Annotated in this window: 52 protein-coding genes, 1 pseudogene and 1 riboswitch (2 of these 54 cut by a window edge); of the genes and pseudogenes, 30 read left to right on the top strand and 23 right to left on the bottom strand. The window is 46.8% G+C overall.

Annotation, left to right across the window (positions count from 1 at the left end; translation table 11 throughout):
- The 7 genes from ACKA06_RS01140 to ACKA06_RS01110 form a co-directional block, all read left to right on the top strand.
- Window positions 1–3 carry the 3' portion of a YitT family protein gene (locus ACKA06_RS01140; RefSeq protein ID WP_032085603.1) on the top strand. Its footprint begins 846 nt before the window's first position, so the window shows 3 of its 849 coding nt (coding positions 847–849); the start codon falls outside the window, past its left edge; it ends in the stop codon at window positions 1–3.
- A 682-nt stretch (window positions 4–685) separates the two neighbouring features.
- Window positions 686–2,452: a DUF2339 domain-containing protein gene (locus ACKA06_RS01135; RefSeq protein WP_032085605.1), complete on the top strand. Its 1,767-nt coding sequence runs from the start codon at window positions 686–688 to the stop codon at window positions 2,450–2,452.
- An 80-nt stretch (window positions 2,453–2,532) separates the two neighbouring features.
- Window positions 2,533–2,646 (top strand): RAxF-45 family protein, encoded by a 114-nt coding sequence (locus ACKA06_RS01130; RefSeq protein ID WP_098151160.1) that lies wholly within the window; start codon window positions 2,533–2,535, stop codon window positions 2,644–2,646.
- A gap of 267 nt (window positions 2,647–2,913) precedes the next feature.
- Entirely contained in the window at window positions 2,914–4,800 is a 1,887-nt protein-coding gene (gene abc-f, locus ACKA06_RS01125; RefSeq protein ID WP_411158866.1) for a ribosomal protection-like ABC-F family protein, read from the top strand.
- 276 nt (window positions 4,801–5,076) lie between these two features.
- Entirely contained in the window at window positions 5,077–5,931 is an 855-nt protein-coding gene (locus ACKA06_RS01120; protein ID WP_411158865.1) for a VanW family protein, read from the top strand.
- A gap of 91 nt (window positions 5,932–6,022) precedes the next feature.
- Window positions 6,023–6,547, top strand: coding sequence for a GNAT family N-acetyltransferase (locus tag ACKA06_RS01115; RefSeq protein ID WP_052011238.1), 525 nt, complete (start codon window positions 6,023–6,025; stop codon window positions 6,545–6,547).
- 144 nt (window positions 6,548–6,691) lie between these two features.
- Complete coding sequence (locus tag ACKA06_RS01110) at window positions 6,692–7,765, top strand: nitric oxide synthase oxygenase (RefSeq protein WP_411158864.1); 1,074 nt, start codon at window positions 6,692–6,694, stop codon at window positions 7,763–7,765.
- 134 nt (window positions 7,766–7,899) lie between these two features.
- On the opposite strand, the gene ACKA06_RS01105 is transcribed toward ACKA06_RS01110, so the two are convergent.
- Window positions 7,900–8,142 (bottom strand): hypothetical protein, encoded by a 243-nt coding sequence (locus tag ACKA06_RS01105; protein WP_064563381.1) that lies wholly within the window; start codon window positions 8,140–8,142, stop codon window positions 7,900–7,902.
- 191 nt (window positions 8,143–8,333) lie between these two features.
- Here ACKA06_RS01105 and ACKA06_RS01100 point away from each other — a divergent pair.
- The 3 genes and pseudogenes from ACKA06_RS01100 (at window position 8,334) to nhaC (ending at window position 11,812) form a co-directional block, all read left to right on the top strand.
- Window positions 8,334–9,082, top strand: a pseudogene (locus tag ACKA06_RS01100) (divergent polysaccharide deacetylase family protein).
- Window positions 9,083–9,163: 81 nt separating this feature from the next.
- Complete coding sequence (locus tag ACKA06_RS01095; protein WP_058299149.1) at window positions 9,164–10,258, top strand: amidohydrolase; 1,095 nt, start codon at window positions 9,164–9,166, stop codon at window positions 10,256–10,258.
- 132 nt (window positions 10,259–10,390) lie between these two features.
- Complete coding sequence (gene nhaC / locus ACKA06_RS01090) at window positions 10,391–11,812, top strand: Na+/H+ antiporter NhaC (protein WP_058298988.1); 1,422 nt, start codon at window positions 10,391–10,393, stop codon at window positions 11,810–11,812.
- Between the two features lie 5 nt (window positions 11,813–11,817).
- On the opposite strand, the gene ACKA06_RS01085 is transcribed toward nhaC, so the two are convergent.
- The gene (locus ACKA06_RS01085) at window positions 11,818–13,074 is read right to left on the bottom strand and encodes a transcriptional regulator (protein WP_411158863.1); all 1,257 of its coding nucleotides are present in this window, start codon (window positions 13,072–13,074) and stop codon (window positions 11,818–11,820) included.
- Between the two features lie 87 nt (window positions 13,075–13,161).
- On the opposite strand from ACKA06_RS01085, the gene ACKA06_RS01080 reads away from it, so the two are divergent.
- Together ACKA06_RS01080 and ACKA06_RS01075 are read left to right on the top strand one after the other, a co-directional pair.
- Complete coding sequence (locus ACKA06_RS01080; protein ID WP_411158862.1) at window positions 13,162–14,271, top strand: mandelate racemase/muconate lactonizing enzyme family protein; 1,110 nt, start codon at window positions 13,162–13,164, stop codon at window positions 14,269–14,271.
- Between the two features lie 13 nt (window positions 14,272–14,284).
- Window positions 14,285–14,986: a GNAT family N-acetyltransferase gene (locus ACKA06_RS01075; protein WP_411158861.1), complete on the top strand. Its 702-nt coding sequence runs from the start codon at window positions 14,285–14,287 to the stop codon at window positions 14,984–14,986.
- 98 nt (window positions 14,987–15,084) lie between these two features.
- On the opposite strand, the gene ACKA06_RS01070 is transcribed toward ACKA06_RS01075, so the two are convergent.
- From ACKA06_RS01070 to ACKA06_RS01015, 12 genes are all read right to left on the bottom strand, one after another.
- Window positions 15,085–16,107 carry an STAS domain-containing protein gene (locus tag ACKA06_RS01070; RefSeq protein WP_411158860.1) on the bottom strand — a complete coding sequence of 341 codons (1,023 nt, stop codon included), beginning with the start codon at window positions 16,105–16,107 and terminating at the stop codon, window positions 15,085–15,087.
- 169 nt (window positions 16,108–16,276) lie between these two features.
- Window positions 16,277–16,921 carry a class F sortase gene (locus ACKA06_RS01065; protein ID WP_411158859.1) on the bottom strand — a complete coding sequence of 215 codons (645 nt, stop codon included), beginning with the start codon at window positions 16,919–16,921 and terminating at the stop codon, window positions 16,277–16,279.
- 110 nt (window positions 16,922–17,031) lie between these two features.
- Entirely contained in the window at window positions 17,032–18,378 is a 1,347-nt protein-coding gene (locus ACKA06_RS01060) for a copper amine oxidase (RefSeq protein ID WP_411158858.1), read from the bottom strand.
- 324 nt (window positions 18,379–18,702) lie between these two features.
- Window positions 18,703–19,401, bottom strand: a complete 699-nt coding sequence (locus ACKA06_RS01055) for an anti-sigma factor (protein WP_411158857.1) — start codon at window positions 19,399–19,401, stop codon at window positions 18,703–18,705.
- On the bottom strand, window positions 19,398–19,970 hold the full coding sequence (locus ACKA06_RS01050; RefSeq protein ID WP_411158856.1) for an RNA polymerase sigma factor: 573 nt from the start codon (window positions 19,968–19,970) through the stop codon (window positions 19,398–19,400). The genes ACKA06_RS01055 and ACKA06_RS01050 overlap by 4 nt, the downstream gene beginning before the upstream one ends.
- A 478-nt stretch (window positions 19,971–20,448) precedes the next feature.
- Window positions 20,449–21,453: a rod-share determining protein MreBH gene (gene mreBH / locus ACKA06_RS01045; protein ID WP_058298978.1), complete on the bottom strand. Its 1,005-nt coding sequence runs from the start codon at window positions 21,451–21,453 to the stop codon at window positions 20,449–20,451.
- Between the two features lie 442 nt (window positions 21,454–21,895).
- Entirely contained in the window at window positions 21,896–23,554 is a 1,659-nt protein-coding gene (locus tag ACKA06_RS01040; RefSeq protein ID WP_058298977.1) for a methyl-accepting chemotaxis protein, read from the bottom strand.
- Between the two features lie 24 nt (window positions 23,555–23,578).
- Window positions 23,579–24,553 (bottom strand): BMP family lipoprotein, encoded by a 975-nt coding sequence (locus ACKA06_RS01035; RefSeq protein WP_411158855.1) that lies wholly within the window; start codon window positions 24,551–24,553, stop codon window positions 23,579–23,581.
- Window positions 24,554–24,715: 162 nt separating this feature from the next.
- Window positions 24,716–25,219: an acyl-CoA thioesterase gene (locus ACKA06_RS01030; RefSeq protein ID WP_032085621.1), complete on the bottom strand. Its 504-nt coding sequence runs from the start codon at window positions 25,217–25,219 to the stop codon at window positions 24,716–24,718.
- Window positions 25,220–25,348: 129 nt separating this feature from the next.
- The gene (locus tag ACKA06_RS01025) at window positions 25,349–26,542 is read right to left on the bottom strand and encodes a NupC/NupG family nucleoside CNT transporter (protein WP_411158854.1); all 1,194 of its coding nucleotides are present in this window, start codon (window positions 26,540–26,542) and stop codon (window positions 25,349–25,351) included.
- A 128-nt stretch (window positions 26,543–26,670) separates the two neighbouring features.
- Window positions 26,671–26,772: riboswitch (purine riboswitch) on the bottom strand.
- A 187-nt stretch (window positions 26,773–26,959) separates the two neighbouring features.
- Window positions 26,960–27,088, bottom strand: a complete 129-nt coding sequence (locus ACKA06_RS01020; protein ID WP_064563362.1) for a YflJ family protein — start codon at window positions 27,086–27,088, stop codon at window positions 26,960–26,962.
- Between the two features lie 198 nt (window positions 27,089–27,286).
- On the bottom strand, window positions 27,287–28,576 hold the full coding sequence (locus tag ACKA06_RS01015; protein WP_032085623.1) for an MDR family MFS transporter: 1,290 nt from the start codon (window positions 28,574–28,576) through the stop codon (window positions 27,287–27,289).
- Window positions 28,577–28,738: 162 nt separating this feature from the next.
- On the opposite strand from ACKA06_RS01015, the gene ACKA06_RS01010 reads away from it, so the two are divergent.
- A complete protein-coding gene (locus ACKA06_RS01010; protein ID WP_058298973.1) occupies window positions 28,739–29,320 on the top strand; it encodes a DUF6944 family repetitive protein in 582 nt (193 codons plus the stop codon).
- An 81-nt stretch (window positions 29,321–29,401) separates the two neighbouring features.
- On the opposite strand, the gene ACKA06_RS01005 is transcribed toward ACKA06_RS01010, so the two are convergent.
- Window positions 29,402–30,634 (bottom strand): aminopeptidase, encoded by a 1,233-nt coding sequence (locus tag ACKA06_RS01005; RefSeq protein WP_064567763.1) that lies wholly within the window; start codon window positions 30,632–30,634, stop codon window positions 29,402–29,404.
- A 221-nt stretch (window positions 30,635–30,855) separates the two neighbouring features.
- Here ACKA06_RS01005 and ACKA06_RS01000 point away from each other — a divergent pair, with 221 nt between their 5' ends.
- A complete protein-coding gene (locus tag ACKA06_RS01000; protein ID WP_411158853.1) occupies window positions 30,856–31,248 on the top strand; it encodes a hypothetical protein in 393 nt (130 codons plus the stop codon).
- A 279-nt stretch (window positions 31,249–31,527) separates the two neighbouring features.
- Here ACKA06_RS01000 and ACKA06_RS00995 read toward each other — a convergent pair whose 3' ends face one another.
- On the bottom strand, window positions 31,528–31,980 hold the full coding sequence (locus ACKA06_RS00995) for an RrF2 family transcriptional regulator (RefSeq protein ID WP_032085627.1): 453 nt from the start codon (window positions 31,978–31,980) through the stop codon (window positions 31,528–31,530).
- A gap of 175 nt (window positions 31,981–32,155) precedes the next feature.
- Here ACKA06_RS00995 and hmpA point away from each other — a divergent pair, with 175 nt between their 5' ends.
- Entirely contained in the window at window positions 32,156–33,388 is a 1,233-nt protein-coding gene (gene hmpA / locus ACKA06_RS00990) for an NO-inducible flavohemoprotein (RefSeq protein ID WP_411158852.1), read from the top strand.
- A 46-nt stretch (window positions 33,389–33,434) separates the two neighbouring features.
- Here the strand turns inward: hmpA and ACKA06_RS00985 are convergent, their stop codons facing one another.
- Window positions 33,435–33,602, bottom strand: coding sequence for a hypothetical protein (locus ACKA06_RS00985; RefSeq protein ID WP_169792814.1), 168 nt, complete (start codon window positions 33,600–33,602; stop codon window positions 33,435–33,437).
- A gap of 253 nt (window positions 33,603–33,855) precedes the next feature.
- On the opposite strand from ACKA06_RS00985, the gene ACKA06_RS00980 reads away from it, so the two are divergent.
- Window positions 33,856–34,230 (top strand): DnaJ family domain-containing protein, encoded by a 375-nt coding sequence (locus ACKA06_RS00980; RefSeq protein WP_411158851.1) that lies wholly within the window; start codon window positions 33,856–33,858, stop codon window positions 34,228–34,230.
- A 46-nt stretch (window positions 34,231–34,276) separates the two neighbouring features.
- Here the strand turns inward: ACKA06_RS00980 and ACKA06_RS00975 are convergent, their stop codons facing one another.
- From ACKA06_RS00975 to ACKA06_RS00955, 5 genes are all read right to left on the bottom strand, one after another.
- Complete coding sequence (locus ACKA06_RS00975) at window positions 34,277–34,873, bottom strand: hypothetical protein (RefSeq protein ID WP_197670070.1); 597 nt, start codon at window positions 34,871–34,873, stop codon at window positions 34,277–34,279.
- Window positions 34,860–35,900 carry a hypothetical protein gene (locus ACKA06_RS00970; RefSeq protein ID WP_058298967.1) on the bottom strand — a complete coding sequence of 347 codons (1,041 nt, stop codon included), beginning with the start codon at window positions 35,898–35,900 and terminating at the stop codon, window positions 34,860–34,862. The genes ACKA06_RS00975 and ACKA06_RS00970 overlap by 14 nt, the downstream gene beginning before the upstream one ends.
- Window positions 35,900–36,814: an ABC transporter permease subunit gene (locus ACKA06_RS00965; protein WP_032085632.1), complete on the bottom strand. Its 915-nt coding sequence runs from the start codon at window positions 36,812–36,814 to the stop codon at window positions 35,900–35,902. Before ACKA06_RS00965 ends, ACKA06_RS00970 begins: the two co-directional genes overlap by 1 nt.
- 668 nt (window positions 36,815–37,482) lie before the next feature.
- Window positions 37,483–37,674 (bottom strand): hypothetical protein, encoded by a 192-nt coding sequence (locus ACKA06_RS00960; RefSeq protein ID WP_032085633.1) that lies wholly within the window; start codon window positions 37,672–37,674, stop codon window positions 37,483–37,485.
- A 120-nt stretch (window positions 37,675–37,794) separates the two neighbouring features.
- Window positions 37,795–39,276, bottom strand: coding sequence for a methyl-accepting chemotaxis protein (locus ACKA06_RS00955; RefSeq protein WP_198258722.1), 1,482 nt, complete (start codon window positions 39,274–39,276; stop codon window positions 37,795–37,797).
- 226 nt (window positions 39,277–39,502) lie between these two features.
- Here ACKA06_RS00955 and motA point away from each other — a divergent pair, with 226 nt between their 5' ends.
- From motA to ACKA06_RS00905, 10 genes are all read left to right on the top strand, one after another.
- The gene (gene motA, locus ACKA06_RS00950; protein WP_064567749.1) at window positions 39,503–40,294 is read left to right on the top strand and encodes a flagellar motor stator protein MotA; all 792 of its coding nucleotides are present in this window, start codon (window positions 39,503–39,505) and stop codon (window positions 40,292–40,294) included.
- Complete coding sequence (gene motB / locus ACKA06_RS00945) at window positions 40,281–41,066, top strand: flagellar motor protein MotB (protein ID WP_197670072.1); 786 nt, start codon at window positions 40,281–40,283, stop codon at window positions 41,064–41,066. Before motA ends, motB begins: the two co-directional genes overlap by 14 nt.
- Window positions 41,067–41,307: 241 nt before the next feature.
- Window positions 41,308–42,708, top strand: coding sequence for an alanine/glycine:cation symporter family protein (locus ACKA06_RS00940; protein ID WP_032085637.1), 1,401 nt, complete (start codon window positions 41,308–41,310; stop codon window positions 42,706–42,708).
- A gap of 373 nt (window positions 42,709–43,081) precedes the next feature.
- Entirely contained in the window at window positions 43,082–44,176 is a 1,095-nt protein-coding gene (locus ACKA06_RS00935) for a carbohydrate kinase (protein WP_411158850.1), read from the top strand.
- 45 nt (window positions 44,177–44,221) lie between these two features.
- Window positions 44,222–45,154 carry a pseudouridine-5'-phosphate glycosidase gene (locus tag ACKA06_RS00930; RefSeq protein ID WP_411158849.1) on the top strand — a complete coding sequence of 311 codons (933 nt, stop codon included), beginning with the start codon at window positions 44,222–44,224 and terminating at the stop codon, window positions 45,152–45,154.
- 918 nt (window positions 45,155–46,072) lie between these two features.
- Window positions 46,073–48,526, top strand: a complete 2,454-nt coding sequence (locus ACKA06_RS00925; protein WP_411158848.1) for a PAS domain S-box protein — start codon at window positions 46,073–46,075, stop codon at window positions 48,524–48,526.
- Window positions 48,527–48,779: 253 nt separating this feature from the next.
- Complete coding sequence (locus ACKA06_RS00920; protein ID WP_032085639.1) at window positions 48,780–50,099, top strand: FAD-dependent oxidoreductase; 1,320 nt, start codon at window positions 48,780–48,782, stop codon at window positions 50,097–50,099.
- Window positions 50,096–51,085, top strand: coding sequence for a class I SAM-dependent methyltransferase (locus ACKA06_RS00915; RefSeq protein ID WP_411158847.1), 990 nt, complete (start codon window positions 50,096–50,098; stop codon window positions 51,083–51,085). The genes ACKA06_RS00920 and ACKA06_RS00915 overlap by 4 nt, the downstream gene beginning before the upstream one ends.
- Window positions 51,086–51,204: 119 nt before the next feature.
- Window positions 51,205–52,500 carry a lysine N(6)-hydroxylase/L-ornithine N(5)-oxygenase family protein gene (locus ACKA06_RS00910; RefSeq protein ID WP_411158953.1) on the top strand — a complete coding sequence of 432 codons (1,296 nt, stop codon included), beginning with the start codon at window positions 51,205–51,207 and terminating at the stop codon, window positions 52,498–52,500.
- A gap of 79 nt (window positions 52,501–52,579) precedes the next feature.
- Entirely contained in the window at window positions 52,580–53,095 is a 516-nt protein-coding gene (locus ACKA06_RS00905; protein ID WP_032085641.1) for a type 1 glutamine amidotransferase domain-containing protein, read from the top strand.
- 515 nt (window positions 53,096–53,610) lie between these two features.
- Here ACKA06_RS00905 and ACKA06_RS00900 read toward each other — a convergent pair.
- Entirely contained in the window at window positions 53,611–53,832 is a 222-nt protein-coding gene (locus tag ACKA06_RS00900) for a DUF1128 domain-containing protein (RefSeq protein ID WP_032085642.1), read from the bottom strand.
- A 285-nt stretch (window positions 53,833–54,117) separates the two neighbouring features.
- Here ACKA06_RS00900 and ACKA06_RS00895 point away from each other — a divergent pair, with 285 nt between their 5' ends.
- The 4 genes from ACKA06_RS00895 to ACKA06_RS00880 form a co-directional block, all read left to right on the top strand.
- Window positions 54,118–54,534 carry a hypothetical protein gene (locus ACKA06_RS00895; protein ID WP_058298959.1) on the top strand — a complete coding sequence of 139 codons (417 nt, stop codon included), beginning with the start codon at window positions 54,118–54,120 and terminating at the stop codon, window positions 54,532–54,534.
- Between the two features lie 37 nt (window positions 54,535–54,571).
- Window positions 54,572–55,414: a YihY/virulence factor BrkB family protein gene (locus ACKA06_RS00890; RefSeq protein WP_197670078.1), complete on the top strand. Its 843-nt coding sequence runs from the start codon at window positions 54,572–54,574 to the stop codon at window positions 55,412–55,414.
- 114 nt (window positions 55,415–55,528) lie between these two features.
- The gene (locus tag ACKA06_RS00885) at window positions 55,529–57,292 is read left to right on the top strand and encodes a LytS/YhcK type 5TM receptor domain-containing protein (RefSeq protein WP_411158952.1); all 1,764 of its coding nucleotides are present in this window, start codon (window positions 55,529–55,531) and stop codon (window positions 57,290–57,292) included.
- Window positions 57,270–57,671, top strand: partial view of a LytR/AlgR family response regulator transcription factor gene (locus tag ACKA06_RS00880; RefSeq protein WP_411158846.1) — the 5' portion only. It continues 321 nt past the right edge of the window; only the first 402 of its 723 coding nucleotides appear in the window; the start codon lies at window positions 57,270–57,272; its stop codon lies off the right edge, out of view. Before ACKA06_RS00885 ends, ACKA06_RS00880 begins: the two co-directional genes overlap by 23 nt.

Here is a 57,671-nt window from a genome sequence, read left to right as displayed (position 1 = left end):
TAGGATTTTGTTTTGGAGCTCCGCCCCGGGTTTTGGGGCGGGGTTTTTTGTGTGTAAGGATTAGTGGTTACGGGATATCATGAGTGATTGCAGTTGTAACAGTATGAGTTTGGTGTCTGCTGTGCGGGTATTCGAGAGGTTGGCGGTGTCGGAATTTGTCGGATAATCGACAGTTCGCGCATATATTTCATATTTCGCGCATAAAATGAATTTTTCGCGCATATACCGGGAATTTCGCGCATAAATCCAGAGATTTCGCTCATAAAACAAATTGAACACCTGTTGGGGTATATCTCGACTTACCCCACCCGGACCCTGTCGAAAAATCTCCAGTTCGCCCTTAAATCCCGGATTCCGCCCATAAAACAAAAATCCCGCCCTTATCTCACTGATATCGCCCTTAACCTCAAAAATATCGCCCATAAACCTGCTCGCCAGCCCATCGGGGTATATCCCCCTGCCTTGCATATCACCATATCCAATACCACAAACCCAATCGGCACAGCCCGACACCTCTTTCCATTCAATGCCCCACCCACTTGGCGCATCTCCAGCCCCGTCCCCATTCCATCCAAACCCGACACCCCATTGACACCCCACACCAAAAACAAACGCGAAAAATATCTAAAAAAGAAAGGAAATATCTCAGCCGGTACTGTATAAATAACAGTAAGGAGGTGGGAATATGGAAAGGGAAGAGTTAGAACGTCTGGAAAAGCGGGTCGATTCGCTTGAGAAGGAGTTGAATCTCGTCAAGATTCAGCTCATGAAGGCGAAGCACGCAGCATCGCCTGATGCACCCGAATCGCCGCAAGCCTCAGATGCAGCGGATACACAGCAAGCGCCGCTAACGCCCCAAACCAGTCAACAGCCGCAGCCGGCCACTCAACAACCGCCGCACAACAATCAACAAAATGAAAATCCGCAGATTCATCAAGCGCCTGCAGCCAAAAAAGGCGCCGCAGATACACCATCACAACCGGAAAAACCATCAAAACCAGCCTTCGATTTCTCCGTTGAGCGCTGGCTCCCGAAAGTGTTTTTATTTGTACTTTTAATTGGAAGCGTGTGGGGGTTCATGGCGGCATCTCAAAACGGCTGGCTTTCTCCCGGATTCAGGGTCCTGACCGGCGCTGTCGTCAGTATCACGATGTTCATCCTCGGAGAGCGTTATATCAAAGATCAGCGCAGACTGGGCATCACCCTGTTATCGGGAAGCATTGTCCTTTCTATCATTACGTTATTCTCTGCAAATATTTTATACGGGTACATCCCGGGAATCGTGACAAACCTTTTGCTGCTGCTGCTCATTTTGACGGGTCTTTGGGTATCGCATAAGCATTCTTCACAGCTGGTGCTGTGTCTGATCGGGTTCGGTGCATATTTATTCCCGTTCATCTTCGCGGGTGATGCGAGGAATGAGTGGCTGTTTTACGGATATCAGCTTCTGATGTTCTTTGTACTGGTCACATTCAGTACGTGGAAGCGATACCGGATTGCCTGGAATATCCATTATTATCTGCTGTATTTCACCCTGGTTTTCTTCGCTGCCTTCGGAGTGGGGGAAATCACCTTTACGATCCTGATTCCGTTTGCGATCCAGCATGCGTATATCCTGCTGCTCATCGTTCTGAACCGGGATGAGCGGGTCAGTGCCGAGATGATCCCGGCGGTCGTTTCAGGGACCTTCATCCTGCTGGCGCTGCTGAACAGTATTTATGCATATACCGGGGTCCCGCTGCACTATTACGCGATCTTCACAGTCGTGTATATCGGTATTTCATTCATGGAGCCTGAAGAGAAGAAGCAGACGAAGGATGTCCTGCTGGTTCTGGGGTTCCTTCATCTCATGCTATTCATTTTCGGGTGGATCGATTATGATTGGACGTTTATCATTGTCGCACTCGAGGCTGCTGCACTGCTGTGGCTCGCCGGGAAAAGGAAGAGCTATGTCGGCCTTGCCGGGTCTGTCATTCTTATTCTCTATTCTTTACTCGGGGTCATGATCGGACCGGTGAATGATTTCATCAGGGTGGAACTTCCGATCTTCCTCATAGTGTTCGGGTACCTGTTTCTGCTGGATCATTTCCGGAAGTCGGGTACAGCTTTTACGAGTATTCCGCTCATTCTGTTGAAATCGGTGCTCACGCTCATCGCCTTCTTCTTTGTGATGAGAGCGACGGACTTTGTCGTGATCGGTTGGGATTACACGCAGAGGACGACTGCGTTTACGGTGGCGATTGCCGTACTGTCGATATTGTATCTGGTTGTAGGGGAAAGCAGGAAGGATGCTTTTTACCGATGGTGCGGGATCGGTTTCCTCGCGATTGCGCTTGTAAAGTTCTTTTTTGCAGACCTTGTGTTCCTTGATTTCACGATCCGTGCGATGATCCTCATTCCGATCGGCGTCATCGGGCTTGTGCTGTCGCGGATTTTGTACAAAAAACGGTAAAACAAGTTGCAAAAGCTTTCTGAATAATTATATAATGACTGTATAAACTATCGTCATTGAAAAAGGAGGTGGAATCTGAGATGAATCGTTCTGTTGGTTTGCGTGGCAAGTACCTGGATTTTATTTATATCTGCCGTGCAATTTTTCATGCATTTGCGTTCAAGGGGACACGTATGCCCTTTTTTAGCAAATGAATATGAAAACCACTGAACGGTAAGAGGTCTCAGATTCCAGCCACTTTTTATTAAGGATCGGAAACGGAGGGCGTCCAGCTCTCTTTTTTCATGCCTATTTTTAAAAAGCCGCGAGAGATTCTTAATCTTACTCGGGGCTTATTTTGTTTTATTGACGAATGGGGAGCGGTGCGTCCGGCTGATCACTCAGTTGAAACTCTCCATAATAGAGTTATAAATGCAAGAGCCTCTTACCAATAACATAAAAGACTGAAAGGAAGAGGAAAAATGATTATTTGCAGTGCGCAGGAATTAAGTAAAATGTTTGGCGGAAACTTGATATTTGAAAATTTATCGTTTGAAATCCCGGAAGGTGCCCGAATCGGCCTGGTCGGCAGGAACGGAACGGGGAAGACGACGATCTTTAAATTGCTGTCCGGTGCTGAGACACCTGATACAGGAATGGTTCATTTGAAAAAAGGCGCGAAGGTCGGCTATCTTGCACAGATTCCCCAGTTTCCGGAAGGGACGAAGGGATTGGATGTATTAAAGTCGGCGTTCTCAAGCCTGCTTAGGACGGGTGAACGGTTGAAGGAGCTCGAGAGCAGGATGGGAAATGAAGGGGACCCGGATAAACTGAATCGTTTGTTGGAGGAGTACGGAAAGCTTCAGGACGAATTCACCCTGTCCGGCGGCTATGAGATCGATGCGAATATCGCGAAAATCTCGAATGGCCTGGAGATCAATGCGCTGCTGGAGAAAGATTTCAATCAATGCAGCGGAGGTGAGCAGACGAAATTGTGTCTGGGGCTGATCCTGCTTCAGAAACCGGATCTGCTGCTGCTTGATGAACCGACGAATCATCTCGATATCGGAGCGGTTGAATGGCTTGAAGACTTTTTAAAAGAGTATGAAGGAACCGTGCTGTGCATTTCGCATGACCGCTACTTCCTTGATCATGTCATTAACAAGGTATTCGATCTAGAAGATGGGGAAGTGACGATTTATCACAGTAACTACTCAGGGTTTGTAAAGGAGAAGGAAGAACGGCTGCTGCTTGAGTTCCAGGCGTATCAGGAGCAGCAGAAGAAGATTAAGAAGATGAAGGAAGCAATCAAGAGGCTGAAGGAATGGGCCAATCAGGCGAACCCCCCGAATGAGGCGCTTCATAAGCGGGCCAGGAACATGGAGAGGGCCCTCGAACGGATGGAGAAAATCAAGCGTCCGATCCTCGAGCGCAAGAAAATGGGACTCGAGTTTGAAGAAACGGATAGAAGCGGAAAAGTCGTATTTTCCATGAATGATGTGTCTAAATCGTTTGGTGATAAAGCATTGTTCACGGAAGCGGATCTGCTTGTCCATTTCAAAGACCGGACAGCGATCGTCGGTCAGAATGGAACGGGTAAGTCGACGATCATCAACATGCTCCTGGGTAACGAACCGTGTGATTCTGGCGAGGTAAGGATCGGAAGCAACGTGAAGCTCGGCTACCTGTCCCAGCATTTTACGGTTGCTGATCCCGATGCCCGCCTGATCGATGCATTCCGGGATGAAGTGGCTGTGACCGAGGGGGATGCCCGCCATATCCTCGCAAAGTTCTTATTTTATGGGCCGAATGTGTTCAGGAAGGTGGGTCAGCTTAGTGGAGGGGAAAAGATGCGCCTCCGGCTCGCCCAGCTGATGCATCAGGATATCAACTTCCTGGTCCTGGATGAACCGACGAACCATCTGGATATCGACTCCAGGGAAGTTCTTGAAGAAGCACTGGAAGACTTCAAGGGCACCATCCTTGCTGTATCGCATGACCGCTATTTTCTGAATAAGTTGTTCCACAAAACGTATTGGATCCATGACAGGAAACTCTACTCATTTGAAGGGCCGTACAGCTGGGCGAAGGAAAAGCTCGCGGAACTGGCACCTCATGTAAGTACAGAAGTGGAGGCCCCGAAAAAGAAGCCGGCGCCGATGCGCGAAAAGGAAGAGCGTCCAAAACCCTCAATCTCCATTGAAGAGGTAGAAAAGGACCTTGAAGAATTGGAAGGGAAAATCGGGGAGATCGAAGATAAGCTTCTCTCTTTGACGGAACTGGATGCCCTGCAGGAGCTGTACAGCGAGAAAGAGAGTCTGGAAAAGCAGAGAGACGAAAAGTACGATCTTCTGGAAGAATGTTTGTAGTTTTATGACAGCTGCTCCCAAAGAGGGAGGGCTGTCTTTTTTTGTGCAGGCTGCTTTCTAAAAGGTCGCTGCTTTTCGTAAATAAACTTTCAGCCTTTATATAGCTTGTGGACGTGCTCTTTTTGAATTCAAGTTTAAACCTCAGGTGAACGGACATCAGAAGATACCAAAATTCCGGTATTTTCTTTTGTGGAAAGCAACAAAGCATGTGAAAAGAGCCTCTTTGTAAAAATAAATAGTGGGAATTTTATGTCTATTATATAATGAAGGTAATAAATGGATGAAAAGGGTGGTTCAATGTATAAATCACTGGAGTTTCAACCTAAGAAAAGGTCCGCATTCCGGGTGTTTCTGGGTACGGGTTATTACCGTGCAAAGAGATATTTGGAGTGGCTGACGACTCATGAAACATTTGCTAAAACGAAAGAAGCGGAATTAAAGCAGCATGTGATTCATTCGCACCGGACGCCGTTATACAGGAAGCTGAAGGATGTGGACATGTGGTACCAGGAAAATAAGGTGAAAAATTTACGCATTGCCGTCCGGGAACTCGATAAGATCATCATAAAGCCGGGAGAGACATTTTCGTACTGGAAGCTGCTCGGGAATACGACGAAGCGGAAAGGATATGTAGAAGGGATGGTACTCTATTACGGATCTTTCAAACCAGGCCTAGGAGGCGGGCTGTGTCAGTTGTCAAACCTGATTTACTGGATGACGCTGCATACGCCGCTGACTGTCACAGAGCGTCACCGTCACAGCTATGACGTGTTTCCCGACAGCAACCGAAGGCTTCCGTTCGGGAGCGGGGCCACATGCGCCTACAATTATCTGGACTTGAAAATAAAGAACACGACAACTGAGACTTTCCAGCTTCACGTCTACCTTACGGATGAAGCTCTGGTGGGGGAATGGCGGGCGGCCGCACCGGCGCTCACCCGATATGAAGTGTATGAAAAGGAACATCGCATTTCCCATGAATACTGGGGCGGATACCTCAGGCATAATCAGATATTCCGGAAGGTGTTCAACAGGACTGGAGCACAGATCGATGATGAATTCATAACGGAAAATCATGCACTGATGATGTATGAACCGCTGCTTGAGCAGAAAACGGGCAGCAATTCCTGACGGCCTTCAGAGCTCCTGTTTTCAGAATAACTCCACCCTTTTCATCAAACAATAAACGATAAGAAAAATTTAGTGAATATGAGGAATGACCATGATAAAAGACATGACGTTAGAATTGAAGAAAGCATCCGCTGAACAATTGGATGATATTACGGAAGTGTACTCCAGGAGTAAGAAGGATCTTGATGAGAGCGGACTGCTTCAGTGGGATGATAACTATCCTGGCAGGGAATATTTTGAAGAGCAGATCGGATATGGGGACCTTTATTGCCTGTATTCGGATGGGGGGCTTTCTGGTGCCGTCACGTTGAATACCTGGCAGTCCCCGGAATGGGACAAGATCCCTTGGGAGTATGGAGGGGAGCTGGTCGTCCATGCTTTGTTCCTTGATCCCGCCAAACAGGGCCGGGGACTCGGAAGCCGTTTCCTGGAGAAGTGCGAGGAATTTGCAGCGGGGAATGGATACCGGAGCATCCGCCTCGATGCGTACGCCAGAAACGAAGGGGCCAATTCCCTTTATGAGAAAATGGGATACACATACAGAGGATCGGTCTATTTTACATCAAAGCCTGAAGGCCACCAGGAATACCGCTGTTATGAAAAGCCGTTGAACTAACTCGGAATATGTCTCTAAAGGGACGGGATTCCTGAGCATGTCCCGATGTGCCGCTGTTCAATTTTTGTTCAAATGTACCCGTCTCAGTGAAATCCCGGCGTGATATACTTTGGTTGACAACATGGTTATAAGGAAGCGGTAGGATTGAAAGAATTAGTTTCTGAGGCGAAAGCTTTCATCGAGCAATTTTATATAGAAAATGATAAAACGGGTGCCGGGATGCGGTTGCGGGAAATCCAAGAGGAGATAGCTGAAACCGGCACTTATACCCATACAAAGGAAGAGCTTGTATTTGGTGCAAAGCTTGCGTGGCGGAACAGCAACCGCTGTATCGGGCGTCTGTTCTGGAATTCACTGAATGTGTTTGATGAAAGGGATGCATCGACGGGGGACGAAGTGCTGGACGCACTCGAGCGCCACTTGGCATATGCTTCGAATGAAGGACGGATCCGCCCCGCCATTACGGTTTTCAGGCCATCACAGCCCGGGGAACCGGACATCCGGATATGGAATCATCAACTGCTGAGATATGCCGGTTATAAAGTCGGCGGTGGTGTTATGGGGGATCCGCATTCGATCGATTTTACGGAAAAATGCGAAGCCCTTGGCTGGGAAGGGGAGAAGACTGACTTTGACCTCCTTCCTTTCGTGGTGAAGATCGGGGAGGATTCTCCTCAGTGGAGGCCCATCAGAAAAGATCTCGTTCTTGAAGTCGATCTGAGGCACCCGGAATATGAATGGTTCACAGACCTCGGCCTCAAATGGTATGGGGTGCCGGTCATATCCGATATGGAATTGAAGGTCGGCGGTATTTCCTATAAAGCGGCTCCATTCAACGGATGGTATATGGAAACCGAAATCGGTGCAAGGAATCTGGCGGATGTGGAGCGCTACAATCTTCTCCCGAAAGTGGCAAGCTGCATGGGGCTCGATACAACAAGGGCCATCACACTATGGAAAGATAAAGCGCTGGTCGAACTGAATATCGCTGTGCTTCATTCTTTCAAGGAAGACGGAGTGAGCATCGTCGATCATCACACCGCTGCCCAGCAGTTCAGGCTGTTTGAAGAAAACGAGAAATCGGCTGGCCGGGAAGTCATCGGGGACTGGGCATGGCTGATTCCGCCGGTATCGCCTGCTGCCACCCATATTTTTCATAAAGCGTACGACAATACGTGGAAATCCACGAACTATTTTTACCAGGACAAGCCTTATTGATGGAAAGCTGTTTCTTGAATGTGAACTTCAGGAAACAGTTTTTTGCGTTATGGAGAGACAGGATCGCTGTCCCGGCCGGAGCACCTCTGTGATTTGAAGGTGCGAAGCTCGGCTTTCCCGGTGAAATCTCCAGCTTATGGACAATAGGGGGACGTTCCATCCATCCCTCTCTTCGACACCTCGAAATAACGGAACCAAAAGCGGAATTCATCAAACAGGATGGACCGCTCGAGTGTGAAATGGTCAAAGAAATCCTCCAGGTGCTCGGCTTCACTGTCATCGAGCAGACCTGTCACGTAAAGGGGCGTTTTGAAGCGCTTATATAGATCTTCGTGGCCGTAAAAGTGAAATAAATCTTCCATTTGCTGTTCGGTCATGATTTCAACACTCCTTTTTCTTTCTAGGATGGGTCAATTTTGATGGATTTATCCGTGAAGGCGGCAGATCAGGCAGCCGTGCTGATTTTTCTCAAAAAATGTCTTCTTAAACTTCTTTCTTATTGGACACATTAATGGGAAAGGAGTGATGAATGATGCGAAGCTTGTTCGTTTTTTTGACAGCAGTGCTGATGATCCAGGGTACAGTGGGTGCGAGGAATATCCTGCCGCTGCCGGCCCATCAAAAGGAACTGGCCATTGTAATCGACGACTTGGGAAATGATATGAAAGGGACCGAGGAAATCCTCCATCTGCCTGTGACGCTGACACTCGCGATCATGCCGTTTTTGCCGTCAACGAAAGCGGATGCGGAGAATGCCCGCAGATTGGGGCATGAGGTGATCGTTCACCTCCCGATGGAGCCGGTATCCGGCAAAGCAAGCTGGCTTGGCCCGGGAGCCATCCTCACCTCATTATCAAATAAAGAGATCAGGAGCAGAGTGGAAAAAGCGATCGACGATGTACCATATGCGGTCGGCGTCAATCATCATATGGGCTCGAAGGCAACAGCCGATGAGCGAGTGATGCGGATCGTGCTCGAGGTATGCAAGGAGAGGGGGCTCTTCTATCTGGACAGTAAAACGACGGGAAAGAGCGTCATTCCGAAGCTTGCCCGTGAACTGGAAGTCCCTTATCTTGAGAATAAGATGTTCTTCGATGATGTCTATACACTTCAGCATATCGGGAAGCAGGCGAAACACCTATCCCATGAACTGGATGAAGGGGAGAGCACGATTGCGATTGGCCATGTCGGGTGACCGGGTTGAAGGTTGCTGTGATGCTGAAGGAATTCATACCGCTTTATGAAAAGAAAGCGTCGATTGTACCCCTGTCTGACCTGATACCCGAATATCATTTGATTGATGAAAGCATGCCTTGAGGGGTGTGCTTTTTTGTAAGGAGGATTTTCATGTCACTCTTTAGAATACATAGAGAAAAAGGGAAGAAGGAGAATGTGTATATGAAAAATGAAAAACAAATCCTGGAATGGTTCAACCATTTTCACACTCATCCTGAAGTGAGCTGGAAGGAATATGAGACGACGGATAAGATTGCAGAAATTCTCGATGGCCTGAATGTGAAATACAGGAGGTTCACGAATGTGACCGGGCTGATCGCGGAGATTGGAGAAGGAGGGAAAGTGACGGCTGTACGGGCGGATATCGATGCGCTTTGGCAGGAAGTGGACGGTGAGATGAAGGCGAATCACTCCTGCGGCCACGACGCGAATATATCCATGGTGCTAGGTGCGCTGCTCTATACCCTTGAAGATCCTCCGAAAGATAAGCGGATCCGGTTCATTTTTCAGCCGGCTGAGGAAAAGGGAAATGGATCGCTCACCATGGTCGAAAAGGGTGCCCTTGAAGATGTTGATTATTTGTTCGGCGTTCATTTGCGGCCTCAGGAAGAATTGGGCCACGGGTATTTCTGCCCTTCGATCCATCATGGAGCCGGCATTTTTATGGAAGGGAAGATCACAGGGGTGGATGCGCATGGGGCAAGGCCGCACCAGGGGAAAAATGCAATCGATGCTCTTATGGGAATCCATTCCTTTTTAAAAACAGTCTATCTGTCCCCGTTTGAAGCTTATTCCGCAAAACTGACGAAGATTGAAGCGGGAGGGGAGAACCTGAATATCATCCCTGGCAGTGCCAGGTTTGCAGTCGATGTCCGCGCTCAAAAAAATGAGGTGCTTGAAGACATACAGCGTCGGCTGGAAGATGGGGTGAAGGGAATTGAACAGCTTCATGGAGTGCGCATTCAGTATGAATGGACGGATTATACGCCGGGGGCGGAGGTGTCGGAGGAAGCTGAAATGATTGCGAAGGAAGCGATCACAGCGATAGCAGGAGAAGAAGCATTGGCTCCGGCGGTCATCACTTCCGGAAGTGATGATTTTCATTTTTACACGATCAGGCACCCGGAAGTGAAGGCAGCCATGATTGGGGTTGGAGCGGATTTGATGCCTGGACTGCATCACCCGGATATGACGTTCAATGTCTCTGTCCTTGACCGGGCAGCCAAAATAGTCGCAGAGGCGCTGAAAAAAGCATAAGGTTTTCGTGTAAACGGTACCATAATCTGATTGACTGATTCTTGGAGTCCCCTTATCATACTTATATAGCGACTATTTAACGACAATTTAAAATAGTCAAAAAACAACTAAGGATTTCAAGGGGGAATTTTCATGAAAAAAGAAATGCCATTCTGGCTCGCGGTCATACCGCTGCTTGTGATGATCACGGTGATGGCCATCACGATTGTCGTGCTGGAACAGGGGCCTCATATCCCGCTGATCATCGGGACGACTACGGCTGCGCTCGTAGCCTGGTTTGCAGGCTTCAAGTGGAAGGATATCGAGGAATCGATGTATAAGGGGATCCGCCTGGCACTTCCGGCAGTCGTCATCATCATGCTGGTGGGACTCACCATAGGGGCCTGGATAGGCGGAGGAATTGTCGCAACGATGATTTACTACGGCCTGAAAATGATCACTCCGTCTCTTTTTCTCCTGTCGATCGCAGTGATTTGTGCTGTCGTATCCCTTGCGATCGGAAGTTCCTGGTCTACGATGGGGACAATCGGTGTTGCGGGGATGGGAATCGGGATGAGTATGGGGATCCCGGCACCGATGATTGCCGGTGCGATTATCTCGGGTGCTTATTTCGGGGATAAAATGTCACCGCTCTCTGATACGACCAACCTGGCTTCGGGACTCACCAATACAGATCTTTTTGTACATATCAGACATATGCTTTACACAACGATACCGGGCTTTGTGATTGCCCTCGGTGTCTATGCATATCTGGGAAGGAACTTCGGAAAGAACGGGGTCGACACGGCCGATATTGAAAAAACGATCGGCGTCCTGCAGGACAGTTTCGTCGTTTCGCCTTTTCTGCTGATTGTGCCGCTTCTCGTCATCGTGCTCGTTGCCAAGAAGGTTCCGGCCATTCCGGCGTTGATCGTGGGTATCATTCTTGGATTCTGCGCCCAGGTATTCATTCAGCATGATTCGTTCGCAGAGGCTGTCTCCGCCCTCCAAAGCGGATATGTAATCGAGACGGGTAATACAATGGTGGATGATTTATTTTCACGCGGCGGACTTGATTCGATGATGTATACGGTATCGATGACGATCGTGGCGATGACGTTCGGAGGGATACTGGAACATACCGGCATGCTGCGTGCCATCGTCAATCAGATCCTGAAAGTGACGAAGACGGCCAAAGGACTGGTTGCTTCGACGGTCGTTTCCTGCTTTGCCACGAATGCTTCCTGCTCGGAACAGTATATTTCGGTGGTGGTGCCTTCGAGGATGTATGCGAATGCGTATAAGGAAAAGGGGCTGCATTCAAAGAATCTGTCCCGCGCCCTGGAAGACGGCGGGACACTGACGTCAGTCTTCATTCCCTGGAATACATGCGGTGTGTTCATTTTAGGGACACTCGGGGTCCATGCCTTTGATTATGCCCCTTATGCCGTGTTGAATTTCATTGTGCCGGTCATCTCCATCATCTACGCATTCACGGGCTTCACGATTGAGAAGCTGAGTGAAACCGAGATGAAAGCAGCAGCGGAAGAGGAAGAGACCACGTTATCCTCCTGATTCCGTCAGTACATGGGAAAGGACAGCTCATATACAGCACGGGGCCGCCCCTGAGCATAGGTCATTTCCTCTCCTGTGATTCTGGCAGATCCGTTGTCGACCAGCTTCTTTAAGATCCGTTCCGCAGACCGCCTGGAGATTTGCATATAATCGGAGAGTTCAGCGGCGGTAAAATCCCGGAATGTACGATGCTTATAGAATTGCATGATCTTAGAGAGGTTTGCAGGACTCAATTTTAATTGCTTGGCAAGTGACAGCATGTCTGGATGATTATATTTCAGCTGCTGTTTCTTGTTTTTATCAGGATAAGGACCTGAAAGTTCTTTGTCCTCATTCACGATAAAAGCACAGCTCTCAGTATCATACTTCGATGCAAATGAAAGGGCGGTCTCTGCATTCTCCTCAGCCTGAGCAGCCGTGTGTCCATACCCAAAACCGGCCAGGACGGGCTGATTAACCTGGAAGAAGGAATGGAATTCGGCAGTTTCCAGGAGGTTTTCAATGCTTCCCCTGTTGCTGAAGACGGTATAGGCGGAATCACCGTCCTTTTTTTGAAGGGTGCCTTCCATCAGATGAACGAGTTTTTGAAGACCGCTGTTTTTTTCCTGAACAATAAGACGCACCGCGGCAATCGTGGATGCTTTTCTTTTAGAAAGAAGGGCTTGAGAACGGGCTTCATTGATTGTCCGCATCAATGATTTAGCAGGATCGATCATCCTCATGCATGGGATATTCAGTTGGACGAGTCTGTCATAAACACTGTGGATGCTCGTTAAGGCAAATCTGGTTTTTCCCTCTTGGAATAAACGCTGGTGAAAGGTGGCATACTCGTTGATGCTGAAGTTGTGAGGAAGGCTGCTTTTATAATCCATCACGTATTGGGGAGGGTTCTGAAGGTGCAGGTCTGTCATGATGTGATCGACAAAGGCAGTGTCCATCAAATCGATGGATACGTGTTCAGGTTTGATTTCATGATGCTGAAGGATATGGAACAGCGATGTGATGAGAGCCGTCTCATCCTGTTCAAGATACAGGACGGGGACCGTTAACTCTTTGCATGCTTCTTTTGTAAAAAAATATGGCAGTGCCCCGGAAAATAAAACGGCATCACAAGGCACGATTGTTGAAATCAGCTTCTCTGCTTCCTGCGGCTCGGAGTATATGTAGGGGATCAGGTCGATTCCGTTCAGGCGGGGGGCGATGGAAGCCTGGACGTGTTCAGTGAAATCCCTGGAGCCGATCAAGGCGATTTTCGTATTCATGAGGATCTCCTTTCCATATTAACGACTATATAACGACATTATATCAATCTTACAAGACATTTGTCAGATACAAAGGAGTGTTTTAGGATGATCATTAAAAAAATTAATCTTTACGCCATCCGGCTGCCACTGAAACAGCCATTCATCATCAGCTATCATACATATGATGATATGCCTTCCATCATCCTTGAGATGGAAACGGATGAAGGCATCATCGGATACGGGGAAGCGGTAGCGGACGAGCATGTAACGGGGGAAACGTGGGAAAGCACATATCAGCTATTGAAGCATACTCTGGCCCCTAAGCTGATCGATATGAGTCCTTTTAACATTGAAAAGATTCATGAGATGATGGACCTGACCGTTTATCAATGCCCGGCAGCAAAGGCAGCGGTTGATATCGCCTGTTATGATGTTCTTGGGAAAAAAGTGAAGCAGCCCGTCTATCAGCTGCTCGGAGGACGGTATCATGAAGAATTCCAGCTGACCCATGTCCTGAGCATAACAGAACCTGACCGGATGGCAGAAGAAGCGGCCAGGATGATCGGGGAAGGATTTCAGTCATTTAAGATGAAAGTCGGGACTGAAATCGGAATGGATATCGAACGAATCAAAAAAGTGCGTGAGCGGATCGGTATGGAAGTTCCGATAAGGGTGGACGTGAACCAGGGGTGGAAGAACAGCAGCCAAACGTTGAGGGCCCTGCACCACCTTAAGGAATTGAACATCGACTGGCTGGAGCAGCCCGTTTCTGCGGACGATGTGGATGGGATGGTCCGGATCAAATCGATGACGGATATTCCGCTCATGATCGATGAAGGCCTTAAAGGCATACGTGAAATGCGTGAAATCATTGCAAAACAGGCTGCGGATAAAGTGAATATCAAGCTAATGAAAAGCGGGGGCATCTATCCTGCAGTCAAGCTCGCACATATGGCGGAAATGGCAGGGATGGAATGCCAGGTCGGCTCGATGGTCGAGTCATCGATCGCGTCGGCTGCAGGTTATCATGTTGCCTTTTCAAAAAAGGTCATCACTAGTGTAGAATTGACGGGACCGATTAAATTCTCAAAGGATGTCGGCGATCTGAAATATGATGTCCCTTACATCCGTCTGACGGAAAAGGCTGGTCTCGGCGTGGAAGTGGACAAAGGGATCCTTGAAGAATTGACCGGGTTTAAAAGTTTCATAGAGTAAGGAGCATGAATACATGGAGTATCTATTTCAAGGTTTTCTTGAGAAGAACAAAGAATCCTATACTGTTCGGCTGCTGAATAAAGAGGATATTGATCAGCTTCAGGAACTGCAGGAACTGGTAGTGTCTGAGCTGCGGAAGAAATCGACTTTACAGCCGCTCACGTACGAAGAGCTGGAATATATTTTGGATGGGAACGGCCTGATGATCGGTGCTTTTACAGAGTATGGATTGATCGCATTCCGCGCGTTATTGATCCCGCCGATCGATGAAGAACATCTTGGACTGGATGCGGGACTGCCCGAAGAAGAACTGGAGAATGTGATTTATCAGGAAATCTCAACTGTGCACCCTGAGTACAGGGGGAACCGGTTGCAGCAGACCCTTGCCCACTTGATCATGGAAGAGCTGGGGAATCTGCAACGGGGCTTTGCTTATGCTGCCTGCACGGTCGCTCCATTCAACATTCCCAGTATGAAAGATAAATTCAGACAGGGGATGGAAATCGCTGCCCTTAAGATTAAGTATGCCGGCCAGCTGCGCTATATTTTCATCAAGCGGTTGGACGGCAGGGGTACAAGAGGGGAAATTTGCGAGCTTGAGAGAGTACCCATGGAGGATACAGCAGGGCAGCAGGCATTACTTGGTGAAGGATGGCGCGGTATTTCGATGGAGGAAGAGAAAGGCGGGTACGTGGTGGTGTACGTGAAAAGGTAACATTAAATTGGCCCCGGGGATTTAGAGGGGAAGCACGATTCCATCCTTTTATAAAATCAGCAAAAAAGCCGGGTCAAAGTGAGCCCGGCTTTTCTTGTCTACGATTTTTTTTGTGTGATTTCCAGGCCCTGCTGCTCCAGTGCGTACTTGATTCCCTGCTGTAAGATGGTGAAACAAGGGATGCTTGCCACTGTATGTCCGGACTGAACGATCTTCATACTGAGTTCAGCCGATATTCCAACGAGGAGACATTTGGTTCCCAGCAGGCTGGCAGATCCAACAAACTTACGGATGAAGTCAAGCGTGTAGTCGTCGAACCCCGACAGGCTGGTCAGGTCGAGCACTAAAAAGTGTGCATTATAATGAGGGAGATTCAGCAAAGTCCGGTTCAACAGTTCCTCTGCTCTCAATTCATCATATGGCCCGACTAACGGGACGACCAGGATCGAGTCCATCACCGGGATGATCGGAGAGGAAATTTCTTTGATGATATCGGACAGCACCTGGGTCCGCTGTTCCGTAAGCTGCTCCAATTCCGCGCGAACCTTTCTTGTCTGTTCATCGAATAAACTTTGAACATTCAGGGTCGGTGTGATATCAGAAGGGAAAAACTCATACTGACTGTATTCGTCGCCCCCTATCTGGCTTTTTTCAACTCTGTACCATACATTTGCATTGAATAATCCGGAAAATACCCCCGCCCAGTGTCCGGGGAGGAATTTCCCCTCACCGGTCTTTTTCTGGGCAAGTTTGACTTTGTGCTCCCAGCCATTTTTGACGGTGATCACGGCTTTCCTTTCTTTAATAGAGTAGTAGACGACATCAGTGATTCCCCATCCGGCTGTCACATATGTATTGGGAAGCTTTGTCAAGATTTCATCCGTATTTCCGATCGTGTCCATATAAAATTGACTCACAATCTTTCCAGTTCTGTATCCGGCTGTTTCAAGGACGAGTTCTGATTCCTTTTCCCCTGCGATTTCTTCAATCGAATCAAACAGCGTTTTAAAAGCTGTATTCACCCAGAACATAACGACTTCATCATTCTCAAAATGGAAGTCTCCATTCTCCAGATTCCAGTCAAATATCGATCCGTTGACATTCACATCATACGTTGTCATAACAGCAGCCTCCATAAAACAAATATGTTGATAGTTACCTATACCCTAAAAAAGGGGCTGTAAAATTTCTTTATCTAAAATTAATTATACGGACATCTATTGAAAGAGCAAATCGGCAGTCTCTGCTGGTAATGTCCAATAAAAAAACCCGGCCGGGAGGGGGCGGGTTTCACGTTTTCAATTCTGTATAGATGACCAGCCGCTTACTGTAGTTCCTTGCTGAACGGTCGAAGTCGCCGGTGCAGGTGATCAGGTTCAATGAGCTTCTGTGCGTATATCCGAAAATGGTTTTCAGCGGGGCGTCATCCCACGGATATTCTTTTTTACCAGTGACGACAAAGGTCCTTGTGTCACCAGACTTGCTTGTGACTTTGACCTCATCGCCTTCTGTAAGCTTATCCAATTCATAAAAAACGGCGGGGCCGTTCCTGCTGTCGACATGGCCGCCGATGACGGCATTGCCGGGTTCACCCGGTTTGTAGCCCTTGTCAAACCACCCTGTCGTATCGAAACTTTCGGTGACAGCCATCTCCCCATTTTCCTTCAGACCGACGGATTCAATATCGGCTTTCAGGCCGATTGCCGGTATTTCAAGAGAGGAGGGAATAATTCCCGTTCTTTCGTCCTTGATGATCGATTCGGCGTAAGGGGAAGAGGTGGTGGTTGTACTGGCCATGGTCTGCTGTGTTGTTTCCATCTGCATGGCGGGTTTTTCAGCCGGTTCCACGTTTGAGGTCGCGCCCATTTCTGAACTGCAAGCAGAAATAGTCATTAGTACAAGCACAAGGAAGGCAGTCCTCATAGTATAAAACATGTGAAGCCACTCCTTTCATCTTCACAAAAGAGGGACAGACCTTGCAGGGGGCTGTCCCTTTTGCTTTGTTATGATTTTGTTATTGTGCCGCTGGGATATTCAATCACGGATTATTTATTTGCTGCGAATTTCTTCAGTGCAAGTACAGATCCGCCTGCGATCGCCATCAGTGCAGCAAGCAGGTATTCAAGCGGGATTTCTTCTGCATCAGCCGTACCGCCCATTCCGGTATTCGGCATCTGGGAAGGCATGTCCTGGGCGAATTTGTCAGGATATTGATCGACAATCGCGGAAGAAAGTCCCTTTGCAGGATTCAGCATATGCTCATAAGCCATGCGGATATCCTCGAAAGATTTTTCATATTCTCCTGCAGCGTAGCTGTCGAATGCACCGATTAACTGATCCACGTGCATCTGCAGACCTTCAGCCAATGCATCTGATTTCAAACGTCCGTCAGTCGCCGTTTCAAGGAATTGGGAGAAGTCTGCGCGGTAATTATCAAGTTTCTGAAGGGCTTCTTTTTTCGCTGCTTCATCTTCAGCACCCGTTGCTTTTACATAATCAACAAAGAATCCAATATGGTTGGACCACATTTCCTTGAACTGATTTCCAGCTTCTTCACCATATACAGAAGCAATCGCTGCGGATAAGTCTTCAGTATTGGCATTCAGTGCATTGACGGAAGCTTCGAAGTCCTCTGAACCGTCGATTCCGTTTTGCATCGCCATTGTGGCAAGAGCGGCATGTTCTGTCAGCAAGTGGTTAAGTGTTGCCCTTAAATCGGCTGCCGGTGTTACGGCCATCATGTTCTCGAATTTATCAGGGTATTGATCGGTGATGGCACTGGATAACCCTTTTGCGACCATATGCATATGATTGATGGCTTCGCGCTCGTATTCGTAAGCTTTTTCATAATCTCCTGCCACATAACTGTCAAACGCCCCGATCAGCTGATTCACGTGCATCTGCAGACCTTCTGCCAGGCCGTCTGATTCCAGGCGTTCGCCGGTGGCTGTTTCAAGGAATTTAGAGAAATCAGCGCGATAACTATCCAGCTTCTTCAGGGCTTCGTCTTTTGCTGCCTGGTCGTTTGCGCCGGTCGCTTTTACATAATCGACGAAGAAACCGATGTGGTTGGACCACATTTCATTGAACTGATTCCCGGCTTCTTCACCGTACACGGAAGTGATGGCAGCCGTTAAATCTTCCGTGTTGGCATTCAAGGCATTTGCCGCCGCGTCAAAGTCTTCGGAGCCTTCAGCGCCCCTTCTCATGGCTTCTACTGCCAGGTATGCGTGCTCACTCAAGTAATGCTGCAGTGTCGTTCTTAAATCTGAAGCAGGTGTAACTGCCATCGGTGAGTGATCTTCACCATTGTGTGCAGATACTGTTCCTGCCGCCGGGATCAACAATGACATGCTCAGTGGTACTGCCAAATAACTTTTTTTGAATTTCATAGGGTAATCTCTCCTTTTGTTTTGTTATTTTCATAGAGCTAACGAGAGAAGTTTAGGGTTGGATCACTTTTTTTGAAAAAAAGTTTTATCATTGTTTAAAGGGCTAAAAGCAGAGGTTTGAAAAAAGAAAAGCACCTGTATGCTCATGTAGCTTCTCAAAACAAGTTTCTGTATATCGAATGGGTCTTCTGTCGTATACGTGTTTTTACCGCCGGGAATAACGTCCTAAACTTTTAAGAGCACATCGGCTGCAGTTTATGTAATGAATAAAAAACTCAGGCAGCAAGGTACCTGAGTTTTTTTGAAGACTGAATTCAATTGTATTTATATTTCAGAGGCGAGAACGATATCCCCCTCCGGAAGCTGACTGTTTGCATCAGGTTCCAGGGTGATGGCGACGGTATCCCAGTCTTCCCTTGCGAATTCTTCAGTCATCTTAAAGATGACTGATCCTTTTCCGTCCTGTCCGGTCACAAATGTACCTGCGCGCTGAGGCTTTTCATCTTTGATGAGCCACACCTGGTACACTTCTTCATTCGTTAGGTCTTTCAGCTGAGAAGCCTGCACGACAAGGCTTGATTGTTCACCCTGCTTGATGATACTTGCTGTACCTTTTGCGTTTCCTGTAACCGCAGCGAGTTCGACATATTGGGTAACCTGATCGATTACGGCCTGTTCCTCGATTTCCTTCTTCATTTGAACCTGCGTGAACAGATAGGCGTTGCCAAGTAACGACAGGGCGAGCACAGCTGCTGCAGAAGGGAAGAGCCAGCGTCTCTGCGGCTTTTCTTTTCTGAAAAGAGTAACGTTTTCTTTTATATTGGCAAAAACCCGCTCTTCCAATCCTTTCGGAGGGTCGATGGGCTCGGATGCATAGGGGAGGAACTCATTCAGCTGGTACAGCTCGCTTAAGGCTTCCCGGCATTCTGAACAGTTCTCCAGATGCTTCTCGAACACGTCTTTGTCAGACTCATTCAAGTGCTGGTTGTAATAATCGAGTAAATGATCACAGTGGCGAGTCATTCCATTTGCCCTCCTTTCCCTTTTAGACAGCTGTGCAGATGTTTCAGTGCCAGCCGTATTCTTCCTTTAACTGTACCGAGCGGCGTATCGGTGCTCCTCGAAATCGTCTGCTGCGTCAATCCCTTGAAATAAAATAAATGGACGATCCGCTGCTGATCTTCTTTCAGCGTACGGATGCAGTCCCGTATCGCATTTCCTTTTTCCTTCCATTCCACGATATCCGCAGGTGTCTCATTGCTCACCTGAACGTTGAGGGAATCGTACTCCATATACTCGACCGCCTCATGCTTTTTGCGTTTGCGCAGTGCGTCGAGGCAAGTGTTCCGGGTCATCGTCAGCAGCCACGAGGAAAACTTCCCCTTCGAGCTTTGGTAGGGGGCATGTTCCTTCCAAATCTTCAGGAAGACCTCCTGAATGACTTCTTCCGCAATCTCCCGGTCGGCAGTCATTTTATACGTAAATGAATAAATCAATTTTTCATATTTTCGGTATAGCTGCCTGAGAGCAGCCGAATCCCGATCCTCGACCACTTTCCTGTATAAATCAATATCCTTGATTTCTTGTGGCATAATACGCTCCTTAAACATGACATAAGTAAATTAAGGATACTAAAATAACCCTATTAACTCAATTAACAATAACTTGCTTCTATATAGCTAACGGAAAAAAGAAGGATTTGGATCATTTTATGTTTGAAATTGTTTTTGGGAGGGTAAAATAGGGGTTTGAATTTGGGGATAGTGGTTTGGCGGGGTGCGGGGAGTTGAGGGGAGGGCATGGAGTATAGGTTTTCCAACAATTTTTTGGATTTACCGACAAAAATTAGAATTTACCGACGAAAATGGGCGGATACCAACAATTTTCAGCGTTTACCAACAAAAATACAGCGAATACCGACAATTCTTCAAGAAACGACAAATTTCGCAACCGATTCAACAGCCGCACCGGGGCATGCAGAAAACACCAAACGGCCCCACCCAAACATCCAACACAAAAAAACGGCCCCCCGATCCACCGGGAGTCCGTCCGTTTAACTGCAAAGTGCCATTATCTTACCTTCTGAAGCTTATGAATCACTGTAAGTGAACGTCCTGTACCGATGGCCACGGATTCCAATGGATTCGGTGCAAGGTGGACAGGGACGACGATTTCATGGCTGAGCCAGTCCTGAAGTCCGTTTAAGAGTGAGCCTCCGCCTGTCAGGATTACTCCGCGGTCCACGATGTCCCCGCTCAGTTCAGGAGGGCAGTTCTCAAGTGTCGCTCGGATCGTTTCCAGGATGTGAAGGAGTGATTCCTTCAGTGCACTCTGGATTTCGTAGGACGTTAGTGAGATTGTCTTCGGAAGTCCGGTCACAAGGTCGCGTCCCCGGATTTCCATTGTACGTTCTTCGTGATCGATCAGCGCATGGCCGACTTCGATCTTGATGTTTTCCGCCGTTCTTTCCCCGATCAGCAGGTTGTAGCGTTTACGTACGTGCTGGATGATGTCTTCGTCCATTTGGTCCCCGCCGATGCGGATCGTGTTGCAGGATACCACGCCTCCGTAAGAGATGATGGCTACTTCAGTCGTTCCTCCGCCGATGTCTACGATTACGTTCGCGACAGGCTCATCAACCGGAAGGTCAGCACCGATCGCAGCTGCAACAGGCTCCTCGATAAGAGTGACTGTTTTTGCACCGCTTCCGCGCACAGCATCCTGGATCGCCCTGCGTTCAACACTTGTTGCGCCTGATGGAGTACATACGACAACATTTGGCTTGCGGATGGAGAATCCAAGTTTTTTACTCGCTTTTTTCATCACTTGCTTAAGCATTTCAGTCGTAACATCAAAGTCAGCGATGACGCCGTCCTTCAACGGGCGAACTGCTACGATTTTACCAGGTGTCTTCCCGATCATACTTTTGGCTTCTACGCCGACAGCTAATACGTTTTTAGTTTCTGTGTCGATGGCGACTACAGAAGGTTCGTTTAAAATGATTCCTTTATTTTTACTATAAACTAGAATATTTGCGGTTCCTAAATCGATCCCGATTTCAGAGTTTGATAACATCAAAATTCCTCCAACTATAAGAATTCTACACAGTATAACCTTCTATATAGTATAGGAGATTTTTGGCGTTTTTGTAGGTGGAGATATTTACCACCGACACAATGTTACAAAGTATGACATAGATTGTTTTGACTGAAAGGTCTGTACATAGCCTTTTTAAATACCTAGGTATGTATTTTGAGCAGCGGGTCACCCGGCCTCTCGTTAAATAAATTTAAACGTCCTGTAACAATGCGGCGGGTGCAATTACGACTAGTAGGAAGGTGATACCGGGGGTGAATAGGTAATATAATGAAAAAATCATTGTGGCTTGAGTAAATTAGTATCAGATATTAGAAGGATCAGAGTGGGGATAAAGCTCTGTATGTTGCATTTCATTAATAGCAGACAGTTAATAAGTAAGAGACCGGACCCGGGCCCGGTCTCTTTTTGAAGAGATTCTTTATAATGTGAATTTATCCAGTTCCTGTTTCATCTTAACAGTCATTGCGTTCAACTCGGAGACCTGCTGGTTCATCTGATCGAAGTAGCGGAGCTGTTCTTCTGCAGATGAGTAGATTTCTTCGGTGCCGGCTGCTGTTTCTTCAGTGATCGCAGAGATGTTTTCCACGGCTGAAATGACATTGACCGTACGCTCATTGGAAGCCGACATGCCTTGTTCCAGGTCGTTTAATTTTTCATAGATTGCAGTGACATTGCCTGCTATTTCTTCAAAAGCACTTTCGGTGACGGTCATCGACTCCATTTGCCGGCTGGAAAGGCTGCTCCCTTTCCGGGAAGCTTCCATGATTGAATGGATGCCTTCTTTGATGCTTGCGACCATGTTTCCGATCCTTTCAGTTGCGACCGAAGAATCTTCGGCGAGCTTGCGAACTTCCTGGGCTACCACGGCGAAACCTTTTCCAGCGTCCCCTGCACGTGCAGCTTCAATTGCTGCGTTAAGGGCAAGGAGGTTGGTCTGTTCAGCGATCTCTCTTACAGATTGCGAAGCCTGTTCGATTTCTCCGGTATACTTTGCGAAAGCCTCTACTGATTGTTCAATCGATGCGGAAGAATCCGTGATGGATTCTGCAAATTCTTTTTGCTTGGAAAGCGATGTCCTTCCGTGTTCCACGGATTGGAGAGCCACTTTGCTGTTGGCTGAAGATTCCCGGCTCCCGCGCATATTGGCCGCGAATTCTTCTCCCATCACGGCCATAAGTGATGCAGTTGACTGTACATCCTCTGAAATCGCCTGGCTTCCTTTGGCCAGCTCTTCTGTTGCGACGGCGACTCCGCTGCTGCTTTCTGAAAGATTGGCCATTTGCGCTTTAACATCCCTTGTGAATTGTTCAACGCCCGTGCCGATTTCATTGACGGTCTGAACCGTACTGCGCAGGTTTTTCACCATATGCTGAAAGGCTGATTGAAGTTTATGGACTTCAAACTTACTGTCGTTCTTTTGGCTTTCCTCAAACGAAACTGTCAAATCCCCGCTTGCGATCCTTTCTGCATTTTGAACCATCGAGTTCAATGGTTTTACAATCCGGTTTGACAGGATCATCGACGCACCGACTGATAAGAGGATGGCGGTCAAGAAGCCGATAAGGGTAGCCCATACAATGAATGTGATATTTTCCTCATTCTCTTTCAATAAGTTTTGATACCAGTCGGATGTCTGCTTATTTAAAAGATGCATATCATTAAGGGCCCCGGAGATTCGGAGGGACTGCCGCTTAACTTCCGCTTTGTTCCCATCTTTCAGTGCTTTTTCAGAAGCTTCCTGCAGCTCATTGAACTTTGTTTGGACAAGGTCCAAGGACTCCTGCTGGTCCTTAACTGAGAGGATGCTTTGAAGATCGTCAATCTGTGAAGAGGTTTCCTTCAAAATAGTTTCCGCCATCAGTTTATTTTCAGCAGATGTGTTGGCAGAATAATTGGCGAGAGCCTGCTTAGTAACGATAAGGTCACCGCGAAGCTTTTCCGTTTCTACGAGGACCTTTACGTCTTCATTTGCCGAACTTTGAAGGAAAAACAATTTAGAAATGACGTATCCTATAATGATGGTTGAAAGAATGAGGGGGATGAACCCCAATATCATTAATCGTTTTTTCAGTGCCATGTAAAATAAACTCCTTAGTTGGGATTAGTTCGTTTCGATACTGACTTCTCCTGAAATAATCTTGTCAGTCGCCTCTTTGATCTTTTTGCTTTCCTCGTCTGTCAATTCCGTGATACGGACAGGGGCCAGACCGACCCCATCTTCTTTTAAGCCGAGTTCAAATGAAGACTCCGAAATACTGCCTTCAGATACTAATTGCTGAGTGAGGTTGAATACAGCGTTATCGATCTTTTTCAGCATGGACGTCACCACAGATTTTTCCGCAATGAAGTATTGATCGGAGTCGACACCTCCGGAATAAATCCCTGCCTTCTGTGCAGCCTGAATCGAGCCGACCCCGGTAAACCCGGCAGCAGGGTAAATGAAGTCCGCTCCCTGCTCTATCTGTTTTTCAGCAATGCTGCTTCCAAGGGCTGCATCCCCAAAGTTGTTGGCATTGTCCTTTAAAATGGTGATCGATGGGTTCACATATTTCGCACCCTGCTCAAAGCCCTTTTCAAAACGGTGGATAACCGGGGCATCCGCACCGCCGATGAACCCCAGTTTATTCGATTTCGATTTCATCGCCGCCACCATCCCGACAAGAAAACTGCCTTCCTGCTCTTTAAATGTAATCGTGATATTATCCAGCTCCGAAGATCCATCGATCAGCAAGAACTGCTGTTTCGGATGTTCCTTCGCCACCTTCTCCAGCGCTTCCTGGATGGAGAAGCCAAGCCCGATCACCAAATCGTGATCCTGGGCCACAAGTTCCTCCAGTGCTTCCTCAAAATTCCCATCCGGTGCTTCCCGGTAATCAAACAGGATTCCGAGTTCGTCCCTGGCCCGTTCGAGTCCGCGGAACGCGGAATCGTTGAACGATCCATCGCCGAGACCGGTGTCAGAGAGCAGAATCCCGATCGTTTGTATATTTTCATCCGGTTTTTCCTCTGATGAAGCTGACGAGCAGCCCGCTGCAGAAAGCATCATCACCAGTAATATCAATATGAATTTTTTCAAAACAGTACCTCCGTATAGTTGTAAGAATAAGACATTGTACTTGTCCGTACCTTTGTATTATCGGAGAGAGGAGAAGGAATGTTAGGGGTAGGGGAAATGTGGGAGTATTTAGAAAAATCCCGCAACAAAAAAAGATGCCCAATATGGGCACCTCTGCAAAAACTAATAGGCATTCCTGAAAAATTCAGCCAGCTCCTGGCTGTGCTTTTTACGTGCTTTCCGGTGTTCTGCACGGTTCTTCGCCGTTTCGTTAAGCCATTTTTCTTCTTCCGTTTCCGGTACGACCTCCGGGATCACGACCGGCTTGCCGTCCTCAAGGGCAACAAACGTTAAGAAGGAAATGGCTGCTACGTTTGTTTCGCCTGTCAGCAGCACTTCCGATGTGACTTTGACTCCGACCTCCATCGAACTGCGGCCGGTGTAGGTCACCATCGCTTCAAGTGTAACGGCATCCCCGACTTTTATCGGTTGAAGAAAGTCGACCGAGTCTGTGGATGCAGTGACGACCGGCTTGCGTGCATGGCGCGTGGCAGCGATGGACGCCACATCGTCTATATAGGCCATCAGTTTCCCTCCGAACAAGGTACCGTGATGGTTGGTGTCCGGCGGAAGCACATGGGTGGTTTTGCTTGTTTTCGTTTCTTTCATGAATTTTTTCTCTCTCATCATCTTTCACCTTCCGTCCAAGAAATAAATGTACACTACCTTTTACTATTCACCAAAGACGCAGAATAGAAACCTGATAGGCGAATTTTTTTAAGAAAGCGGCCGATAAAGAGCCCCAAGGTGAAAAAATCAGATGAACATACTGACAATGATCGCTGTGATGAAACTAGCCAGTGTTCCTGCAGCAATCGCTTTTAAGCTCAGTTTTGACACGGTCGGACGCTGGGAAGGTTCCAGGGACCCAAGTCCGACGATCAATTGACCGATAGATGAAAGATTTGCAAAGTTACACAGGGCCACGGACAAGATTGCGACCGTTTTTGGCGATAATTCATCAATCATGCCTGAAAGCTGATCGTACGCAACGAATTCATTGACGGAAAGCTTTGTCCCGATGATGGATGCAGCGCGGAATGCTTCATCCGCCGGAACTCCCACCAATAACGCGATTGGATAGAAGATATAACCGAATATCGTGGAAAGGTCCGTATGGACGAGACCGAGTACCCCGTTCACAAGGGCAAGGATCCCGATAAAGGCAATCAGCAGCCCTCCGATATTGATGGCAAGCTGAACACCGCTGATCGCGCCTTCGGAAATGGCTTCAAAAATGTTGGTGTGACCGGTTTTTCCGAGCGAGATGTTTCCGTTTGTATTTGATTCCTCGGTTTCAGGCTCCATGACCTTGGCCATGACGAGCGAGACGAGCGGTACACTGAAGACAGATAGAAGCAGATACTTCATATCGATCCCCATCAGTGAATAACCGATCAGAATCGCTCCGCTGGCAGAAGCGGTCCCGCCGACCATGACGGCGAACAGCTCCGAACGCGTCAATTTTGCCAGATAAGGCTTGACCAGAAGCGGTGCCTCGACCAGTCCAAGGAATGAATTCCCAATGGCATTGAACGATTCGACCTTCGTCGTGCCAAGGATTTTCCCCAGGACGATGCCGATATACTTTACAAAAAACGGGATGATGCGTAAATAGTACAAGGCAGATATGACGGCGGAAATGAAAATGATGGCCCCGAGCACATTGATGGCAAATACAAATGTGATGTTGCTGCCTTTTTCAAAAAAGCCGCCGAATACAAACATGATTCCTTCATTACTGTAATCGATGACCTTCTGGACACCAAGTGCCGTCTTTTTCAGCAGGGTCTGCCCGAACGGAACTTTCAGGACGAAAAGCACAAGAAGGAATTCAAGGGCAATGCCGATTCCGATCGTCTTCCATTTGATTGCCGAGCGGTTGCCGCTCCAAAGCCAGCCGAGGAAGAGGACCCCGGCGAGTGATAAGAAACCGAGTAGTATATCCATTATAATACCTCCAGTGAATGAAATGACGAACCCCTATAGATCTGATGTCAGACCTCATGGAAGAATAAAAAAACGTGCACACAGACAATCTTCTATACTATAAGAAAGTCTGCATACACGTAAAAAAGCTGTGATCCAACTTTCCTTATAGTCCGGCATTTTACGGCTGCCAGGTAGAGACTTATGGTCCATATCACCATAGATATATAAGGAATTCGTATGAAATGATTAAAATATGTTGTCTACTGTAACACAGCCTGGAATACCGCAACAATGTTTTTTTCAAAAGTAAATGCTTACATGACAATAGTCTTTTTATTCTACTAAATTAAGAAAATTCCCACGCAAACCAAAAAGGGACGGGCCTCCATTCCTGTGACCAGGTCATAGGAATGAAGGCCCGTCCCTCATTTTCTATTATTTTGTACGTTCTAGTAAGTTAGCCAGAACGTGCTTTTTGTAAGATTCAACTTTGCGTTCCTCGTGGCGGCGAACGCCTGCTTTTTTAAGTTCTTCCACGTACCAGCCTTTGCTTCCTCTATGCATCTGAAACATCCTTTCTGCGTAGTATTGATTGGAATCTCCGACTAACTCGGGTCGAGAGTTACATTAAGATTGCTTACGGTTGTACATTGTAACATCTGAGTTTTTACGTTTAAAGGGGTGGGAAGGAATTTTTCGGATTCGGGCTTTTCTGAAAATTTCTAAAAAAAAAAGGAATAATCCACTGGGGATCATTCCTTTTTATTGGACAGCCTTCTTTAATTGGATTTCTTCCTTTTCGAAACGTTCAAACATGATGTAGAACAAGCCTGCGCTGATCAATGCTAGCAGCGATAAGATGATGAATGTCCAGTTATACCCGGCATAGAGCGAGAGGGTGATCGACAGCGGTGCAATCGTCCTTGCGATCGTAAAACGCAGGCTTGCCGCCGCAAAATACTGTCCTCTCATGTGATCCGGTGCAAGCTTCGAGACAAAGCTCTGCTGGATGCCTGCGGTCATAAGTTCTGCGAACGTGAATACGGCCATCGCGGCGATGAAGAACCATACGGAGCTCGACAGCCCGAACATAAGGATCGATCCTGCATAAATAACGGATGACAGGATGAACACATTCCGCTCGCGGAACTTGGTGATCCAGCGCGTGATGACAACAGTCAATAGCGCTACGAAGAATCCATTTTCCGAAAGGATAAGTCCGAAGATCTGCTCGCTCACCAGCGTCAGGGACCAGTCGCCGATGCTGAATAGCACAGCCTTATCCATTACATCTTTGATATAAACAGGTATAAGCAGGTCGAGCTGCATGAATGTCTGCCCGACAAGGATCCCTGCAAGAATGAATAATAAGAACGTTTTATCTTTGAAAATAACCCCGTAATCCCTGAATTGATCGGTCATCACGCTGTACCAGGCTTTCTTTTTGCCCTCAGTCACAAGCAGCTTGCTTCGATCCCCGGGTGCGGTTTCACGGGTCATTTTATATAAAAGAAAAGACAGTCCCATACAAATGATGGCTGCAGCCACAAGGAGCTCGAATCTATAGTGCACATAGAAAATACCGCCTAAGATCGGTCCGACGACCACAGCTATATTGATGGACGTATAAAACACTGCAAACACGTGGCTCCTGTCTTTCTCATCGACCACATCGGCAACCATCGCCTGACTTGCAGGCCAGTAAAATGAACCGAATACCCCCACTAAGCTGAAACAAATGAATCCAATCATTGCGGAATCAAGCCAAGGCGAGCTTGCCAGGCCAAATATCAGAAAGGCAAATCCCTGTCCGAAGGCGGAGATCACCATCATCGTCTTCCGTCCGAAACGGTCCGCGCAATAACCTCCCATCAGGTTGGCTGCCACCGCAAACACTTGAGAAAGGACCAACAATAATCCTGCAGTCTGTTTACCGAATGCTTCCGTAAAATAAATCGTCAGGAACGGAAAAAACATCCAGAATGTGATGTTGATCGCTGCTTCCCCAAACAGCCGCACTTTCAGATTGCGGTCCCAATCGCGAATTCTCATCTATTTCTCCTCCCCTTTGAAAACTCTTGATGAACTAGAATATCATAGCTCGGGAAATGAAATAAGACAAGATAGATTTACTGGAATTTACAAATTTCAAGACGTATCTTCATAATACTGAATACACTATTGTATCTTTATAGTGCGGGAGGGGGAGCAGTCATGACGGGTGAAGAGATTATCCTTAGCGGAGCATGGACACAAGTGGCTGGCACAGTGATTGCTGCTGTCGGGGAGACCCTTCTTGTAAAGGATTCGGGAGCAGGCTCCCCGGGTTACAGGTTCGTCTCGATTGGCAACGGCTTTGAGGCATCGGGGAATTCCCTTCAGGGAGTGGGATCCCTTCAGTTGTTTGACGGTTCTGAGGCGGAATGGCTCAGGATCATAGGAGAATGGGTGCAGGCTTCGGGTAATGCCACAAACGTAGTGGCAGCTGAACTTCAATTCTCCGGTGAAGAAACAGAAGGGTTGAAACTTGATGTGGTCGGGGACTCAATCCAGGCGACGGGCCTTGGCTTCGAGGCGTACGGTGCAGGCTTAAGTCAGCTGAGATACAAAGACCTGCTGGCTGCAGGGAATACTGTTCAAGCTCTTGGAGCCATCATTGAAGGAGTTGGGGAAAATTTTATCCTGAAGGGGAAAAGAGAGTTGGGTCTTCAAATAACGGCATTCGGCAGCTATGGACAGGTTGCGGGTGCCACAATGGCAGCGATTGCCCTGACAAAAGAGTTCGGAGGTCTATGAGTTGCAGGATTCTTCTTTTATATATTAAAAAACCGGAAATGGAGCCGCAGCCCATTCCCGGTTTTTCAATCACGGATGAAATTAGAACGCCCAGCCGCCGTCACGAAAGACAGGTTCTTCCGTACCGTCTTCTTTGATTCCATCAATGTTCATCTTGTCTGAACCGATCATGAAATCAACGTGGGTGATACTGTTGTTCAATCCGTTTTCATCAAGTTCTTCCTGACTCATTTTCTTTCCGCCTTCGATACAGAATGCATAGGCATTTCCGATGGCAAGGTGGTTTGAAGCGTTCTCGTCAAACAACGTGTTGTAGAAAAGGACGTTTGATTGGGAAATCGGTGATTTATGAGGAACCAGCGCGATTTCTCCAAGGTAGTGCGAGCCTTCATCCGTGTCTACAAGGCGCTTCAGGATTTCTTCGCCTTCTTCGGCTTTTACGTCGACGATACGGCCGTTTTCGAATGTGATGGTGAAATTGTCGATCACGTTCCCGCCGTAGCTTAATGGCTTCGTGCTTGAAACCGTACCGTTGACTCCTGTTTTCAATGGGACAGTGAAGACTTCTTCTGTCGGCATATTCGCCATGAACTCGACACCCTGCTCATTCACACTTCCTGCACCTACCCAAAGGTGACCTTTCGGAAGCTCGATTGTCAGGTCTGTACCCGGAGCAGTGTAGTGAAGCTTTTGGTAGTTTTTATCGTTCAGGTATTCCACTTTTTCATGAAGTGTTGCATCATGGTCCTTCCAAGCCTGAACTGGATCTGCCTGATCAGCGCGGACGGCTTTGAAGATGGCATCCCATAATAAGTCCACTTGCTCCTCTTCGGAAGCATCCGGGAATACTTTTGCAGCCCAGTCTTTAGAAGGAGCGGCAAGTACACACCAGCTTACTTTATCGGATTGGATGAACTGACGGTATTTGGACATCGCTTTACCGGCAACCTTCTGGAAGTTGGAGATGCGGTCAGGGTCAACACCCTTCAGAAGGTCCGGGCTTGAGGAGACGATGCTCATGAACGCAGCGCCGCCTTCTGCGAGCTCTTCGACTTCACGTGCTTTCCACTGAGGGAACTCCTGGAATGCCTCATCTGGTGCTAGATCATACTTAGTACGATTCACAACATCGTCATTCCAATTCACATAAACATGCTTTGCGCCCACTTCATAGGCTTTTTTGACTACAAGGCGGACAAACTCTGCCGCATCAATGGAGGTGTTGATCACCAACGTTTGACCCTTTTGCACGTTCACACCGACTTGAACGGCAAGATCTGCGTACTTTTCAAGGTTTTGCTGAAAGTTAGACATATGTATTCTCCTTTTTTTCAGAATGTTCTATTACAATTCAATTGTATCAGTGCCATCAAGGTTTGCAAGTGTTTTCAACCGACATAAATAGAGGGGCCCCCCTTTATCGGAGAAAAGGGAATATGAACGTTCTTTAACAATGCGCGCATTTTGTCGACATGCCTGAAGACCCGCGGATATAATAATCTTATATCTTTAGTGAAATGAAGGGGGAAACCTGGTTGGCCTGGAATGTACTTTTATTAAGAATGTCCGCGGTGTATGCATTAATCGGCGCCTTCATGGGGTCGCATATGGCAGGGGCGGGATCCTATGCCTTTAAACCTATCCATGCTCATATCCTGGTTGTCGGATGGCTGAGTCTTTTTGCCTTTTCTTCGTATTATCGTTCTTACGAGGTTCCTAAGACATCAAAACTTGCAGCCTTTCACGTATGGACCGCAATCATCGGCACGTTCGGATTGACGTCCGGAATGTGGCTCTATAATCTTAATCCGTTCAATCTTCCTGGTACGTTTACGATGGTCTTTTATATTGTCGGCGGAACCACACTGCTTGTGAGCTTTTTCCTATTCATGCAGATGACATTCAAATATGCGGAAAGCAAAAAGTAAGCGGAGTGCCTGTTTCCAGTTTGGGGACAGGTTTTTTTGATGGGATTCTAGTTGGTGTGTGTGGGGCGGGTTATTGTACCAGGTACAGAGTTGTTGGTTTGTACCTGGTAGAAAAGTGTCGAATTGTGCCTGGTAAAGAAACGGCGGTTTGTGCTGGTACAGAAGAGGTGTTTTGTTCCAGGCACAAAAAGACCAAATTGTGCCTGGCACCCCGGCCATAAAGAGCGCCGGAAGAACCTAAAATAAGAAGCCTCTCACAACTATGAGAGGCTTCCACCATTACTGTTCGGTTTCAGGGTGCTGCTGTTGAAAAAGCAGGCGGTAATCCATCGGATTGGTTACGAGGTCGGCAAGTGTATATCCGTCAAGCACAGTCAGATAAGCGTTCAGGGCTTTGGCGAGGACATGCTTGAGGCCGCATACGGGAGTGATGACGCAGCTGTTGTTTTTACCGAAGCATTCGACCAGTTCGAAGTCTTCTTCTGTTTTCCGTACGAGCTTCCCGATGTTGATGTCAGCGGGCTCCTTGGCGAGCTTGATGCCGCCGTAACGGCCGCGGATGGTCTCGATGACCCCCATTTTGCCCAGTTCATAGGTAACTTTCATCAGGTGATTCTTCGATATCTGATAAGAGTCTGCGATTTCTTTTATAGTAGAGAGTTCGGATTTAGGCTTGGACGCCAGATAGATCAGGACTCTCAGTGAATAGTCAGTGTATAGTGTCAATTTCATTTGAATTCACCCTTTTCCTTCCCATGTACCTATTATACTAACCGGAAACGATTGTGTCTAAATAATGTATGCAATTGTGTCTAATCTGTTAAAGAAGTATTTATAATATTGCTTTGAAGCTGTTATGGGTGTAAGTTAAAGATGTATTAAAAATATTTCTTTAGAGGTGAATGAAATGTTATCTCAAAAAACAATTGATATCGTGAAATCGACAGCTCCAGTTCTAGAAGTGAAAGGGACAGAAATTACTTCTGTATTCTATAAAAATATGTTTGCCAGCCACCCGGAATTGCTGGACATTTTCAACCATGCCAACCAAAAGAAAGGAAGACAGCAGACTGCCCTCGCCAATACGGTGTATGCAGCTGCCAAGCATATCGATCAGCTGGAAGCATTGCTGCCTGCAGTGAAACAGATCGCTCATAAGCACAGAAGCCTTGGGATCAAGCCTGAACACTATCCGATTGTTGGGGAGCACTTGCTCGGTGCCATCAAAGAAGTGCTTGGCGATGCAGCCACTGATGAAATCATCGGGGCATGGGCTGACGCTTACGGTGTGATTGCAGGAGTCTTCATCGATGTGGAAGAGCAGATGTACGTGGAAGCAGAAAGCAAGGAAGCGGGCTTCCGTGACTTCAAACCATTCGTCGTTGCCAAGAAAGTGAAAGAGAGCGATGTAATCACTTCTTTCTACCTGAAGCCGCAGGATGGGGAGAAAGTACCTGCGTTCAATCCAGGTCAGTACATTTCAGTGCGTGTGACGATTCCAGGCCAAAAGAATACCCATATCCGTCAATACAGCCTATCCGGTGCATATAAAGAAGAGTATTTCCGTATCTCTGTGAAAAAAGAAGAGGAAGTGGATCCAAACGGAATTGTTTCTGTATTTCTTCATGAGAAAGTTCAGGAAGGAAGCGTCGTCGAAGTGAGCGCCCCTGCAGGAGACTTCTTCTTGAATCAAGAAAATAAAGAAGGCAAGGTTGCACTCATCTCAGGTGGTGTGGGTATTACACCTATGATGAGCATGCTTGAAACCATTGCCGAAGAAACACCTCAACGTCCTGCAGCATTCATCCATGCAAGCAAAAATGAAGGCGTGCAGGCATTCAGAAAAGATATCGATGGGCTTATGGATAAACTTGAAAACGGAGAAGCCTGCTACATCCTTGAGAATCCGTCCAACGTTTCTCTCTGCCACTTCTCAGGCTATGTGAATAAAGAAATCCTCTCCACCTATGTTGACAGCGAGACGGAATGCTATGTGTGCGGACCGGCACCATTCATGAAAGCCGTGATCATGACACTGAAAGAAATCGGTCTTCCTGAAGACAAAATCAACTTTGAGTTCTTTGGTCCTGCGATGGATCTGTCAACGGTTGATGAGAAGGAAAAAGTAAAAGCACAATAGGTGAAAAAGAAGGCATCAGGAGCAATTTCCTGATGCCTGTTTCATATTACAAACGGTGTTCGTCGTTATCGACCCTGTTCTTGAAAGCCTCCTGGGTGACAATCAATTCTTCGTCACCAGGTGGTTTTTCTGTGTGTCTTTCTGTTGTGCTATTATTAGGGAAATTGCCTGGATGTCCTTTTTTCTTTGCTTCGAATGATTTTCCGCGTGCCATAAAGAAACACTCCTTTCAGATGTCTTAAGATAGTTTTTCCATGAGACATGAAATTATGTAGGAGGCGGAAGCTGGAAAACAGGCGATTGCATCCAGACTGAACGCTCAGTCGGAGGTTGTTGCTATTTCGTCAAAAATCATACCGGTCAAATGCAGAATTTCGTATACACTAATAGTAACAAGCGGCCAGCCGCACTTCTTTTGGATAATGAGCCAGTCCCGCTGAGATCTTTACAGGAAGCGAGGGATTCATATGGATTTTTCAATGATTGTTTCAGAACAAAGGATTAAGATGGCCCAGGAGGACGGGGAGTTTGAAAATCTTCCGGGATACGGGAAACCACAGAATCTGGACGATGATTTATCGATACCGCCCGCTCTCAGGATGGCACACAGGATCATGAAGAATGCCGGTTATTCGACAGAGGAAATGGATATGAAGAAAGAAATGGTGAGGATCGAGGATTTGATCCGGGTCTGTGAAGATGAGACGGAAAAAGGAGAACTGCAGAAGAGCCTCAACGAAAAGATGATAAGATACAACTCGATGCTCTCGAAAAAAAGAGTGAAGACGAACAGCTCCATTTTCAAGAATTATGAGCAGAAAATTGAAAAGAAACTTCTTTAACAAGCAGACCCCCGTTCATGTGTGAACGGGGGTTTTTTCTGATGGACTATTTGATTGGTTTGGGTTTTGTCTGGAACATTGTCTCACACAATCCCCATGCGATATCGTTTCCGTTCGGATCGGTTATGCTCACGATTGGAACAACACGGGATACCACCGTCACATTATCCACTTTGGTCATACCGACTATGAGCTTCATGTTCTCTCCGTTAATACCGTAGATTTCCTGTATTTTCAAAGGCTGCAGAGCCGGGTTGAATAGGACTTCCAATAAATAACGTTTGGAAGGATCCTTCCTGGGAAGAGTGATTGAATAGTTTCCGTCCTTATCCACTTTCCCGGTGCCTTCAGCAGTGATTTCCGCACTTGCCTCCGCCTGCCAATGGATGATGGCTCCGTATTTGCTGGAAAGGTCGCCGTATTCCTTGATACTTGCATAAATCACGGAATTTTTAGGGAGATTGCTCTTTCCTTCGATGATGAGCTCATTTGACTTCAGGTTCACTTTCCCGTCAAGTTTCACAAGTTTACCTGTATTCTGCTTGGTTTTTACTTCCGGTGCGGCATCCCATTCGATTCTGCAGCCCGCCAGGAGGAGGGTGCTCATGATTAAAAGGATGAAGGCCAGCTTAAATGGATTCATGATGATTTTCCCTCCTGTTTTCACGGCCGGCAAGGACAAACAAATTATCGGCAGACGAAGGGGGAATCTCAGGTTTAACCACAATCTTTTTCGGTTTCCTCAAAGACTTTCCTTCAATAAATACTTCCTTTATAACCGAGTTGATTTCATTCACACAAAAAATCGCTGCCGCAAAGAAGGCAAGGGGAGCCAGAAGCAGCCAGGGATAGAGATGGACCTGATAGATATTGATGCTCATGGTGGCAGCCCAGTCATTGATGAAGGAGAAATATTCCGGCCTATGTTCAAGCAGTCCGAATTCCACCATTCTCAGGCCGCCCAGACAGATATGCAGGATGCCGAGTTGAATGAGTAAATAGAGAGTCTGTGCCAGTTGTTCGGAAAACATCACGATTGCATGGCGGCTGAATTGGGAGCGCAGGTGTCTCTTGATAATAAAAAACCTGCCGGCTCCGATCTGCCTTGAAACTGAAATAAAATCATTTTTAAGAAATTCTCTCATTTCCTCCCCGATGTACATACCGAGTGAAGGGATGACAATGAGAGAAATCACGATGACTTGAATAACAAGAAACTTCATGGAATAAAGAGAACCTGTCTCAAATGCTCTCTGAAGGGGAGCCAATAATACAAAGGCGATAATGGCAAGCGGGATGAAATTGAACGTATCCCCGAGGCCTTTGCAAACCTGCCTCACCCAGCCAGGAAGAAATGCGTAAGTCAATCCGAACAAAAAGCCTCCGGCCATTCGGATCAAGGCAATCGCAGTTGCGGCGAGGAGAGTGTATTTAGCACCTTCAATCAGCACAAAAAAGACGTTTCGCCCTAACTTATCACTCCCCATCGGCCCCATTTCAGAAGGGGTATAGGGAGGAGAAGCGAGTAATTTGCCAGTCTCTTCATCCTTTAGATAAGAAGGTCCCTGTTCAAAAAGATGTGGATGGGTGCTGGGCAGGACGAAGCTCACGGCGATCAGTAACAACAGGAGCCCGATCGGTATCCATAATCGTAATAAGCGGATGCTCATCAGGCCTGCACCTCCTCATGCGGCAGCCATTTTTTTAACAAGAGCCCGCCCAGGCTGAACACCACGAAAAATGGGATGTAAATCATCAGCATGCCCAGAAAGAAAGCACTCGGGTTCCTCTGGGATACGTCAAGCAGGACATTCATAAAACCATTGATGTTGAAAAGGATTTCGATGATCAATAGATTGGACAGCATCAAAAGAAAAATCGGTTTGATATGAAAATAAAAATGGATCCACACATTCCTGAACAAATGCACCCATATCGTATACGCCCTGGAAAATCCCTTGGAGAAAGAATATTCCACATAAGGCTTTTCCTCTTCTTCCCTGAGTTGGAAGAGAAAATGTTTCGTGAGAAAAGCAATCGGCATGATTGCCAGGCAAATAATCGGAACCAGGTAGACTTTTTCATCGCCCAATGTATAGATGTCAATCAAAAGAATATCTGTCTTTTTGAAAAACCAGATCACAAAGAACTGAATGAAGACGATGATCAAAACATCCGGAAGCGAATCAAAAATGTCCATGATCTTCAAACATACTTTATACACTTTTTTTGGCAGGAACATGAAACAATAACTGAGAAGTGCAGAAATGGCGGCCGCTGCCAGGAATGCAAGAAATAAAAGTAGAAAAGAGTATCCGAACAATTGAAAAAATATGGGATATATAGGGTATGTCTTATAGTCCGGCTCTGCACTCGCTTTCAGATCGGAGCTGATTTCAACGATGAGTGAAGAAGGATGCAATAATTGACTGATGGTTTCGGATAAGGTATGAAAGTATTTCCCCATCATGACTACCAGTTCAATGTCGTATGAGAGCAGGACCCCGGCACCGCTGAAAAGAAATAAACCGGCACATGTCAGTAAAAATTGTGCAGGCAGCGTGAAGTATCGAATTTGTTTCATTTGGACCCCCTTGAATCGTTGTCTATGAATAGATTATAATTCTATATGTCAAAAATTACAAAATATTTATAAAATTATTACAAATTTGAGTGAGTTTTCTATATTTTTGAATAAGAAATATTTCCACTGTCTGGTTAGGCTGATTTTACATATTTTTTAGAAACATTTTTCAAAGATGACTGATATAAGCTGCCGTATCCATAAAAAAACGAGGTTCGGACACAACTGAAAAATTGCCATATAAAGATGAACAATATCAGTATAGGCTCTTTATATCGCTAACGATTTCCGTGCAAGACTACGCTTTCCGCGGGTAGCCCGTGAGCCTCCTCGGCAAGCCTGCGGGAAGAAAAGCGGAGGGGCTTTGAAAAGAGGCGGTTGGCATAAGGCGAATCGACCACGAAGGCGTTCTTTGCCTTCTTGGTCGAATTGACTTATGACATGTGCCTCTAAGCCCCGTAGCTAGACAAGTCTCACATAAGCTACTCTTCCCGCAGGAGTCTTCGTCTTGCACTCCAATCAACCGCTAGAAAAGACTAAAATCTAAGTGTATTATTAACAAATTAAAAACCCGAACTAATTTGCCTCATTGTGTGCAAATTAATGCGGGTTTTACTCAGACAAAACACTTTTGTTCCAGTCTCGTTATGTTTTCTTACCATATTATTTTACTTCTCTCCCTGTTCCCCTTCAGGCTTGAATAGGAAGTAAGAGATGATACCCGATAATAATGTACCGCCGAGTACGATCAGGGTCCTGGTGCCTGCAGGGACCTCTGTATATGCTTTGCCCAGATAAGAGTTGGCAACGAGGAACACGACGAGCATGATCGGGATCGTGAAGATGAGTCTTTTTTTCAAAAATGCCACATCCTTTATTTCTGCTGACTTAAGTTTATCATAATTTTTGCAGGGATAAATCTACAAACCGATGAACTTTCCCCACAAAAAAGACAGGCCATTTTGGCCTGTCCCAATCGATTAATCCTTAATACTGTGTTCGATCCGCTCAGTGCTCTCAGCGGTGTCCTGGATGTAGCGGGCGATGGTTTCATTGTCCTGGTTCAGGGTTTCGATCGTCGCACTGATTTCCTCGAGACCTGCACTTGATTGTTCAATCACGGCAGCAAGTTCTTTGGTGGAAAACTCCACGTCCACGGTCTGGCCTTTAACCTCAGTGGCTGTGGATGCCAGCCGCTGAAATTCGTTTGAGATGCCGTCCAATTTTTCACGGAGCGAAGAGAAGTATTCCGTCACTTCACCGGTGGCAGACATGTTTTCATGAAGCTTCGTTGAACTCAGTGACATGATCTCAAGGGCAGTCGAGTTGACTTCGTTCACGGACGATAAGTTGTCGTTGATCCGGGTTGCAGTATTCCTTGTGATTTCGGCGAGCTTGCGGATTTCATCAGCCACGATCGAGAAGCCCCTCCCGGCTTCGCCGGCACGTGCAGCTTCAATCGACGCATTCAATGCAAGCAAATTCGTTTGATCGGTGATGTCCTGTATACTTCCGATAAACGTATTTGTTTCTTCGATTTTCTTCGTCAATTCTTTAAACGTACTGCTCAGACCTTCAATGATATTTTTCAGTTCAGTCATGTTTTCATGAAGATATGTAACCCGTTCATTGCCTGAGAAAGCAAGGTGGTTCGCTTGGTCGGACTGTGCGGCCAGGCCATTTGAGAGGTGCGTGACTTCTTCCATTTTTGTCATCGTCATGGCAGCGACCGAGGCGATGTTATTGATTTGGTCACTCTGTGTCTGGCTGCCTGCAGAGATTTCCGTTACTGCTGTCCTCATTTCATTTTGCGAAACAAGGTGGACTTGGATTTGATCATTGATCTGGTTGATGCTTGTTGATATGGTCGTCAATTCTTTGGCTAAAAGAGAACGCTGCTCATCTTTTTTCATGCTGTCGTTTTCAAGTCTCTGAAGGAACTCCTGGATTTGGCCGGATTGTTTTTTATTCAGATGAATGACGACTCCGAGCACGATCCCGACGAGCAGATATGTGAGTAATGCAGGAAGGAACAGCTCATTGAACAGGGCATCTTCACCGGCAGCGAATACATTGTTCAGAATCAGGATAATCAGACCGGATATATAGCCGATGGCGAATATGACGGTACGGAAGTGGATGGCTGACAGGACGGCCATAAGCGTCAATATGACCATATTCTTGGCGTTCGCCCCTTCGGTAAGCAGCCAGATCAGCATAATGATGTAAATGGTCGGGATACTGAAATAGACATACATCTCAGGTTTTTTCAGAATCAGCTGAAGAATGATGAAATAGACAATCAAAAGAATCAGCTGTGAAGCGAATACCGAAGTGGCAATGATGCCTGAGTCGTTCAAAATGGCATAAATGAGACCCGCAAGCAGGCTTACTGAATACGTGATCAGTAATAAAACGTTCTTCCGTTTTGTATCGGAAATTTTCATTTGCTCAGGTGTCACGATGTTTCTCCCCTTTAATATGTAAAATAAAATCCCTCTTCCTATATATATCGGTTTGAAAAATACAACTTTTATACTATTTATGGAAAAAATTTTACGCTTGTATGGGAGGATGAACCCCAATCCACGCCTGTAGAGAAGCAGGAGGATTGATAAAAAAACTAAATAAATGGATGGTTTGTCCGATAGTAAAAGTACTACTACAAAGAGTAAGGTGGACAAATCGATGGATAAAACGTCAGTTATTGGAGTCATTTTAGGATTGATTGCGGTTGGTGTGGGGATGTTTTTCAAAGGCGTGAGCCCGGTAGCTCTCATCAATCCCGCAGCCATTTTGATTATCCTGCTTGGAACGGCAGCTGCCGTCACCATTGCATTCCCGACCCACGAAATTAAAAAAGTACCGAAGTTATTCGGCATGCTGTTTAAAGAACAATCTGTCCAGGATCCAAAAGAAGTCATTCGTTATTTCTCGGAAATTGCTGATATCGCCCGTAAGGAAGGTCTGCTTGCGCTGGAGTCAAAGTCACAGGAGGTAGAGGATCAGTTCCTGAAAAATGGACTTTCCCTTGCCGTAGACGGACAGAGTGCAGATTACATACGTGATGTACTACATGAGGAAATCGATGCGATGGAAGAACGGCACAGCGCCGGTGCTTCCATCTTCTCACAGGCAGGAACCTATGCCCCGACGCTCGGGGTGCTTGGTGCCGTGATCGGTTTGATCGCAGCCCTCGGCAATATGGAGAATACTGATAAGATGGGTGAAGCGATTGCCGGTGCATTCATCGCGACGCTGCTCGGAATATTCACCGGCTATGTCCTGTGGCATCCTTTTGCGAATAAGCTCAAACGCAAATCAAAGCGGGAAGTGCAGCTGAAAATGATGATGGTAGAAGGCATTCTTTCCATTATAGAAGGAGAGAGCCCGAGGGTCATCGAACAGAAGCTTGCCTCTTATTTACCGGCAAGCGAGCGGCTTCTGCTGATGGAGGGAGAAGCAAATGAGACGGCGTAAGAAGAAACACGATGATGATCATATGGACGAATCCTGGCTTATCCCTTATGCAGATTTGCTCACCCTGCTTCTGGCACTTTTCATCGTCCTTTATGCGGCAAGCTCTGTGGATGCCCAGAAATTCCAGGAACTCTCTGAATCATTTAATGAAGTCTTTACGGGCGGAACCGGGATAATGGATAAACACAGTCCGGTCGAACCGCCAAAAAAGAGCGAAGTTGAAGTGAAGGCCAGTGCCGCTGTGAAATCTGACGAAAAAGCGGAACTTGATGAAAAAGAGATCGCACGTCAGGCTTTTTTGAAAGACCAGGAAGAATTAAAAGAGCTTCAGGGAAAAATCAATGAATACATTAAGACGAACAATCTTGAAGTGCAATTTATTACAAAGCTTACCGATGAAGGACTGCTGTTGACAATCCGGGACAATGTGCTGTTTGACTCCGGGTCTGCTGTCGTGCACAATACGGATCTCGATGTTGCGAAGGAACTTTCTGAGTTATTGGTCATGAATCCCCCACGGAACATCATCATTTCAGGTCACACAGATAACGTTCCGATCCGAAATGCAGAATTTGATTCGAACTGGGAATTAAGTGTGATGCGCGCAGTCAATTTCATGAAGATCATCCTTGAAAACGAGGAGCTCGATCCTCAGTGGTTCAGTGCGAAGGGCTTTGGTGAGTTTGAACCGGTAGGGGACAATGCCACCAACGAGGGAAGGGCATTGAACCGCAGGGTGGAAGTATTGATCCTGCCGCGGGTGACCCAGTGACAGGGAATGATGGACATATAAGGACTGAAGCTGCTTATTGGAGCGGTTTCAGTTTTTTTAATTTGGGATGTTTCACGGTGCGGATTCAGGGGAAAGAAAAACAGAAACAGCAGAATCAGTGTCTAAATTTTCAGAACCGGTTGAGGGCAGGCCCTCTATACATAAGTTTATCCGTACATACATATTTTTTGGAATGTTCTGGCGTTTAGACATTGTTTCTACCACTTAAGGAGGAGTTCCGTTGGAGAATTTTTTTGACATCATAGGAAAAATATCGGCTTGGCTCTGGGGGCCGCCGCTAATCATCGTACTGGCAGGGACGGGTCTGTATTTGACGTTCCTGCTAGGATTCATTCAGTTCAGGCATCCCCTTTACATTTTCAAGCAGACAATCGGAAGTGTATTCAGCAAGAAGAAGCCGAAAGGGGAAGGGACAGTCACGCCGCTGCAGGCTTTGACTTCTGCACTTTCCTCCACAATCGGAGCTGCGAACATCGTCGGGGTCCCTGCCGCGATCATGTTCGGGGGACCCGGTGCTGTCTTCTGGATGTGGTTCATCGCGCTTATAGGAATGGCCCTTAAGTTCTCCGAGAGTGTACTGGCCGTACGCTATCGGGAGAAGAATGAAAAAGGCGAGTTCGTCGGCGGTCCGATGTACTATATGAGAAACGGGCTGAATATGAAGTGGCTAGGCGTCTGGTTTGCCTTTGCACTTATGATCGAGCTCATTCCGAGCGTCATGGTCCAGGGGAACTCGGTTGCCGCAACGGTGGAGGAATCATTTAATGTGAACGGCCTTATAACCGGTTTAATCATGGCCTTTATCGTTGTGCTCATTGTTTTCGGAGGCATTAAACGGATCGGAAGGGTGACAGAGGTATTCGTGCCGTTCATGGCCCTTTTCTATGTTGGTGCAGCCCTTGTCATCATGTTCATGAATCTTGATGCGATCCCAGAGTTCTTCAGCTTGGTACTGGGACATGCGTTCCAGCCGATGTCCGCAATGGGCGGATTTGCCGGTGCGGCGATTGCAGAAACAATCAGGTGGGGGTTTGCCCGCGGGTTGTATTCGAATGAAGCAGGACTTGGTACTGCACCTATCGCCCATGCTGCAGCCAAGACGGACCACCCGGTAAGACAGGGACTATGGGCGATTGTCGGAATCGTCATTGATACGCTGATTGTCTGTACGGCAACAGCCTTCGTCGTACTCTCGTCAGGTGTATGGACGGCGGAAGATGCCCTGGATGACCCATCTGCCTTGACGACGGAAGCATTCAGTCAATACTTTGGGTCATTCGGCGGTATCCTCGTCACGGTATCATTAATATTCTTTGTTCTATCGACGATCATCGTCATCGTCTTTTACGGTGCGAAACAGGCAGAATTCCTCTTCGGATGGAAAACGGCCCAGGCCATCAAGATTGTTTATGTAGCGGCCATCGTCCTCGGTTCAGTGGGTGCAGCCAAGACAATCTGGCAGTTCCTTGACCTTGCGCTTGCTGCCATATTAATACCGAATATCATCGCTGTCCTTCTCTTAAGTAAAGAAGTGAGAAGACTGACGAAAGAATTCTTCACCTCGGATGAATACTACTTGAAAGACATCGGAAAAGCGAAGAAAGACAAGAAGATCAGTTAGTCATGATACAACGAAGTGATGATCTGACTTGACCAAAAGCGTTTGTTTTAGACTAAATAAAACCCGAACTGACTTGCTTTTTAGAAGGTAAGTCAGTTCGGGTTTTTTGTATGCACAGGTGATTATTTGCTCATTCCAGCGGTTGATTGGAATGAAGGACGAAAACTCCAATCAGAAATGCGGAATGGCTTTGAACAAAGGGAGGAGGCTCACGGGCTACCCGCCGAAAGCGAAGTCTTGCACGGAAATCAATAGTGGTGTTTGAGATTTGTACTAAAATTTTGTCGAAAACCATTTCTTGTCCACAATTAAACAAAAGTTTAGAATATTAACAAAAGTTACTTTTACATATTTTTCAAAGGAGTGGGAGTCGTTGAACGAGAAGGAAAAGCTCTTGTTGACGTTAATTGAGGGTAATCCGTTTATGAGTCAGCAGGAGCTGGCGGAGAAAAGCGGAATGTCACGGTCTGCAGTTGCCGGATACATTTCAAACCTGATAAAGGAAGGCAGGATTCTTGGCAGGGCGTATGTTCTTCCGGGAAAAAAAGGAGTAATGTGCATTGGCGGAGCCAACATTGACAGGAAACTTCAGCTCCACGATGAATTCCTTCCGGAGACATCAAATCCTGCAGTTTCAAGCCAGGCAAGCGGGGGAGTTGCGCGAAATATTGCAGAGAATCTAGGACGAATCGGTCTTCAATCCTGCCTTTTGACAGTAGTAGGCGACGATACCGAAGGCAGCTGGCTTCTGAACCAGACGCGGAATTTCGTCGATGTCTCTGCTTCGGTCTCTTTATTTAAACATACGACGGGGACATATTCAGCGATTTTGAACAAGCAGGGGGAAATGATGTTTGCCCTTGCAGATATGGAATTAAATGAAAGCGTTGACATAGGATTCATCGAGAAAAGGTGGGGGACGATTGCTTCATCCGAGATGGTGCTCCTTGATACGAATTTTCCGGCAGATGTTTTGAGCTACATCATCAAAAGATGTCAATCGGAAGGAATACCGTTGACGGTCGTTCCCGTATCGGCTCCGAAGGTAAAGAAGCTGCCGCCATCCCTTGAAGGGGTCACCTGGTTCATTTGCAACAAGGGAGAGGCTGAAGCTTACCTGGGTATGAAAATCGATAAAGAGGGAGATTATTTCAAGGCTGCAAAGATGATCACCCAAAAAGGGGCGGAAAGGGTCGTCATCACAAGAGGGGATAAGGGGCTGGTGTATTACACGGTATACACAGAAGCAAGTGCCATCCTGCCTCCGGAAGTGAAAGTCATCGACGTCACCGGGGCCGGCGATGCGCTTGTGGCGGGCATCATCTATGGATACCTCAAAGGGTCTGACACGGAAGGTGCCTGCCGGATCGGCATCACCTGCTCGTCATTGACGCTGCAATCAGCCCATACGGTCAGCCCTTCGCTTACAAAAGGTAAGCTTCAGCAGTACTTCAGCCTGTATTATTAGGCACTCGCAGAAGCGTAACAATAAAACAAATGGGGGAATGAAGCAATGAATTTGGAATCTTATATAGAGTACTCAGAAGAAGTCCTGGAAGGAAGGAAGAATGGGAAAGCCATCGCAGCCCTGGAATCTACGATCATTTCTCATGGTATGCCCTATCCGCAGAACGTACAGACGGCACGAGAAGTCGAGGATATCATCCGTGAAGGGGGAGCGGTACCTGCGACGATTGCTATATTGAACGGAAAAATAAAAATCGGCCTGTCCCATCAAGAATTGGAATATCTGGGCCAGGCGTCAAATGTGATTAAAGCAAGCCGCCGGGACATTCCTTATATCTTGTCTGCCGGGAAAGACGGAGCAACGACGGTGGCAGCAACTATGATTCTCGCGGAACTTGCCGATATTGCGGTATTCGTGACAGGCGGGATCGGAGGGGTCCACCGCGGTGCAGAGAAAACAATGGATATCTCGGCAGACCTCGAGGAACTTTCCAGGACAAACGTTGCCGTCGTATGCGCCGGTGCAAAATCGATACTGGACATCGGACTGACACTGGAATACCTTGAAACCAAAGGGGTGCCCGTCCTTGGATATCAGACCGATTCCCTGCCTGCTTTTTACACAAGAAACAGTCCTTATCAAGTAAACTATAGAATGGAGTCTTGTGAAGAAATAGCTTCTCTGTTAAGAACAAAATGGGAGCTTGGACTGAACGGAGGCGTAGTCGTTGCAAATCCGATCCCTGAACAAAACGCACTGGAAGAAAACGAGATGAACAGCATCATAGAATCCGCGCTGCAGGAAGCAGAGGAGAAAAACATAACCGGAAAAGAAGCCACCCCGTTCCTGCTCGGAAAAGTAAAAGAACTCACAGAAGGCAAAAGCCTTATCGCCAACATCGCACTGGTCAAAAACAATGCCCGGGTCGGCGCCGAACTGGCCGTTAAATATAAATCTTTGAAAACAACACATGTTTAAACTAAAACCCGGGCTTTTTTGTCCGGTTTTTTTTATTGATTTATTTACAGTGGGGTGATTGTGATGAGCAGGCTTCAGCGGTTGATTGGAGTGGAAGACGAGTATTATTGCGGGAATAGCAGTTTATTAGAAAATCGGAAGGGGTTTGGTCAGAGGAATCGAAATTAAATATAAGCCTGAGAATAGGTTCGAATGCAAAGAGTAAAACCGGAAAGGAAAATCCACGTGCCTCCTGTGTGATGTATCTTAGTAGATTAACTCACGTTCCGAGTTAGTGGATCAGACCTTTAGGCGGAGAGATAAAATGTGAAGACCTACGAATATCAGAGTCTAACTGCAGGAGGGATTTTTGCCTTCCTGACGAGTTCTTACCATCTGCTCCATCAAAGAAAAAGGAGGATCAAGACGAACAAAATAAGTTACAATCCATTTATTCAGGATGGAGTTTTGTATATTTATCCATATTCAAAACCGGTTCCAGCGATTGATTGGAGTGCAAAACGTAGACTCCTGCGGGAGAAGCGTGTTAGGTGAGACCCCGCAGGGAGGTACGACTGAGGAGGCTCACCAACCGCCCGCGGAAAGCGAAGTTTTGCACGGGAATCATTAGCGGTGATGAATGGAAACAAATAAGTTGAGAAGTCAAAAAGAGCTTCTCTACTTAAGGTTGCCTAAAAACATAACCAAAATCTGTGTAGGTCAATTTATTGACGGTTTCATTCATATCAGAAGGCTCACGGGCTACCCGCGGAAAGCGAAATACTCCACGGAAATAAACAGAGTTTATGAGCAGTTGATATTTAAACATTACCACTCAACAATGGAGCAGATTCCCATTATAGTATAAAGACAAGCATTTATATGAACATAAAGGTAGGGTAAAATGGACATATATCACATTACGAAAAGGAGGGTACTATGGCTGAAATTAGACCTGTGAACGCCATAAGCGTTCATTCGATCCCTGTCCCCGCTGCTTTATGGAACCCTGGCCTGTCAACCATCATAGAAGCCAATCCCGAATGGGAAGAACGATCAGGCATAGACAGCTTCGACATTAAGAGATTGCTGGAATCAGAGTCAGAACATTTTATTTACAACGAATGTTCATATTCACTGAAGCGCGGGACGGTTGAAGGAAGCCTGGAGCTGTTGATGATCGTCCCCTCCATTGAAACCAGGACCTCGGAAAATGAAAAAGATAAACAGAATTCCAGCTCGGACATTTATCAATCCTTGATACGCAACACGCCGACCTGTGTATGTATCATTGATAAAAACGGAGTTCTCACGGAGATGAATGAATCCTTCAAACAGCTCTTCAAGCTGACAGATGAAGCAATCGGGGAATCACTCTGCCGGCAATCACCCTTCAAGAACCCTGCCTTTGTAAACCTGGTCATGAAGGGGATTCAAGGGAAAAATGTTCAGAGGGAGGAACTTACCTTCAAGACAGGTGATGATAGGGAATGTACCTGTCATATCACAATTTCACCTGCAGATTATAATCAGCGGGGTGCGGTCGACCAAGTAGGCATCATCCTGCATGATATCACGGAGAAAAAGGAATATGAAAATGATTTACTCTCTTTAAAAGTGGAATTGGAGAATACACTGAGGCTCCAAAAAACAATTACGTATAAAATAAAAAAACATCAAGATGATTTTGTGATTGAAATGGCAGCCGGCGACCTTCTTAACAAGCTGGATATATCTCCTTCCAATGTGATCGGTAAAACGATACAGGAAGTCTTTGACACGTATCATCTTGGGAAGATACAGCCTAAGCTCAAGAGAATCTGGGTAACGGGTGAAGAACTGACGTACGAGGATGAATATAAGGGACTTGAGTATATCGCCTCGATGGTCCCGGTCATGAAAGACGGGGAAGTCACCACCATCATCTGCTCCATTGCCGATATATCCTTGATCAAGGATATCCAGAGGAAGCTGATTGAAACACAGGAAAAATACCGGTCGATGGTTCAGTACAGTCCCGATAATATTTATATGTTAAATACTGAAGGAATCGTACAGGAAGTGAACCCGGCAGCAGAGGGACAATGGACATTCCCATCAGATGACATGATCGGGAAGCATTTCAGCGAATTTATCACAGAAGATCAGCAAATAGATACGATCAAGCATTTTGAGACAGCGCTGCAGGGGGAGGCGACAAGATATATTACGACCCTTAACAACAAGGATGGAAACCGAACCCATATAAGCGTGACGAATATCCCGATCCGTGTAAACGATAAAGTAATCGGTATTTATGGTATCGGTCAGGATATCACGGCAAGGATGAAAATAGCTGAGGAGCTGAAAGAGGCGAAAGAGCTCCTTGAAGCTTATTTTGAACATGCAGGTGACGGAATCGCCCTTCTCGATCCTGCAGGGGAAATACTGAAGGTCAATCAGCATTTTGAATCGATGTTCGGTTGGAATGAGGCTGAAATAATAGGAGAAAGTATCACGATCCTTCACTTGGAAGAGCAGGTTTCTCAATTTAAGCAGAATCTAAAAATGGTCAAAGCAGGAAAGCGGATCAAAGACTATGAAACTGTAAGGTATCGTAAAGACGGTTCTCCGATAGAGATTGTCTTCAACCTCAATCCTATCCTGAATGACACCGGCAAGCTGATCGGTATATCAGCCATCATCCGCGATCTATCTGAAAAGAAGCGAAATGAAGATCTCTTGAAGAAATCGGAACAGCTTGCAATGATCGGCCAGCTGGCTGCGGGGGTGGCACATGAAATCCGCAACCCGCTCACCACAATCAAGGGATTCCTGCAGCTGATGAAGGAAAGTGCGGAGGATGATTTCCACCTGCAGGTCATTCAGGGAGAGCTTGACCGCATCGAAATCATCACGAACGAATTTCTGGCACTGGCAAAGCCCAGGGCGGTTCATTTTTCTATGACCTCCCTAACAACACTGTTAACAAGTTCGGTGGAGTTCATCAAGATGGAATGCCTGAAGCAGGGAGTGGATGTTCGTTTTTCTGTTGAAGAAGCGGAGATTTACTGCGACTCCCATCAAATCAAACAGGTCGTGCTCAATGTCATGAAAAATGCATTGGAAGCTATGCCTGAAGGAGGACTGCTGAGCGTACAGCTTGAAAAGGAAAACGGCTGTGCGAAAATATCCATTCAGGATAACGGAGCCGGAATACCGCCTGAGCGGATGAAGCATCTTGGCGAACCTTTTTACAGTACAAAAGAAAAAGGAACCGGCCTTGGCTTGATGATCTGCCAAAAAATCATCAAGGAGCACAACGGTTCATTTTCAATCCAGAGCAACGTAAATGATGGAACGACCGTCACGATCCTGCTTCCGATTGCCGGGAAAGCAGGGAAAGAATACTAAAGATGAAAAGCTTCAAAACGGAATGACCATTTCCCGTTTTGAAGCTTTTTTGTTTCACCATTTATTGTGAGGAAATGACGATTCCTGCCGGGAGAAAGTCGACAAATAACGTGTTCTCTTATTGGGGAAAGTTTATTTTCCGGGAAATAGATCATTCTACAAATTTCGTCCCGCCCCGTTTCTTGTCGCCGGCACATCGGCAGGTTTCAACATTCGCGCTTAAGGATAAATGATAGGAAAGAGGTGAAACGACATGCGGACAAGCATTTTTATCAGCGGAGGGGGAATCGGGGGATTGACCCTGGGCTTGAAGGCAGCCCGATGCGGGATCGATGTGACCGTTGCAGAAAGGCTGCCTGGTCCCAGTCCCATTTATAAAGGGGAGCTGCTTCAGCCGAAAAGTCTGGAAATACTCGATTCCCTTGGGGTGATCGAGTCCATTTTCAAACATGGACATAAAATCTCTGATCTTGAGATGACTGAGCTTAAAAACCTGAAGGCTGTCCCGGAGCATTCCTTGATGAGCTACTCGATCCTGCCTAGCCGGTATCCTTTTTCCTTGATGATCCATCATGAAACCCTCAAAGAAATCCTCTTGGATAAGGCAAAGGAATATCCTTCTTTTCACTACCACCCCCACACCATATGCAAAGAAATAAAGGATCATACTGTGACTCTTGAGGACAGGAAAGAGAAGCAGTCCTATGAGGTGGAGTGTGATTTCATTGTCGGGGCGGAAGGAAGGAGCTCCGTCACACGGAACTACATGGACATTTCAGTAAAGGAAAAGAATTATAATCACCACTTCTTGACTGTCACGTTCCCAAGGCCGGAATCGATGGTGAAAGGGAAAATCATTTCTACTTATCAGTCCTTCCTGGGATTGTTTCCGCTCCCTGACAACGAAGTAAGATCTGTTTACCTGATTCCAGCGGGAGAGTATAAATCTCTCAGGAAAAAGCCGATTTCCGAGTTTCATAACCTCTATAAAAAGTTGTGTCCCGAACTGGAGGGTTATGTCGATCAAATAAAAGAGTGGAAGCAGATCCAGCTGATGGTGCCCCTCAAATATCACAGCGATACGTATGTGAAGGATCATCTGGCGATCATCGGGGATGCAGCGCATACCGTGCACCCGATGGCAGGTGAAGGAATGAATATGGCGATACAGGACGGCGATGTCCTTGGTGAATTGCTATGCGATATGCACAAGGAGGGAAAGCTGGATCCTGTCAATCTTGAGTGGTATCCAAAGGTGCGGAAGAAGCGGGTCTCCCATCAGATGCATCTTAGCCACTTATCTGCGCTCGCCTACTCTTATCCTTACAGGCCGATCGGCTGGCTGCGTAAAAACAGCCTGCAGCGCATGGAGAGGGATACGGTGTCCCACTACAAACAAATGCTCAATATTTCAGGGCTTGGCTTGTGGAGGGAAACCCTGTACGACCGGATGATACAAGGCGGAGTCCTTCCGATCAGAACGGACAAGATCTCCTGCGATAAAGAGCAGGGCTGCACCATTTTCACACAAAATCAAGACTATCCCTGGAAAGAAACGGAGGCATTACGATGATTGCAGAAATGGCAAAAGTTTGGCGGGCAAGGACCTGGATGAAAAAGAATGTCCCGTTTCTATACAGCTGGCATGCCTACGTGGGGTATGAAATGGAGCTGTTCGAAAGCTTCAAAAAGCCCGCTTCGATTCAGGAAGTGGCTCTGGCAAAGAATGTGGAAATGGATTTACTGGAACAGTGGGTGGAAGTCGGAATCACACTGAAGCATCTGAAACGCCAATCAAAAGGCAGGGTGAAGGTGAAAAACGGCTGGAAGCTGCCTTCTTCCAAAAAAGAAACGTTTTCCTCAGGAGTTTTGCTGAAGGAAATGATGGAGCTCCATATCCCGGCCCTCCTTTCCTACCCCAGCCTGTTGAGGAATCAGACAAGGCAGCATTTCAACTCGGATCTGCATGGTTCGACCGTTGCCAAGACATCCATCCTGTTGGAACGATTCGCGTTTCCAAAGCTTCAAAAAGTGATGAAGAAGTTCAAGGTGAATTCCGTCTTGGACCTGGGATGCGGCGAAGGCGGCTATATCCGAAGGCTCGCGGACCGTTATCCGAAGAAAAAAATGGTCGGCATCGAAATCCACGAAGGGGTGGCGAGGGAGGCGGAGGACCAGCTGCAAAGCTATGAGAACGTAGACATCGAGTGCTGTGATTTACATGAATATGAACCGGAGCAAGCATTCGATATGGTCATGGCAAACAATCTATTTCATTATATCGATCCGTCGGAGCGGGTGCAGTTTTTTGAGAAAGCCTCGGACTGGCTGGAGAAAAAAGGGCTATTCTTCGTCCTGACGCCGATGCAGAAATCAAAGCACGGCCAGCAGTTCTCCAGTGCGTTCAACAGCTTTTTCATGACGTTCCAGAACCTGCACCCGATTCCATCCCAAAAAGAGATGGAGACACTGGCCAAAAAGACAGGCTTCAAAGTGGTTTCTGTCGAACCAATCGTAAAGGAAGGCGGCTGGTATGCGCTTTGCTTTAAAAAGAAGTAGAAATGATGAAGGACTTCCCTTATACGGGGAAGTCCTTCTCAAATAGTTTTTCCTTACTTAGGAAAACATAAAAAGAATATGTACCGGGACTGGAGGTAAATGCGTTGGAAAGAGAAGAGATGTATGACTGTATCGGCATAGGGATCGGGCCGTATAATCTGAGCCTGGCCGCACTGATGGATGAGAAGACGGATTTGAAGGTGAGATTTTTTGACAAGACCCCTGAATTTCAGTGGCACCCCGGCATGCTGATCGACCTGACCGATCTGCAGGTACCGTTCATTGCCGATCTGGTTACGTTTGCGAATCCGCAGAGCAGGTACAGCTACCTGAATTATTTACATACTCATAACCGGCTGTACAAGTTTTTCTTTTTTCATAAATTTGAAATGCCCCGGCAGGAATATAATGACTATGCAAGCTGGGTCGTAAAACAGCTGCCGCATTGTCAATTTCACAGCGAGGTCACCGGTGTGAAGGATACTGGCGCTTATTTTGAAGTAGAAGTCAGGAACGGGCAGACTGACGAACGCGAAGTGTACAAGGCGAGGCACGTGGTAATGGGGACCGGGAGCAAGCCGCTCATCCTGGATGGTATGGAGGGGCTTCCGCCTGAGGATGTCCACCATACGAGCAGCTATCTGTTCCATAAGGCATCCACCTTGGAAAGCCCTTCAATCACGATCATCGGCTCCGGTCAGAGTGCGGCGGAGGTATTTCACGATTTATTAAAAGAACAGCCCAATCATCCGTACAAGCTGACCTGGTTGACGAGGTCGGAGGGGATCCTGCAGCTCGAGTCATCAAAGCTCGGCCAGGAGTTCTTCGCCCCTGATTATGTGGATTATTTCCACGGACTGTCCTTTGAAAAGAGGCTCGAAGCTTTAAAGACACTGGACCAGCTCAGGAACGGGATTGATATGGATACGCTGAATAATATTTATAACATCCTTTACCACCATTCTGTCAGCGAGAATGCCCCGGATATTGTGATCCAGCCCTTGACCGAGGTCCAGAAGATCCTGCAGGAAGAGGATCACTATGTCCTGGAATGCAGGCAGTGGCAGGAGGAGAGGGATTTTTCGTATATGTCCGGGAAAGTCATATTGGCAACCGGTTATGTCCCGAATATACCGTCCTGGTTTGATGAAGCTTTAGGGGACAAAATCGTCTGGGAGGATGAAAAGAGGTTCAAAGTGTCCCGCGATTATAAACTCGTCTTCAAGGACGAGGACCGCAGTCACCATTTTTATACGCTGACGAATCTAGAGCATTCACACGGTGCAGGTGCGACCAATCTGGGACTTTCAGTAGACCGCAATATCGCGATCATTAATGATATCACCGGTAAGGAAGTATACAAGAAACAGCGAAATACAATTTTCTCCCAATTTTCAATGGACCAAACCGATTGACACGTTTTAATTTTGATTGAACGGGTACATTTATTATGTGAGCAAATAAACAAACTAACAAATAGGAGTGTTTTATTTTATGGCTAAAGTTGCATGCTTACTTACAGATATGTTTGAAGACGTTGAATTTACAGATCCTGAAAAAGCATTGAAAGAAGCAGGTCACGAAGTCATCACGATCGAAAAGGAAAAAGGCAAGTCCGTGAAAGGAAAGCAGGGGGACGCGACGGTCTCCATCGATGAAAGCATCGATAATGTTAAACCTGAAGACTTTGACGCACTCTTGCTGCCGGGCGGATTCTCCCCTGACCAGCTACGAGCGGATGAGCGTTTCGTGAAGTTCACGAAGCACTTCATGGATGAAAAGAAACCGGTCTTTGCCATCTGCCACGGCCCGCAGCTTCTTATCACCGCGAAGGCGCTTGAAGGCAGACACGCAACAGGCTTCCATTCAATCAAAGTCGACATGGAGTATGCAGGTGCCACATACGAAGACAAAGAAGTCGTCGTTTGCGGAAACCAGCTTGTCACAAGCAGGACACCGGATGATATTCCGGCATTTAACCGTGAGTCGCTGGCTTTGCTGTCTAAATAATAATGATAGTGGTAAAAGGGACATCCTTGATGGGGTGTCTCTTATTTTGTGAGGTTTTGAATGGTGATACGTGCAGTTTATCGTGGATTGATGTTCCGCAGTGGGAGGAAAAATGCTTTATATTTGTGGTTTGCAAGCCGTTTTGAGATTATTTTTGTTTCATTTTTTAATTTTTGAACGATTTAAGAGGAATTTCAATGTTATAAGGGGTCTGTGATCCTTCTGGGAGTCCTGTTATGCTGTGACTCGGGAAAATATGATCCATTCTGAAAATTTATGATCCAAATTCAAGATTTATGATCCATTCGACAAAAAATACGCGCCGATTTACGGATTTATGATCTTATAAGAATCATTCTAAAGAACAATCGAACAACCAGGCAGGCACGCCGTGAGCCACAAGTCCGATGCCTAATCCTCTAGAGACTGGCACCCGTTCCCATGGCTATCCCGGCATATAAAAGCCCGTCCCGCACTGCGATAACGCATCAACGCAGTGCGGGACGGGCCTTTCATTATTTCCTCAATGCACCAAGCTCTTCGATGATGGCTGTCATTTCACTCGGGCTGAAGCGGTCTTTCTTTTCGACCATCAGGTAAAGATCGTGAAGGTCTTCGTACATTTCCTGGTTGAAATGTTCAGGCTTGATGGCGCCTGCGTTTACGACGTTGAGTTTATCCTTGATGGCGGTGACCATGTATTCGATATTTTCTGCCGTGTTTTGTGATAAATCCATAACTGTTCGTCCTTTCTATCTTACCTTTTATTAGTATTCATCTTTCCATGATTCCGGTGCTCTGTCAACATGGCATTGAGTTAGAGAGTGTCGAAAGAAGGATTTTTTTTACCTGAATGTTTTACACTATTAGGAATTGGGGAATTAGTAGTTAAGCATGTAAGGTTGGGGAAAACTATACCGGAAAACCGGACTTTGAAGGAACTCTGACCCTATTTAGAGAAAACAATAGTAAAAGGCTGCGGCTGCAGCCGACATGAAAATAGAATATAGGAGGATCATGAAATGGGAAATAGCAAGTTTTTTAAAGGAGTCATGCTGGGGGCCGCCGCAGGGGGACTGTTGTCGCTTCTGGATAAAACGACACGCAGGGAAATGGGCACAACGCTTAAAAACAGTGGGTCTGCCATTTCCAGGTATTCGAAGAATCCGAAGATGCTTGCGGATACATCCAAGGATATTTATGAAAAGATGCGTACGACTGCCGATCAGGTGAGCAGGGATATTCAGTTCATTTCAGAAAAAGTGAATGAAATCAAAGAGATGACCCCTCAAGTGAAAGAGATGATCGAGGAGACGAAAGAAACGTTCGAAGATTCTACGGAAGCTTATAAAGAGACGTTCTCCGATCATCCTTCTAATGAAATTAACGCGGGTGAAGAAGGCAGTCAGCCTGTTGCTTCATCTTTCAAAGGCTACTGAGGAGGAACACCGGAGGATTACTGAAAGAGGTGAGAGGATGTCTGTGGGAACGACCCGCAAAGGTTGGAAGAAAGACTCAAAAACATTATTCAAGCAAATAAGTGCAAATGATATAGCAGGACTGGCGGCGCAGATCGCCTACTATTTCTTGTTATCACTGTTTCCATTGCTGATTTTCGTCTTTACGCTGCTGCCGTATCTGCCTGTGGATCAGGCGGACATCCTTGGCGTGATCAGGGATTTTGCGCCGGGTGAGACGATGTCGATGATCGAGGAGAATTTGAGTGATGTCATGAACAATAAGAATACGGGCCTGCTCTCGATTTCCATCATCGCGACGATATGGTCTGCCTCCAATGGAATGAACGCGATCGTGAAAAGTCTGAACCGCGCCTATGATGTCGAGGAAACGAGATCGTTCATCGTTACCCGCCTGATGTCGATTGTCCTGACACTCGGGATGGTCGTTGTGTTTGTGGTTGCACTTCTGCTTCCGGTCTTTGGAAAGCAGATCGGTCTCTTCTTATTTTCTCAATTTGGCTTTTCCGATCAATTCCTGACGATTTGGAACGGCATTCGCTGGGCGATTTCGCCGCTTATCCTGTTCATTGTGTTTGTCGGATTGTATTATTTCGCACCAAGTAAGAAAATCAGGTGCTTGAGTGCCATCCCCGGTGCCATCTTCGCTGCAGTCGGCTGGGTGCTCGTTTCGCTGGCATTTTCCTTTTACGTCAGCAATTTCGGCAACTATTCGGCCACTTACGGGAGTATCGGTGGAATCATCGTCTTGATGATCTGGTTCTATCTTACTGGAATCATCATCATGATCGGCGGGGAAATCAATGCCCTTGCCACAGAGAAAGACGATACACCGTGCTGATAAATAAGATTAATTAGGGGAAGATTCTATTAAACAAACGTTTGATGGGTCTTTCTTTTTTTGTGTGCACCTGGAACGGTCAAGTATAATGAAGGAAAAAGGGGGTGCGGAGTGATGCTGATAGCCGCCATGATCGAACGGCTTGGGATCATCGTTACGATTGCCTTTGTTATGACAAGGCTCGGCTTCTTTCGAAAGCTGATTGAACAAAGGAGTCATGTGAAGAAGTCCCAAACTGTATTGATCATCTTATTGTTTGGTTTCTTTGGGATCATCGGTTCTTATACAGGGTTGATTGTGAACGCAGAAGCAGATGAATATGCAAAATGGCATATGACGCTTCAGGAGAATGAAGCCATCGCAAATTCAAGGGTCATCGGGATTGTGGCAGCCGGTCTTCTCGGCGGCCCCTGGATCGGCCTTGGTGCAGGATTGGTTGCCGGGGTCCACCGCTATTTTCTTGGAGGATTCACCGCCTTCGCCTGCGGGATTTCCACCATCCTTGCAGGAGTGCTGGCTGGATACATAGGAAAGCGTGAGAAAAAGAACCGTCTGGTGTCCCCTGTAAAAGCATTCGTGGTCGGATTTCTGGCAGAAGCGATGCAGATGGCCATCATTCTTCTCTTTGCAAAACCATATGGGGCAGCCTATGAACTAGTATCGGATATTGGCTGGCCAATGATCATTGCCAACGGGATCGGTACCGGGATTTTCCTGCTGATCATTAAGAGTGTTGTGTATGAGGAGGAACGGATGGGGGCGGTGCAGTCACAGAAGGCACTCCGCCTCGCAGACAAAACAGTGAAGTATATGCGGAAAGGATTGAATGGATCTTCAGCGTATGCCACGTGCACGATTCTGATGACAGAAGTCGATGCCATTGCTGTCTCGATCACTGACCGTACCCATATCCTTGCCCATGTCGGGGTCGCTTCCGATCATCATCAGAAGCACAAACCGATCCAAACCGAGGCAACGAAGCGGGTGATTGAAACCGGGGAGCTGTTGAAGGTCGGTAAAAAGGAAATCCATTGCGACCGGGATCACTGTCCGCTCGGCGCTGCCGTCATGGCCCCTCTTTTAAAAGGGGACGAAATCGTGGGGGCGTTGAAATTCTACTTTCACTCGGAAAAAGTGATCTCACCAATCATGATGGAGCTAACAAAGGGAATCGCGACGCTGCTCAGCAATCAGCTTGAACTGGCTGAGATCGATACGCATAAAGAACTGGCCAAGGAATCAGAGGTCAAGGCACTGCAGGCACAGATCAGTCCTCATTTCCTGTTCAATGCGATCAATGTCATCGTATCCCTGATCAGGATCGATCCCGATAAAGCACGGACGCTGCTGATTTCCCTCTCACAGTTCATCAGGCAGAACCTGAGCGGAAGCACGAAATCCACGTCCACTTTGAAAGAGGAATGTCAGCATGTGAAAGCGTATCTTGCAATTGAAGAAGCGAGATTCTACGACCGGCTGCAGATCAAATACGACCTGGATGAAGATGCTATGCAGGCTGTCGTACCATCGATCACCCTGCAGCCACTGGTCGAAAACGCGATCAAACACGGGATGAAGAATCAGGCAGAAGGGTTTATCTTAAACATATCCATTACAAGGGAGAAGGGCAATATAAAGGTAAAAGTGGAAGACAACGGAGACGGGATCGAGCAGTCCCGGCTTGAGACCCTCCTGCTTCAGCCGGTGGAATCGAAAACCGGCACCGGCCTTGCCTTGTACAATGTAAACAAACGACTGGAAATGATGAATGGGGAAGAATCGGGACTTATCATCACATCCGATAAAGGAAAAGGAACAGCCGTTCAGTTCACAATTAAAGGAGGAAGTGCAGCAGATGAAAGTCGCAATCATCGATGATGAGCCATACAGCCGTGAGGAAATGAAGCATCTGTTAAGTACGTACGAATGGGTCGAAGTGATAGGAGAAGCAAGCTCGGCTGAAAAAGCGATGGAGCTTCTGCTGACTGATGACCCGCAAGTCTTGTTCCTTGATATTGAAATGCCGGGTATGAGCGGCGTCGAGCTTGCCGAGGCACTCCGGAAAATGAAGAAAAGACCTCTGATCGTTTTCGCGACCGCCTATCCGGATTACGCCCTGAAAGCATTTGAAGTGGAAGCAGTCGACTACCTTCTCAAGCCTTTCGATGAAGAGCAGCTCGCACGGACGATGGAGAGGCTGAAAAAGACCGTCGCCGGTGAAAGTGCCGTAGAAAGGGAATCAAGAAGTCACGGGAAG

Source organism: Rossellomorea oryzaecorticis (assembly GCF_045897515.1).
Taxonomy (GTDB): Bacteria; Bacillota; Bacilli; order Bacillales; family Bacillaceae_B; genus Rossellomorea; species Rossellomorea enclensis.
Note: the sequence above shows the minus strand (reverse complement) of the source record. Positions and strands in the feature narration are given on the sequence as shown.

Coding starts and splice junctions, on each gene's coding strand:
- ACKA06_RS01135 (WP_032085605.1), top strand. CDS start 686: ATGGAAAGGGAAGAGTTAGAACGTCTGGAAAAGCGGGTCGATTCGCTT.
- ACKA06_RS01130 (WP_098151160.1), top strand. CDS start 2,533: ATGAATCGTTCTGTTGGTTTGCGTGGCAAGTACCTGGATTTTATTTAT.
- abc-f (WP_411158866.1), top strand. CDS start 2,914: ATGATTATTTGCAGTGCGCAGGAATTAAGTAAAATGTTTGGCGGAAAC.
- ACKA06_RS01120 (WP_411158865.1), top strand. CDS start 5,077: ATGGATGAAAAGGGTGGTTCAATGTATAAATCACTGGAGTTTCAACCT.
- ACKA06_RS01115 (WP_052011238.1), top strand. CDS start 6,023: ATGATAAAAGACATGACGTTAGAATTGAAGAAAGCATCCGCTGAACAA.
- ACKA06_RS01105 (WP_064563381.1), bottom strand. CDS start 8,142: ATGACCGAACAGCAAATGGAAGATTTATTTCACTTTTACGGCCACGAA.
- ACKA06_RS01095 (WP_058299149.1), top strand. CDS start 9,164: ATGAAAAATGAAAAACAAATCCTGGAATGGTTCAACCATTTTCACACT.
- nhaC (WP_058298988.1), top strand. CDS start 10,391: ATGAAAAAAGAAATGCCATTCTGGCTCGCGGTCATACCGCTGCTTGTG.
- ACKA06_RS01085 (WP_411158863.1), bottom strand. CDS start 13,074: ATGAATACGAAAATCGCCTTGATCGGCTCCAGGGATTTCACTGAACAC.
- ACKA06_RS01080 (WP_411158862.1), top strand. CDS start 13,162: ATGATCATTAAAAAAATTAATCTTTACGCCATCCGGCTGCCACTGAAA.
- ACKA06_RS01075 (WP_411158861.1), top strand. CDS start 14,285: ATGGAGTATCTATTTCAAGGTTTTCTTGAGAAGAACAAAGAATCCTAT.
- ACKA06_RS01070 (WP_411158860.1), bottom strand. CDS start 16,107: ATGACAACGTATGATGTGAATGTCAACGGATCGATATTTGACTGGAAT.
- ACKA06_RS01065 (WP_411158859.1), bottom strand. CDS start 16,921: ATGTTTTATACTATGAGGACTGCCTTCCTTGTGCTTGTACTAATGACT.
- ACKA06_RS01060 (WP_411158858.1), bottom strand. CDS start 18,378: ATGAAATTCAAAAAAAGTTATTTGGCAGTACCACTGAGCATGTCATTG.
- ACKA06_RS01055 (WP_411158857.1), bottom strand. CDS start 19,401: ATGACTCGCCACTGTGATCATTTACTCGATTATTACAACCAGCACTTG.
- ACKA06_RS01050 (WP_411158856.1), bottom strand. CDS start 19,970: ATGCCACAAGAAATCAAGGATATTGATTTATACAGGAAAGTGGTCGAG.
- mreBH (WP_058298978.1), bottom strand. CDS start 21,453: ATGTTATCAAACTCTGAAATCGGGATCGATTTAGGAACCGCAAATATT.
- ACKA06_RS01040 (WP_058298977.1), bottom strand. CDS start 23,554: ATGGCACTGAAAAAACGATTAATGATATTGGGGTTCATCCCCCTCATT.
- ACKA06_RS01030 (WP_032085621.1), bottom strand. CDS start 25,219: ATGAGAGAGAAAAAATTCATGAAAGAAACGAAAACAAGCAAAACCACC.
- ACKA06_RS01025 (WP_411158854.1), bottom strand. CDS start 26,542: ATGGATATACTACTCGGTTTCTTATCACTCGCCGGGGTCCTCTTCCTC.
- ACKA06_RS01020 (WP_064563362.1), bottom strand. CDS start 27,088: ATGCATAGAGGAAGCAAAGGCTGGTACGTGGAAGAACTTAAAAAAGCA.
- ACKA06_RS01015 (WP_032085623.1), bottom strand. CDS start 28,576: ATGAGAATTCGCGATTGGGACCGCAATCTGAAAGTGCGGCTGTTTGGG.
- ACKA06_RS01010 (WP_058298973.1), top strand. CDS start 28,739: ATGACGGGTGAAGAGATTATCCTTAGCGGAGCATGGACACAAGTGGCT.
- ACKA06_RS01005 (WP_064567763.1), bottom strand. CDS start 30,634: ATGTCTAACTTTCAGCAAAACCTTGAAAAGTACGCAGATCTTGCCGTT.
- ACKA06_RS00995 (WP_032085627.1), bottom strand. CDS start 31,980: ATGAAATTGACACTATACACTGACTATTCACTGAGAGTCCTGATCTAT.
- hmpA (WP_411158852.1), top strand. CDS start 32,156: ATGTTATCTCAAAAAACAATTGATATCGTGAAATCGACAGCTCCAGTT.
- ACKA06_RS00985 (WP_169792814.1), bottom strand. CDS start 33,602: ATGGCACGCGGAAAATCATTCGAAGCAAAGAAAAAAGGACATCCAGGC.
- ACKA06_RS00980 (WP_411158851.1), top strand. CDS start 33,856: ATGGATTTTTCAATGATTGTTTCAGAACAAAGGATTAAGATGGCCCAG.
- ACKA06_RS00975 (WP_197670070.1), bottom strand. CDS start 34,873: ATGAATCCATTTAAGCTGGCCTTCATCCTTTTAATCATGAGCACCCTC.
- ACKA06_RS00970 (WP_058298967.1), bottom strand. CDS start 35,900: ATGAGCATCCGCTTATTACGATTATGGATACCGATCGGGCTCCTGTTG.
- ACKA06_RS00965 (WP_032085632.1), bottom strand. CDS start 36,814: ATGAAACAAATTCGATACTTCACGCTGCCTGCACAATTTTTACTGACA.
- motA (WP_064567749.1), top strand. CDS start 39,503: ATGGATAAAACGTCAGTTATTGGAGTCATTTTAGGATTGATTGCGGTT.
- motB (WP_197670072.1), top strand. CDS start 40,281: ATGAGACGGCGTAAGAAGAAACACGATGATGATCATATGGACGAATCC.
- ACKA06_RS00930 (WP_411158849.1), top strand. CDS start 44,222: ATGAATTTGGAATCTTATATAGAGTACTCAGAAGAAGTCCTGGAAGGA.
- ACKA06_RS00925 (WP_411158848.1), top strand. CDS start 46,073: ATGGCTGAAATTAGACCTGTGAACGCCATAAGCGTTCATTCGATCCCT.
- ACKA06_RS00920 (WP_032085639.1), top strand. CDS start 48,780: ATGCGGACAAGCATTTTTATCAGCGGAGGGGGAATCGGGGGATTGACC.
- ACKA06_RS00915 (WP_411158847.1), top strand. CDS start 50,096: ATGATTGCAGAAATGGCAAAAGTTTGGCGGGCAAGGACCTGGATGAAA.
- ACKA06_RS00910 (WP_411158953.1), top strand. CDS start 51,205: ATGTATGACTGTATCGGCATAGGGATCGGGCCGTATAATCTGAGCCTG.
- ACKA06_RS00905 (WP_032085641.1), top strand. CDS start 52,580: ATGGCTAAAGTTGCATGCTTACTTACAGATATGTTTGAAGACGTTGAA.
- ACKA06_RS00900 (WP_032085642.1), bottom strand. CDS start 53,832: ATGGATTTATCACAAAACACGGCAGAAAATATCGAATACATGGTCACC.
- ACKA06_RS00895 (WP_058298959.1), top strand. CDS start 54,118: ATGGGAAATAGCAAGTTTTTTAAAGGAGTCATGCTGGGGGCCGCCGCA.
- ACKA06_RS00890 (WP_197670078.1), top strand. CDS start 54,572: ATGTCTGTGGGAACGACCCGCAAAGGTTGGAAGAAAGACTCAAAAACA.
- ACKA06_RS00885 (WP_411158952.1), top strand. CDS start 55,529: ATGCTGATAGCCGCCATGATCGAACGGCTTGGGATCATCGTTACGATT.